This window comes from Limosilactobacillus alvi, assembly GCF_016900115.1.
In the GTDB taxonomy this organism is placed as follows: domain Bacteria; phylum Bacillota; class Bacilli; order Lactobacillales; family Lactobacillaceae; genus Limosilactobacillus; species Limosilactobacillus alvi.
On record NZ_JACJJQ010000010.1, the window covers coordinates 1 to 50,389 of the forward strand.

Consider the following 50,389-nt stretch of genomic DNA (forward strand, 5'->3'; position numbering starts at 1 on the left):
TTTTTGATTAAATCAAAAATCATAGTTCGCATTTTCTTAGTTAGAAGCTAGAAAATAATAGTTAATTCCCAGCCTCCGTCTTTTTTGTTTCGATCGTTATTTTTGCATAATTCTACATTTCCATGCCCATCTTCTTGTAGGAGTCCATTCCACCAAGCCAAAGATGATCCATGTCAACGCCCCGTTCTTTAGCAAAGGCCATCATTAGGTCCATATGGTTAAGGAGCGGATATTCTTTGTTTGGATCAGCTGGATCAATAACCTTCAATTGGGCCATCATCCCGCCGTCTTCGTGTTCAATGATGTGGCAGTGATACATGAAGACTCCGGCAACATCAAACCAAACCTTAATTCGAACGTGCTCACCAGGATTAATAGCGACTGTGTCTTTGAGTCCGGTTTCAGTTGGAAGCGGAGCATGACCATCCCGGGAGATTACTTTAAAGGTGGTTCCATGCATGTGGTAAGGGTGGATCATGCCGGGTTTACCGTTTGTATTGTAAATATCCCAGATTTGAACTTGACCCTTTTGCATCGTGTAATCAATCCGATCCATTTGGAACTTTTTTCCGTTCATTGCTACCATTTCATCCATTCCATCAAGAGTAACGTGGTGAATTGGTAATCCTGGGGTAACTTCGGGGTTGGGAACATCAAAAAGTTTAGTTGGAAGTTCTTGATGATTAGGCTTAAATTCGTGAATCCAGAATTGAACCAGTGGAGTTTGATCCGTGTAAAGGGTAACAACATCGCCAGGTTTGCAATCACCAAAGTCAACAATAACTTCGGCCCGTTCAGCACAGGTTAACATCAATTTAGTTAGTTTAATCGGCTGAGGCAATAGGCTAAGATCGCCCGCAATTTGAGTCATAATTCGATTATCATCAAAGTGTAATCGCCATTCCCGTCGGTTGGCCCCGTTAAGGAAGCGGAGGCGAAGTTTTTGGGTGGTAACATCAAAATAAGGGTTAATTGTCCCGTTAATCATTGGGGTTGGACCAGCAACCCCATCAGGGTCGTAATCGGCCCGATAATCCCATTGGTTATTTTCGTGGAACCGCCGGTCTTGGAGAATAAGTGGAATATCATCAACCCCATAATTTCGTGGTAGGGGCAATTTAGCTTCATGTTGGTCAGTAACAATTGCTCCAGTAGCCAGACCATGCCAAACTTGCGCCGCTGTTTCCGGACATGGGTGAGCATGAAGCCAGGTGAAGGCCGCTGGTTGATTAATCTTAAAACTGACATCCCGACTTTGCCCAGGATATACAGGAGCGTGACAACCACCGTCTTCAATTGGTCCTGGAATTGCTAAGCCATGCCAGTGGAAAGTTGTTAGTTCGGGTAAGTGATTTACCAGATGTAAGTGGTAGGTCTTTCCGCGTTCGTAGTGAACGATTGGCCCTAATAAGCTTCCGTTGTAACCCCAGGTCTTTGTCTTTTCCCCAGGGAGTAATTGAGTTTCACCGGCTTGGGCCGTTAAGGTATACCAAGTTTCGTTGGCAGTTTGTTTGTCTGGTTTCAAAAGGGGCGGAATTGTTAGCGGTTTGGTAGGCGCATCAGCGACTTTAAGCGGGACGTAGCCACCGTCGTGATAGTCGTAGGCACTTTCGTCATAGAAGTAATGATCAATTGTCGTCATAAAAATGCCTCCTAAAATTATATTTCGCATTAACTATAACGCGGTTTTATAATTTTCACTAGGTAGAATTACAAATTAGTAAAATAAGTTTAGGACAAGCTAAAAATATTCTTTACAATTAGTAATTCTGGAGTAGTATAGAAAATGAAGCAAAATAGGCTTGAGTACTGGATACAAGAGAGGAGAAAAATTAATGTTTGAAATTAAGCCAAAAAAATTTCATCGTATTTTGGTTGGGGTTGACGATGCACCGGATGCCCGGGCTGCTTTTTCTTACGCTGTTGATAAGGCGAAGCGTGATGGTTCTGAATTAGGGATTGTTTCAATTTATGAGACGAGCGAAGTAAATGTTTATCAAATTTTAGATCGTGATTTTACTCACTCTAGTCGGGATGAAATGGAGAACCGAATTGATCAATATACTCAGGCAGCAATCGATTATGGGATTGATCCTAAGAAGATCACGGCGATTGTGGACCAGGGAGAACGCCCGGCGGAGCGAATTTGTAATCACGTGATTCCAGAATATGAACCAGATCTTTTAATTATTGGGTCAATTGGTAAAAAAGGAAGTCGGAAGACGGTCGGTTCGCAAGCTTCCTACATGGTTAAACATTCAGGAACCTCGGTTTTTGTAATTCAAACGGCTGATGAATCGCAAAAGTAAGTAGACATCGTTTCGCCTTTTGATATACCAAACTAAATATTGAAAATGGGACAACGAAGTCATTGATGATCGTTGTCTTTTTATTTGAATTTTAAATATATAATGGTTCTAAGTAATATTGGAATATTGAACGCAAAAGCTTGATTTAATTTCCTCCCAGTTTATAATGATTATAAATAAAGAAGAGGGGAATAATTATGGCAAAGAAAATGTCACTTGCACAAAAGGTGAATGTTATTCGAGCTAGTGTTATGGGGGCAAATGATGGCATTATTTCAGTGGCTGGAATCGTTATTGGGGTCGCAGCCGCAACTAACAATGCTTATGCAATTCTAATTGCTGGGCTTTCCGGTAGTTTAGCCGGAATGATTTCCATGTGTATGGGGGAGTACGTTTCGGTAAGTACTCAAAAAGATTCGCAACAACGCGCAATTTTAAATGAACAACAGCGAATTAAAGAGAATTTTCAAGCTGAATTTGACTACGTTAAGGGAAAATATCTTGCTCAAGGAATTGCGCCGGCCTTAGCTTATCAAGCCACCCAGGAATTGATGGCTGATGATCCCTTAAATACGGTAGTTCAAGAACGATATGGCTTTAATCCAAAAGATTTTACCAATCCGTATGCCGCTGCGGTAGCTTCATTTATTTCCTTCCCCCTAGGCTCAATTTTACCAATGGTGGCAGTTACGCTGACCCCACCTAAGTTCCGGATTTTAGGCACAATGGTTGCAGTCTTAGTTGCTCTGTTAATTACGGGCTACTTAGCCGCAGTTCTTGGAGATAACCCTAAACGTGGAAAAGCGATGCTTCGTAATGTGGCTGCTGGTTTACTAACGATGGGAGTAACCTTCTTAATTGGGCAACTCTTTCGCGCTTATTGAGCATTAAAAGGGGGAAGTAAACGTGACGAACGTAAAAGTAAAGCGGGTTGATAAAACAACGCAAACAATGGAGGAAAAGCTAAATGTTTTGCGGGCTGGCGTTTTAGGCTCAAACGATGGAATTTTAACCGTTGTGGGGGTTTTGGTTTCGGTTGCTGCTGCCACAACAAATCATTTCACCATCTTTATTGCTGGTTTATCAGATTTATTGGCCTGTGCCTTTTCGATGGCGGCTGGTGAATATGCATCCGTTTCAGCTCAAAAGGAGACTGAAAAAGCAGCAGTTGCTAAAGAAGCAGCCCTTTTAAAAACAAATTGGCACGGTCAAATGCAAACCGTTAAAGACTTCTATGTTCAACGGGGAGTTCAACCTGATACGGCCGAGGCAATTGCTAAAGACCTCTTACAAAAAAAGCCGTTAGCCACGGTGGTTCGGGTAAAATATGATATTGAACTTGGTCACTACTTAAACCCGTGGGATGCTTCTTTTGCCTCCCTTTTTTCGGCAGCCTTGGGTGGTTTACTACCTTTAATGGCGATGACCTTTGTTAACGGGAACTTAAAATGGTATGCAACGATCTTGGCGGTTGCCGTTACCTCTGCTTTGACGGGATACTTATCAGCTAGACTTGGTGACGGTTTGACCCGCCGGGCAGTGATTCGGAATATAATCATTGGGTTAATTACGATTGCTATCCACTATGGAGTCGGTAAGTTATTCTAAAAATTTTAACTTCGTTGCTGAATAACATGCGGCGATGAAAGAGAGGAGGTTGGGAAAAAAGCTCCTTGACGGCCTGGTTGGGATAAGAAGAGCGAAGGTTGATTCATTAGAATCGGCCTTTCGTTCGCACTTATCCGTTAAGGCCGTGCTTTTTGACCTTAGTTACTAAGTAACATTCGGAGATGACAAAGAGGCCGGGAAGAAGCATTTGTTTCTTCCCGGCCTTGTTTTTCTTATTTTACCGGATCGCCTAGAATTTTTACTAACTCATTTTTTTGTTGCTTTTTTGCCTAGTTAGTTATATAGTTAGTTACACAAGTAATTAACCAACTAACAAGGTGGTTGAGGTGGTGAGAAAATGCATTTTGAATTTGATCAATCCGCACCGTTATACCAACAACTTGCGGACCAACTTGCGGAAATGATTTTTACTGGAATTTTTAAGGAGGGTGAACAAGTGCCATCAACAACGCAACTTTCTCAAGAACTAAATATGAATCCAGCAACGATCTTAAAGGGGATGAATCAGCTGGTTGATCAGCATTTACTAGAGAAACGGCGGGGGCGGGGGATGTTTGTCCTCCCCGGGGCCCAAAAACAGCTAGCTCATCAACACCGGGAAGCTTTTTATCAGGATTATGTTGCTAGTTTAGTTACTGAAGCACAACGTTTAGGAATCGACGAAGAACAGCTATTAGCACTAATTAAACGGGGGTACCAAAATGGAAAAGCTTAAGGTGCAGACAATTACGAAACGTTATGGTCGCAAAGTAATTCTTGATGCAGTGAGTTTTGAATTACAACCCGCAAAGATCTACGGCTTGTTGGGTCGCAATGGGGCAGGAAAGAGTACCCTGCTAAATATCATAACTAATCGGATTTTCGCTAACCAAGGGGCAGTTATGCTGGGTGAGCAAAACGTGAATAATAATCAAGCCAGCCTCGGCCAATTTTATTTGATGAGTGAAGCTGAGCTTAACTTAAAGCATACGAAGATTAAGGATTTATTTAGTGGGGCAGAATTAGCCTATGGTAATTTTGATTTTGAAAATGCCCGACGAATGTTAACTGCTTTTAAAATCAGTGAAGATCAAACTTTAGCCAAACTTTCAACGGGATTAAAAACGGCCGCTAAGTTAACAGTCGCTTTGAATGTCAATGCAGATTATATTTTTCTTGATGAACCAACCTTGGGATTAGACGCAAATCACCGCGAACTGTTCTATCATGAATTAATGCGGACATATGGGGAACGGCCCCGGACTTTTGTAATTTCAACGCACTTAATTAATGAAGTCCAACAACTTTTAGAAAATGTGATTATCTTAGATCGGGGCAAAATCATAGTCGATGAACCAGTGATTGATTTGTTAGCAAAGGCTTATGAAATTAGTGGACCGTCTAACTTAGTTGATCAATATACGCACGGTTTAAAAATCTTAACGAGTCATAATTTTAGTCGGATTAAGACCGTTACGGTTGTTGAAAAACTAGCTGAACAACGTACCTTACCAGATCAGGTTAAGGTTGATCATCTTGACTTGCAAAAAACTTTTACAGCATTAACGGATGGAGGGAATGAAGGTGAATAAACGAATTAGCGGCTTAATGAACTGGATCATGCGATTATCAGTTTGGAGCTTATTGATTGTGTTCGGGGTCAACTTGGTTTTCTGGGCGTTAAGGATTATCTTGAAACTCTTAACCCGAAGTCACATGAGTCTCACTGGCGAATTAACAAATTTTGTTGTGAATTTTGGAATATCAATTGAGATTTGGGGCGTCATTTTACCTTTATTTATCGCTTACCCATTATTTAAATGGGGAATCCAATATGGTTATTCCCGCTGGAACATTTGGCTAGCTAATACCGCTTCCTTAGTAATTTGGATAGTTGTAATTTGGCTGGCTCATCTTTTGAAGAACGTTGTTGATTACCAACAAATGGGACTGCATCATGCAACGGACGGTTTAGGTTGGGATTTAGTTGCTGTGATCGAAGGAGTTTTAACCTTGGCAGCGATCGGAGCGGGGTTTGCCCTCTTAAACCGGCGGTGGAAATGGATTATTGGAATTGGCGGGCCGGTCTTAGCATTCTTTATCCTTGGGAGTTTAATTCGTTTAATCTTTGTCACTTTTGATTCCCAAAGTTTAGCTAACTTCTTTGCGGTCTTAAGTTTCAATTGGATGGGAGTACTCTATGGTTTCCTTTTTATCTGGGCCTGCTTAATGTTTGGCTTGATCTATCTTTTCTTTATGCGGATGCAATTACGACGTGATTAAACAAAAGTCAAAAAGGCCATAGTTAAGAAATGTTGACTGGCGCTCGCAAAATTCTCTAGCTAATGGTTGATTCCGCTTACTTATCTCACAAGATCGTCTAGCAGTTTTCTTACTGCCTCATTTTTGAAGTTAGGCTCGCCAAATATGAGGTTTTAGTGGTATGATAATATCAGTTTATTCCGATCAAAGCTTAGAAGAAAAAAGATAGAAAGAGGGTTTCGGGCGACAAGATGACGCCGATGAAAGAAGACTATTTAAAAATTATTTTTGAACTTGGTGGAATGAAAAAACAAGTTTCAAATAAACAAATTTCACTAGGCCTTGGGATTGCTGCTGGTTCAGTAACGGAAATGATTACTAAGTTAGATGAAGAGGGCTTAGTTGCCCATCAACCATATGCAGGGATTCAATTAACGGAACATGGTTTTAAAGTGGCAGCTGAATTAGTTCGTAAGCATCGCCTTTGGGAAACTTTTTTGGTTGATAAACTTGGGTATAGTGTGGCCGATGTTCATCCTGAAGCCGAAGTCCTGGAACACGAAACAAGTGACCGTCTGGCAACGGCTTTAGATGACTTTTTAGGCCATCCCGAAAGTTGTCCTCATGGTGGTATGATTCCCAATGCAGCTGGTGAATTTAAGAACGTTAGTCATCGTCTCTTATCTGATGCTGAAGATGGTGAGATAATCACAATCGAACGCTTCTTAGATAATCACGAATTACTAACTTACCTTAGTGAGCTAGGCATTCAACTCCATGATCGTTTTGAAGTTATCAAGCACGAGCCTTTTGAAGGCCCATTGGTTGTTAAGCAACTCAGTGACCAGAAAACGATCAGTATTTCTTTTAAAGCCTCACATAATATTTTTATTAATGAAGTAAAGTCTTAAATTTTTGGTAAAAGCGGATGAAGAGCGAGTAACAACATGAAAATGTGGTATACTCATTCCCAGTGAAGTCTAGCTTAGGAGATTGAAATGTTAATTCAAAATGATGCAAAAAGGTGGCAACGCCTCCTCGTTAGTACGGTCCTATTTATTGTAATTGCCGCAATGGTTTATAAAAGTACCATGTTAATCGGCACTCTTGATTCGGTTTTACAAACCCTCTTTACCAATAATCATCCTAACGCAACTGGGGGGATGAAGGTTGTGATGACCCTAATTTCCTTTATCGGGAGCCCAAAGATGGATCTAGTCTGGGCTTTCATCATTGCCTTCTTACTTTGGGGATTTAAGTATAAAATTCCGGCTCTTTGGACTTTGGGAGTTATTTTTGGGGGCGATGTTTTAGGAGCGATTGTTAAACATGTGATTAAGCGGGCGCGGCCAGCGCAACACATGGCAGCCGACAATGGTTTTTCTTTCCCAAGTGGTCACGTCTTAGGTGGCTTTTTAATTGCCGGGATTTTAATGTTAGTTGTCGTTCCGATTATTCAAAGTGAATCCATGCGAGTGATTTGCCAAATATTGTTAGTTTTTTATGTTGCTTTATTGGCAATCTCCCGGGTTTACTTATATGCTCATTTTCCAACCGATACAATTGGTGCAATGCTCTTAGCATATGCTTGGCTTCAAATTGCAGAATATCTGTATGTAATCTTTGCGCCGATATTAAGTCGTTGGAAGTTTGTAAGTAATTCATACGTTTAATCAATTGAGGTTAGCGAAGGATGGAAGTCCAAACTAGCCTCTTTTTAATTAAAAATAGCAAAGATCATTAGATCCTTTATACTAGCAGAGAGATATGGGCACAAAAAGTAAATTATTTCCTGGGAAATATGGGGTGGATAAAATGAGTACAATTAAGGATGTTGCCAAGGCAGCCCAGGTTTCGGTTTCGACAGCTTCGCGGGCGTTAAATGATAATCCACGGATCAGTGATGCGACTATTGCCAAGGTAAAGGCAATTGCCGAACAATTAAACTACCAACCAAATAGTTCAGCCAAGGCCCTCTCAAAGGGGGAAGTCAATATTGTGGGAGTAGTTTTTCCAGTTACAAATGAAACGGCACCGGCAAATCCTTTTCAACTTGATATTATTCGGGGAGCAAACACGGAACTAGTGGATAAAAACTATGTCTTGGCAACTGCAATTTGTCAGGATAAGGCTAGCCTGCTAAAAAACGTTCAGGCGATGGTTGAACAATCCAAAGTTCATAATTTTTTGGTTCTTTATGCTGAAGAGAAAGATCCGATAGCCGATTATCTTCGAAAAACCGGCCAAAATTTTGTGGTAGTTGGTCAACCAACGCAAACAACCGACCGTTACATCAACAACGATAATATCTTAGCAGGAAGGAAAGCAACTAGTTACCTTTTAGAGCATAAGCAAGCCACGGCTCCAATTTTGGTTCGTTCCGCCAAAAAATGGCAGTATGAACAGGATCGCGAAATTGGATATCAAGAAGCAATGCTGGCTAAGGGGTTAACACCGCTAGTGTACGAATTAGAAAAAAATGATCCAAAAGCGTTTTTTCTTGAACATCCTACGATTGACGCAATCATTTCCGTGGATGACATTAATCTTTTGCGCTTCTATAACCAACTTACAACGATTAACTGGCCAACAAGCTTACCAGCAATCTGTTTTAATCGAAGCCGCTTGCTCAGCCTAGCTAGCCCAACGGCGATTAAGGTTGATATGATGCCGCGGAAATTAGGAGCTAAAGCGGTTCAGTTATTATTCAATCGTAAAACGCAAAGCCAATTAGTTGGTTTTAAAATTATTGATTCGTAAACGAAAAAGTTAAAGAAAAATTTTGATCAGGGTTTAATTCCTAAATGCCTAGTGCATCGGGGGATTAAACCCTTTTTAAGTGATGACTTTTGTGCAAACGGTTGTAAAAAAAGTTGCGCAAACGGTTGCACAAATTGAAGAGCTCTGGTATATTGATACTTGAAAAGATTTATGAAGCGCTTACACGAATCTCTTGCAATTATTTTCTAGATGCTAATAGTTCTTGGTTAAACAAGAAGAAGGAGATTGAAGATATGAGTGAAAAGTCATCAGCAGGGTTACCAGCCTTGTCTAAGAGCATGATTTGGATGATCAACTTCGGGTTCTTGGGGGTTCAAACTGCCTTTACCCTTCAAAGTTCTCAAATGTCACGAATCTTCCAAACCATCGGAGCTGACCCTAACAATTTAGGATGGTTCTTTATTTTGCCACCACTAGCTGGTCTAATTGTGCAACCAATCGTTGGTTACTATTCTGACCGGACATGGGCACCGAAGCTTGGGGGACGGCGCTTACCTTATTTGATTTTAGGGACTTTAGTTGCCGTAATCGTGATGTTACTGTTGCCAAACTCAGGTAGTTTTGGCTTCGGGTATGGCTCTTTAGCGGCGCTTTGGTTTGGGGCGATTACCGTCGCTTTCTTGGATCTTTCTTCCAACGTAGCCATGCAACCATTTAAGATGATGGTTGGGGATATGGTTAATGATGATCAAAAGAGTTATGCTTACGGGATCCAAAGTTTCTTATCCAACACCGGGGCGGTTCTAGCTGCGATCTTCCCATTCCTCTTGACTTGGTTGGGTGTTGCTAATACCGCTAAAAAAGGGGTTGTGCCACAATCCGTAGTTGTTTCTTTCTATGTTGGGGCCGCTTTGTTAATTATTACGAGTGCCTTTACGGTTTTCCGGGTTAAAGAATATGATCCAGCTACTTACGCTCGTTACCACGGAATTGAAGAAAGTGATAACACGCAAGGAGGTAACTGGTTTACCCTCCTTAAGCAAGCACCAAAGGCCTTCTGGACTGTTACCTTAGTTCAATTCTTCTGTTGGTTTGCGTTCCAATACCTCTGGACTTATTCAGCCGGAGCAATCGCCAAGAACGTTTGGAATACGACTAATGCAACTTCCGCTGCTTACCAAGCGGCTGGTAACTGGTATGGGGTCTTAGCTGCCGTTCAATCAATTGCTGCCGTGGTATGTTCATACATCTTGGCCAAGGTACCAAACAAGTACCACAAAGCTGGTTACGCAACGACTCTTTTGCTTGGGGCCCTTGGATTTATTTCCGTCTTCTTCATTCACTCACAAGGGGCTCTGATCATTTCATTCGTCTTAGTTGGGATTGCTTGGGCCGGAATGAACACTTACCCATTAACGATCGTTACTAACGCCCTTTCCGGGAAGCACATGGGGACTTACTTAGGCCTCTTCAATGGATCAATTTGTTTACCACAAATCGTGGCTTCGCTCGCAAGTTTTGCCCTCTTCCCATTACTTGGTAGTTCCCAAGTAAACATGTTCTTACTTGCCGGGATTGTCTTGGCATGTGGGGCATTGAGTGTTACGACGATTAAGGAAACTTTTGCTGAATAATTTACCTGCTTAGTGAGAAAGGAATTTTACCAATGAAACAAACTTTTGATATTGCACCATGGCACGTAAAAACAAGTACCTGGTCACCAGAAGATAAGCGACTCCAAGAATCAATGACCAGTTTAGCCAACGAAAATCTTGGGATGCGGGGTTTCTTTGAAGAAGGTTACTCCGCAGACAAGATGGAAGGGGTTTACCTTGGCGGGGTTTGGTTCCCTGACAAGACCCGGGTTGGTTGGTGGAAAAATGGTTATCCAAAGTACTTTGGAAAGATGATCAATGCTGTCAACTTCTTGAAGTTACCAATCACGGTTAATGGCGAAGCGCTTGATTTGGCTAAGCAAACACCAACCGACTTTAGTCTCGATTTAGATATGAAGCACGGGACCTTTACCCGGACCTTCAACGTTGAAATTGGTGGCGCTAAGTTACATTTCGAATTTGTCCGCTTTGTCAGTGCAGTACAAAAAGAATTAGTTGGTCAACAAGTAACGATTAAGAACCTTTCTGATCAAGCGGTTAAGGTAACGGTAACGAGTGCGATTAATGGTGACGTCTACAATGAAGATGCCAACTACGATGAACAATTCTGGGATATTTTGGATCATACCGCTAATGACAATCATGCCCTGTTAGTTTCTAAGACTAAGCCAAATGATTTTGGAACCCCACAATTTACGGTGGCAATGAAGACGACTACCAAGACTACGCTCAGTCACTTAAAGGACCAAGTCAGTGAAAAAGAAGTTGCCAATATCTTTGAAGCTGACTTGGCTGCTGGGGAAAGCACGATTATTGAAAAGCGGACAGTGGTTGCAACTTCCCGTGATTTTGATACTCAAGAAGCTTTGGTTAACCGGGTTGATGAATTGAGTGCCCAACTGGATGCCCGGAGCTTTGCGGATCTTTTAAAGGATCACGAGGCTGAATGGCAAGCTCGGTGGGACAAGTCGGATGTGAAGATTAATGGGGATGAAGGGGCCCAACAAGGGATTCGTTTCAACCTCTTCCAACTCTTCTCAACTTACTACGGAAATGATTACCGGCTTAACATTAGTCCAAAGGGCTTTACTGGTGAAAAGTACGGTGGGGCAACTTACTGGGATACTGAAGCATACTGTTTACCAGTTTACCTAGGGGTTTCCAACGCCGAAGTTTCCCGGAATCTATTGATGTACCGGTATAACCAATTAGATGGGGCTTACGTCAATGCAAAGGAACAAGGCTTAGCTGGGGCCTTATACCCAATGGTGACCTTCAATGGGATTGAGTGCCACAACGAATGGGAAATTACTTTTGAAGAAATTCACCGGAATGGTGACATTGCTTATGCCATCTATAATTACACTAACTACACCGGTGACAAGTCCTATGTTCTTCACGAAGGGGCAAAGGTCTTAACCGAAATCTCACGGTTCTGGGCTGACCGGGTTCACTACTCTCAACGGGCAAACAAGTACATGCTCCACGGGGTTACCGGTCCCGACGAATACGATAACAACGTAAACAACGACTGGTACACGAACCTTCTTTGTCAGTGGACTTTGAAGTACACTCTTGAAGTACTTGAAGAAGTTGACGAGGAAGTCGCAGCCGACTTAGCCGTTAGTGAAGATGAAAAGCGGAAGTGGAAGTCGATTGTTGATAATATGTACCTTCCATACGACGAAGAACGGCGGATCTTCCCTGAAAACGACGGCTTTATGGATAAGGATCTAGTTCCAGTGGGCGAAATTCCAAGTGATCAATTACCATTGAACCAAAACTGGTCATGGGATAAGATCTTACGGTCACCTTACGTTAAGCAAGGGGACGTTATTCAAGGAATTTGGGACTTTATGGATGACTTTACCCCAGAAGAAAAGAAGCGGAACTTTGATTTCTATGAACAATTTACGGTTCACGAATCAAGTCTGTCAGCTTCCGTTTACTCAGTCATCGCTGCTGATATTGGTTACGAAGACAAGGCCGTTGAAATGTACGAACGGTCTGCACGGCTAGACCTTGATAACTACAACAACGATACGGCTGACGGTCTCCACATTACTTCGATGACTGGGAGCTGGATTGACATTGTTCAAGGATTTGCGGGGATGCGGGTTCGTGATGGTAAGCTTTCCTACAAACCATTCTTACCAAAGAAGTGGGATTCCTACCAATTCCGGCAACAATTCCGCGGCCGGGTTATTGAAATTACCGTTGACCAAAATGGGGCTAAGGCCGAATTGATTAGTGGGGAACCATTAGTCATTGAAATGGCCGGTAAGGACCTTGAATTAAAGTAGACAAAATTTCTAAATAAAAAACAGGGCGGAGAAATATTTTTCTTGGCCCTGTTTGAATCTTGGAGGAAAACAAATGAAATTTGAAGAATTAAAAGGGTTTGCTTTTGACTTAGACGGGGTAATTGCGGATACAGCAAAATTTCACAGCCAAGCTTGGCATCAAACTGCTGATAAAGTTGGTACCACTTGGACACCAGAATTACAAGAAGCCTTAAAAGGGGTTAGTCGGATGGACTCCTTAGAAATGATTCTAAAAGCTGGTGGCCACGAAAATGACTACACCCAAGCCGAAAAAGAAGCTTTGGCCGCGGAAAAGAATGAAAACTACGGGAAATTAATTGCTACTTTAACTCCTGATGATATTTTACCGGGGATGAAGGCTTTCTTAGATGAATTAGTTGCCAACGGCTACAAGCTTTCCTTGGCTTCCGCTTCAAAGAATGCCCCGAAGATTTTAAAGTACCTTGGGCTTACTGATTACTTTGTGGGAATTGTAGATCCAGCAACCTTGCATGCTGGGAAACCCGATCCCGAAATTTTTGCCCGGGCCGCTGAAATTCTTGATTTACCTGCTAACCAGGTCGCCGGTTTAGAAGATTCTAGTGCTGGGATTGAATCAATTAATGGGGCCGGTGAACTTTCAATTGGGATCGGTTCTCAATTGAAAGCCGCCAAGGTAATCTTTAACAGTACCGCTGAAGTTAGCCTCGCTAATATAAAGGCGGCATTGGCGGAATAATCGTTTCAACACTGACTTATTTGTGATATTTTGCGGATGGAAAAAACTCCTTGATGGCTTGCTTGGGATAAGCAGAACGCAGGTTGATTCATTAGCATCGACCTTGCGTTCGCCCTGATCCGCTAAGGCCGTGCTTTGGGGCGAACCAGCTACGGCTTTGACTGTCGTTGCTGAGTAACATTCGGAGATGAAAGAAAGGGTGAGAAGAAGCCTCGCGTTTCTTTTCACCCTCTTTTTTCATCTCAAATTTCCAGTCGAGGTAGTGACCAATTATTAACTGAATTTAAAATTGATGATGATCTGATTTCATCCATTCGCAAGCCATGTCAACCCAGTGGGCAACGTGGGGTTGGTTACCTTCTGGATGATGAGCAACCAAGCCGTTGGCGATGTCCATGCCGTGAGGGCCGTGCTCAAATAAATGAATTTCCTGGGAAATATTTTGGGCTTGTTGAGCGAGAAAATAATTTAAACTGTTTTGGGCAGGAACGATTGGATCGTCAACTGTTGCCCAAATAAAAGTTGGCCGGTTAGTAGCGGTGACGTGATGACTAGCGCTAAAGAAGGCGGGATCATCTGTCCATTGATTGCGAGTCGTTTGGTCAGTTGGAAAGCCGGCATCAAAATCAATAACGGGATATCCTAAAACAAGGTCAGTGAAACTGAGGTCACTTGCAGAATAGCCACTTGACTTGGTGAGCCATTCACTATCCCAATAGTCGTTGTAAAGGCCGGCGATTTGTCCCCCAGCGGAAAAGGCCATTAGGTGAAGGCGATTGTTTAGGTGCCATTCAGACTGGTGAAACTTGATTTGATGAACAGCTTCCGCAACATCAAGTACTGGGGCTGGATAAAGGGGTGTTTGTTGACTGACAAAGGTGTAGCGGAGAATGAAAACCGCATAGCCTTTAGCTGAGAACGCTAGCGCTGTCTTTTCGGACTCTTCTTCGGGAATATGAGTCATTGAACCACCTGGAATGATCAAAAGGGGTTCGAAGACTTGAACTTCACTATTAGGAGTTGGTGTTTGTAAGTATGCCGTCATGGTTGCTTGGGTTGCTCGCTTGGCGCTCTTGAGGGATTGAGTTAAAATTTCCATATTAACACTTCTTTCAAATATTTTATCTGGAGGCATTATAGTGCAGAATCAAGTTCAAGAAAAGGGATGCTGGTTAACTCCGGATGATCTTCTTAAAGTGCAAGCGTTACTTAGTGACCATGCATTGGCCCTGGCAGCAGGGATAACCTTGGTTGCGGACCGCAACATCCAAATTTGGGCATTAAATAATTGGCTTAGCCAACAGCGACTTTGGGGGATCTGGCGTGGAAATGATTTAATTGGCCTAATCTCTGCCTTTCCATTTAATGAAAAGCAAACGGAATTAGGATATTTACTTCGTCAAAATGAGTGGCACAAAGGAATTATGGGACGTGCAGTTGCGGCCTTTCTTAAAGCCAATCCAGATAATCATTGGGTTGCTAGGGTTGAACCACAAAACGTGGCCTCTCAACGGATTTTGGTTAAGTGTGGCTTTCAACAAATTGCTAAGTCGGCAACTTGGCTTGAATATCAACGGGGATCAGAAAGGGATCCCTTTACTTGCATAAAAAACAGATCCCCGTTATAATAACTAAGATTATTTAAGAAGAGGTTGCATCCTTCAAGAGTAAACCGACCGAGGTAAGCAAGTACCGAAAGGCGGTGGAAAGGGAATGGTGCCGAAACCAAGCGTTCCTTGCTAAGCGATTGGTTGGGCCGACGTTTAAGAGACGCCGGACTGTCGCGAAAGTCGCGGAGCGCTTCTACGATCGTACTAATTAATAGTGGGGTTGACCGAGCGTTTGGTGGTTAGCCCCTTTTCTTATACAATTATTTAAGATTAATTTAGGAGGAATAAGTTATGGATGGAAATGGTGAAGGACAAATTAAGCGGTCCCTCCAAACCCGTCACTTAACCATGATTGCCCTTGGGGGCTCGATTGGGACGGGACTCTTCATCGCTTCGGGTTCCGCAATTACAACTGCCGGACCTGGAGGGGCTTTGCTTGCTTATGCGGTTATGGGGGTAATGGTCTACTTCCTGATGACCAGTTTAGCCGAAATGGCGACCTACATTCCCTTAACGGGATCATTTGCCGCTTATGCTGGTAAATTTGTTAGTCCGGCAATGGGGTTTGCTCTCGGCTGGAATTATTGGTTTAACGGGGCAATTACCGTACCGGTTGAAATCACGACTGTTGGGATTGTTATGAACTTCTGGTTCCCGCACGTGCCGGCCTGGATGTTTAGTGGGGCGATTTTCTTAGTTATCTTCGTGATTAATTACCTCTCAGTTCGTTCCTATGGGGAAACCGAGTTCTGGTTAGCTTTAATTAAGGTCTTGGCTGTGGTTGCCTTCTTAATTGTTGGGGTCCTTGTGATCTTTGGAATTATGGGTGGTAAGGCCCCAATTGGAATGCGGAACTTTACCTATAAGGATGCACCGTTTGTTCATGGGTTCCCAGGAATTATTACAGTTTTCCTAGTTGCCGGGTTCTCATTTCAAGGGACAGAAATGATTGGGATTGCAGCTGGGGAATCAGCTCATCCAGAAAAGTCCGTTCCAGAAGCCATTAAGTCAACTTTCTGGCGGATCCTGTTGTTCTACATTTTGACGATTTTTGTGATTGCCGTTATTTTGCCATATACCAACAAGAACTTGTTGAGTGCCGATGTTCAAGACGTCGTTACGAGTCCATTTACCTTGATTTTCCAACGGGCTGGTCTCGCTGCCGCAGCTAGCGTGATGAACGCGGTGATCTTAGTAGCGGTTATCTCATCAGCTAATTCCTGGATGTATGCTTCAACCCGGATGCTTTATTCCCAAGCACGGGAAGGCTTCGCTTGGAGGATTTTTGGAATTGTAAACAAGCGGGGAATTCCAATCTATGGTTTACTTGGAACGACGGTGGTCGGCGTACTTGTTTGGCTAACTCAATTTATTGGGCCAGAAGCCTACAACTATCTTGTAGCTGCTTCCGGTTTGTGTGGTTTCATCGCTTGGTTTGGGATCGCAATTAGTCACTATCGCTTTCGGCGGGCTTTCGTTGCTCAAGGACATGATTTAAGTGAATTAAAGTACCACGCTTTGCTCTTCCCCTTCGGCCCAATCTTTGCCTTCATCCTTTGTATCATCGTAATTGCTGGGCAAAATATTGATGCCTTTGTTAAGCTTGATTGGTCAAACATCTTGATCACCTACATGAGTTTACCGATTGTTGTGATCTTGTTCTTCTACTACAAGCTTCGTTACGGTTCGAAGTTGATCCCACTAGAAGAAGTTGATCTTTCCCGGAGCACAAAAGGTGAACAGTACGAAACTAAAGAAGAAGAGTAACAATAAAAGAGTTGTTCTAAGGCTAATTAGAAGTTGTGAAGGTAGGGAATCTAATTTTCACAGCTTCTTTTTTTTAGAGAAGCGTGTATAATGAAAAACGTTGCTTTAAGCTCGAATTGGATATAAGAGAGGAAGAAAACCATGATTGTACTTGCCGGAACCATTGGCGCTGGAAAGACTAGTTTAACGCAATTACTTGCCGATCATTTGGGGACCAAGGCTTACTTTGAATCAGTTGATGATAACCCGATTTTACCTTTATTTTATAAGGATCCGCAAAAGTATGGCTTTCTCTTACAGATTTACTTTTTGAACCGCCGGCTTGAAGAGATCAAGGCCGCTTCTTTGCAGAAGTTAAGTGTTCTGGACCGATCAATTTTTGAAGATGACTTGATGTTTCGGATGAACGCTGATTTGGGGCGAGCCACTGAAACAGAAGCGGATATCTATGCTTCGCTTTTGAAGAATATGATGGAAAAATTACCAAACCAACAAACGGAGAAGAAACCGGATTTATTAATTCATATTCAAGTTTCTTTTCCAACGATGCTAGAACGGATTAAGAAGCGGGGCCGGGCTTACGAGCAAATTGAGACTGATCCAGCCCTGTACAATTATTACCAAGAATTGAACCATCGTTACACAAGTTGGTATGATCAGTATCAAGAAAGTCCAAAGATGTTAATCAATGGGGATCAATACAACTTTGTGGAAGATCCTAAGGCCGCCCAAACGGTGTTAGAAATGATTGATGAAAAACTATCAGCATTAAATTTAAAATAGAGTTTGACAATTTAAAGTAAAAGGCTTAAACTGTAATAGTTGGTTTAAGCCAATACGGAGGATTAGCTCAGTTGGGAGAGCGTCTGCCTTACAAGCAGAGGGTCACAGGTTCGAGCCCTGTATCCTCCATTTTTTTATAATTATATGCGGATATGGCGGAACTGGCAGACGCGCAAGATTTAGGTTCTTGTGTCCTTGTGGCGTGGAGGTTCGAATCCTCTTATCCGCATCTTGAGGAGGGTGGTTTACATCCTCCTTTTCTTTCTACTAAAAAAGCATTACCTAAATAGAGATAAACCGTTTTGCCTAACTAGCCAAACTTTTTTAGTAAAATAGGAAATTAATGTTGACAGAAATGAGGTGCTCCTGTATCATATATAGATGTTGAGAGGATAACTTCTTAATTGTAGGTTAATCAAATGCGGAAGTAGTTCAGTGGTAGAACATCACCTTGCCATGGTGGGGGTCGCGGGTTCGAATCCCGTCTTCCGCTTTTTAATTATTTTGCACCCATAGCGCAATTGGATAGAGTGTCTGACTACGAATCAGAAGGTTGAAGGTTCGACTCCTTCTGGGTGCATCGACATCGGAAATTAGCTCAGCTTGGTAGAGCACTGCGTTCGGGACGCAGGGGTCGCAAGTTCAAATCTTGTATTTCCGATAAATACGTACGGATGAGTTCAGCAACCAAAAGTGTTGTTGAGCTCTTTTTTTATTTCTCTCTGATGCCATGCGGTAGAATAGCAGTACACTATATTCGGAAACGAGTGATAATTATGAAACGCTTCGTTAACTTAATCAGTTTAGCATTTTTAAGTTGGGGGTTATTATATGTCCCGGATAGTCAGGCTTCGGTAACGAGCCCGTTAGACGGAGTCAACGCTTTTTCAACGGCTACTGATGATATTACCGATTTACCAGATTCACCCCAAGCTCAACGTGCTGCTGCCAAACAACTTACGATTCCGAGTAGTTCGCCAATTCCCTTAGAAGGTTATCGTTGGCCGAGTCGACAAATTACGGTGTACATGGCCACTCAGGATCATCAGGTGCAAGTAGCCTTTCCAGTGGCGGTCAAAAAGTGGAATCAAACTAAGGCCGTCCATTTACACTGGATTAAAAGTCGGCAACGGGCAGAAGTGATTGTGACTGATGGGGATCTCCAAACAACTGGAAATAGTAATGTCGGTTACGTTACCAGTCAATTAGGATCCACCGAAACCCAATTTAATCCCGATACCCATGCCATGATCCGAGCTAAATCAACGCTGGATGCGGCCAAATTGCGATACGTAAACCGGCAGTATCGGGACCACGTTGCGGAACATGAATTAGGGCATGCTCTAGGCCTTGCCCATGCCCCTGAAGATTATCAGAGTGTAATGATTCCCCGGAATATTCGAAGGGGGATTAGTAAATTAGATCGGCAAGCACTTCGAAATTTATACGGGCTTAATTAGTTAAGGAGATCGTGGTTTCCTTGCAATCGTTTTCTTAATTCACAATCTCGTGCTATAATTAAGGCATTCATGACTTTGAGGTTGTGAAATTCGATAAAGGGTGTGGAATTTATGGCAAGTGTAAAAGATGGTTGGCATAAGGTCTTAGGTCATGATGTTTACGTTGAAGATGGTGGGGTGACCCATGGTAAACGAGTTACCGAAGATGGGCAAACTCTTGCTATTTACCCATACCGCCGGGAAGAAATTGGCGGTGACCAAGCCTTTTGGTTAACGACGGGTGTCTCCTTATCAACGCTTCGTCGAGGGCTTCAAACAGGTCTGTATTCCTTAGCTTAGGTGGTTACAAATGGAACAATTACAAGCGGAATTAGTAGCCCGTTACCAAGCAATTGCCCAAGAAAATCGGGAAGTTGTCCTCGCTGGTGGGCATCCCGATCTGCACGTTGATGATGATTGGCAAAATCAACGAGTAGGCCTAACTTTGGTGGTACCATTGCCAGTGCATTGGACCCGGAATCTTGGCTTTGCCATGGCGAAACTAAAGGAATTCGAACCAGAACAGTATTATTATCCGGCAAAAGATCTGCACTTAACTGTAATCGATTTAGTTGCCGGAAAGGTTAACCAACAATTAACTGATTTCCCACTCGCAAAAATTAAAGCCACCTTGGCCGAAAGTTTAACCCAAGCGAAGGCCTTTGATTGGGAGCTAAGAGGATTAGTCGCTACGGATGGAGCTGTGATTGCTTGTGGTTATTATTCACCAGAATTAATGGCTTTACGAAAACAAGTGCGTGAAACTTTTAAAGCTGCCGGAACCCCGGTGAGTGAACACCGCCCGGCCTTTACGGCGCATGTTACGGTTGCCCGTTATCGGAAATTGTTAAGTGACCCGGGGGCCTTTTTGGGGATGGTTGATAACCTCAGAAATATCGGCTTTGGGGCAACCAAGGTACAAACGGTGAACTTGGTTTGGCATGATTGGTACAATCACCACCAAGAAGTGTTAGCAACGTATCATTTACAATAAAACGACCAGGCGAAAAATCTCGTTGGTCGTTTTTGTGTTTCTAAGGATGCTGATATGGTTAGCAAAATTCTTGTTTTAAGGGGAGTTCAAGCAGGTTCCTTTTGGAACTAATATCCTAATTGCTGTACCCAAGCCTTTAATTGGGCAACGCTAAAATTATTAACCCGTTTAGCTGGTTTAACGTCACTCTTCGGTAGAAGTTGTTTAATGATTGCTTCACCACGTTCGGGGGAACTAGAACCGGAAGTAGCAAATGGTACCACTACTTTACCAGCTAAGGTTTGATGAGCCAAGAAATCATGGATGACCATTGGTGGAACTCCCCACCAAGTTGGATATCCAAGGAAGAGCACGTTGAAGTCAGGTAAAGTTAGTGGCTTAGCAGTTGGTGGCGTTGCCTGACCACTTTGTTCGCGGTTTGCCCGGGAGTTATCATTTTGCCAGTTGAGATCAGCGTTGGTATATGGAACGGTAGCTTCAATTGCAAGGGGAGTTACCTTTAAAACTTGCCCTAAGCGTTCAGCCGCTTGTTTAGTTGTGCCAGTTTCTGAAAAATAAGCAATTGCAAATTTCATTTTTCCACCTCCAAATAGTTATCTTCATTATAATTCTGATCGTTAATTTTGATAAATGCTCATTTTATTGGTTTGTTGATACTGAAAATGCATGGCGGTGAAGATGATATAATAAGAATTGAATTTTAAAATGGGGTGGAGACAATGATTGAAATTAATAAGCACCGTTATTCATTCCCAAAGCTCTTAACCTTTGGCTTCATTATGGTAATCGCAATTGGGACGCTCTTATTACTTTTACCAATGGCAACGCGGCCGGGACTACATACTTCTTTTATGACGGCTTTTTTTACCTCTACGAGTGCTACCTGTGTGACGGGCTTAACCTTAGTTGATACGGCTACGCACTGGGCACCCTTTGGCCAGTTAGTGATTGCCGTTTTGATGGAAGTTGGGGGACTGGGGTTTATGACCTTTGCGGTTATGACGTCCCTATTAATTCGACGTCAATTAAAGATGTCGACTCGGTTTTTAGTTCAGGAGTCTTTAAACCTCGATAATGTCTCCCAAATTCAAGTGGTGACTTTGATTATTAAATTGTCCATCCTAATTCAACTATTGGGGACGGGACTCCTTTACCTTGACTTTGGTCGCCGCTATGGATGGTGGCATGGTTTATGGTTGAGCCTTTTCCATTCAATTTCGGCTTTTTGTAACGCTGGTTTTGATCTCTTTGGGAATTCCCTAGCCAACTTTAAAAATGACCCCTATTTATTGACTGTCTTTGCAATTTTAATTATTGCTGGGTCATTTGGGTTCTTAGTCTGGCAAGATATTTTGCAGTATCGGAAGGTTCACCGGATGTCTTTGCATACGAACCTAGCCTTGCGGACGGGGGCCATTATCATGGCTTTATCGGTCATTGTCTACTTATTAACCGAACGGAATTTAAGTCAGTTCCATGATGAGATGTCTTGGGGGATGCGCTTAATCAATTCGATTTTTATGGCGATTACGCCACGGACAGCTGGTTTGACGACCTTTTCCTATACTGAGCTTTCGGCTGCTGGATTATCATATACGATTCTCTTAATGTTTATTGGCGGGACTCCAGGATCAACAGCTGGGGGAATTAAGACCACCACGATTGGCTTATTAACTTTACAAGCGATTGCCACTTTACGAGGGCATCGCGATCCAACACTAGCGCACCGGCGTTTTCGGCAAGATAATGTTTTTCGGGCCTTGACTTTGTTATTTGTGGCCTTGGCAATCATCGCGATCGCAATTTTAATTTTGGCAGAAACCCAGGATTTGCCAAAGCATAATTCCTTGACCTATGTCACCTTTGAAGTAATGGCGGCCTTTGGGACGACCGGAATTTCCTTAGGAATTACTGCTAAGTTGAATTTACTTGGAAAATTAATCATTATGGCCTTGATGTTTATTGGCCGGGTTGGGATCTACACGGTAATGTTCTCCATCTTCAATGCCCAACCTAAGCAACCAAGTTATCGTTATCCAGAAGAAGGTGTTTTAATTGGCTAAAAAAGAAAGTTTTGCGGTAATCGGATTAGGTCAATTTGGGTCCGCAATTTGTAAATCATTAGTCCGGGCCGGGCAAGAAGTGATGGCAATTGATTCCAACGAAAGCGTCGTAAATGATTTCGCTGATATGGTGATGAGAGCAGTGATTGCCGATGCCCAGGATGAGGATGCGATGAAAGAACTTGATCTGGGGCACTTCGATCATGTCTACATTTCAATTGGTAAAAATATTGAAGCCAGTATCATGGCAACTCTGATTGCCAAGGATCTTGGTGCTAAGGATGTCGTCTGCCGAGCCGAAAACCGAAATCATGCGCGGGTACTCGAACGGATTGGGGCCGATTTGGTCGTCCGTCCGGAACATGATTTGGCAGAACGGTTAGTCTTTTCGCGTTTGCACCCATCGGTAATTGATTATGTTCAAATTAGTCGGGATACAACTTTAGCAGAAGTAATTGTTAATAACGCTGCCTTCTATGATAAAACCCTGGATGAATTAGATTTCCGGAATCGGTATCACGTTAACGTAATCTTAGTTGTTAATGCCCAAGACAAAATCAACCAGATGCCAAGAGGGACTGATAAGATTCAGCGAGGCGACCGAATCACCGTCGTTGGGCCGCTTAATGCCATCGAAAAGTTGAATGATTTGTTGAAAGGCTAAAAGGCTTTCCCAGGGAAACCGGATTACGCGAAACGTAGCTGCAAGAGGAGCAGGGGAAGAAAGTCGCAGCCTTAAGCCGGGTAACGTGGTGGAACCTTTGCGGAGTCGCAAAGCTCAGTCTTAATGTAAGTTCACTTATTTGCTAACATTAATTTCACTACTGTCGGCATGGTTGCCTAATAAATCTGATCATCCACTAAAAGCCACCAATCAAGGTTTACTAGCCAAATTGTCGTTAGGAGCTTGTCTGCTGACGATAAGGCCAAGCTTTGAAATCACCATTCTGAACGCCAGTGAAGAATAGTAGTTCAAAGTTGGGTCGGCTACGTTTCAGTCCTTAGATTGGTGGCTTAATTAGTTTTTTCCGAACCTCGTTTTTTGCCAAACTTATTTAACTCTTTCACGAATCAAGCTTAATATTTTTCAGAAATTTAAATCTTTTTTGTTTTGTTTTTTGTCTTTAAAAATCACCCTAATTAACACTCAGCTTTGAAAAGTTGACACAAAAGTATTTTAAGGATAGCTATAAATAAAATTTATCGTGGATGTTAATTTTGACTATACTCTTTTTGGTGGTTTAGGATATAACCAACAAATGTGTAAAAGTTCACAAGTTGGATTAGAATGAAAATTCGGAGGGAAAAATCATGCCAGAATTTCGTACAGAATCAGATACTTTAGGTCCAGTTCAAATTCCCGTAAGTGCTTTATGGGGGCCGCAAACTGAGCGGAGCCGGAACAACTTCCCAACTGGTCAATTTATGCCATTAGCGATCATCCGGGCTTTGCTTAACATTAAGAAGGCAGCGGCGCAAGCTAACATGGAATCAAACCAAATCAGCGAAGAAAAGGGTAACCTGATTGTTAAGGCAATTGATGAATTACTTGCTTTAAGTGACGAAGATTTACGTAAGGACTTCCCATTGAAGGTTTACCAAACTGGTTCTGGGACGCAAACCAACATGAACACCAACGAAGTAGTTGCAAATAAGTGTAAGCAACTTAACCCTAACGTTGAAATTTTGCCAAATGACGACGTTAATAAGGGGCAAAGCTCAAACGATACTTTCCCAACGGCAATGAACATTGTGGCAGTTGAAGCAATTGATAAGTTGGAACCAGCAGTTCAACACTTGATCGATGAATTAAAGGTTAAGCAAGAAAAATATTGGCACACCGTTAAGGTTGGGCGGACGCACTTGCAAGATGCTACGCCATTAACTTTTGGGCAAGAAATCTCTGGTTATGTTTCCGCTTTGGAACACGACTTAAACTACCTTAAGACCTTGACCCCAACGCTACTTGAATTAGCTATCGGGGGGACGGCTGTTGGAACTGGTTTGAACGCTGCTCCTGGAATGCCAGAAAAGATTGCTGAAAAGATGAGCGCTGTTTATGGTCATCAATTTACTGCCAAGACTAACAAGTTCTATGGTCTTTCGCACCACTCTGGTCTAGACGTAGTTCACGGAGCTTTGAAAAGCTTGGCTGCCGACATGTTTAAGATTGCCCAAGATATTCGCTTCTTAGCTTCCGGTCCACGGGCAGGTTATGGCGAATTAAATATCCCAGCTAATGAACCAGGTTCATCCATCATGCCAGGGAAGGTTAACCCAACCCAAGCCGAAGCCGTTACGATGGCTGCTATGCGGGTCTTCGGAAACGATGTTGTCGTTGGCATGTCTTCATCTCAAGGAAACTTTGAAATGAACGTCTTCAAGCCAGTTTTGATCGATGCTTTCCTTGAATCGGCTGACCTTTTGACGGGAACAATCAAGGGCTTTGCGGACAAGATGATTCACGGTTTGACAGTTAACGAAGACCGGATGAAGGAACTCTTGGACAACTCGTTGATGACGGTTACGGCTCTCTCACCCCACATTGGTTACCACGACAGTGCCAAGATTGCCCAAGCCGCTGATAAGGCTGGAAGTACTTTGAAGGAAGCTGCTTTGCAATCTGGCAAGGTCACGGAAGAACAATATGATGAATGGATGGACATGCTTAAGATGACTAACGTTGACCGGAAAGACTAAGCGAAAATAAAATTGACCGTTGTTTATTAACAGAATTTGCGATACGATAGGTCACCGTTGTCATAAAAGATAAGTATCCAATGGAAAAGCGGCGGATTAAGTCCGCCATTTTCTATGTAAATAAAAAAGGAGAATAAACATGGCAGATTTTCAACCATTATCAGCAAGTCAATTAGCTGATAGTTATGATGCAGTTATCATCGGTTCAGGTGGAACCGGGTTATCAGCTGCAATTCAAGCTACCGAACTGGGTTTAAAGGTAGCCGTCCTCGAAAAGGAAACGGCCCTTGGGGGAAACACTAACCGGGCTTCTTCCGGGATGAATGCCGCTGAAACCAACGTTCAACTTCACCACGGAGTAATTGACAACGTGGCAGATTTCTTTCACGAAACCTACAAAGACGGTGGGAAGTTAAACGACAAGGATATGTTAGGCTACTTCGTTTACCACTCAGCTCCGGCAATTGATTGGTTAGCTGACCACGGCATCAAGTTGGATGACATTACCATTACCGGGGGAATGTCAAAGAAGCGGACGCACCGCCCAGCTTCAATGGCGCCAATTGGTGGTTTCTTAGTTAAGAGCCTTTTACGGGTTATTGCTGAAGAAAAGATTCCGGTCTTTAACGAAACAAAGGTTACTAAGTTAAGCCAAGCTGAAGACGGCCGGGTTAATGGGGTCGAAGTTGAGGCTAATGGGACGAAAAAGCACATTGCTGCTAAGGCGGTTATCTTAGCAACTGGTGGATTCGGTGCTTCTAAGGATTACATGAAACGGTTCCGGCCAGATCTCTTGGATTACAAGACAACTAACCAACCGGGCGCTACTGGAGATGGTTTAAAACTTGGGGAGCAAGTTGGGGCTGAATTAATGCAAATGAACTTAATCCAAGTTCACCCAACTGTGCAACAAGATAATCCGCACGTTTACTTGATTGGGGAAGCTGTTCGCGGTGAAGGGGCCATCTTGATTAATGGAGAAGGCAAGCGGTTTGTTAACGAGCTGAACACCCGGAAGATTGTTTCTAACGCCATTACGGCTTTACCAGAACACAGTGCTTACTTGATTTTGGATCAAGGGATTCGCGACCACGTTAAAGCTGTCGAATTCTACGATCAAGTCGGCTTAGTAGTTCATGGTGATACGATTGAAGACCTTGCGAAGAAAATCAAGGTTGATTCAGCTAATTTGCAGGCGACAGTTGCTACTTGGAACGAAGCGGTTAAGAATCAAAAGGACACGGAATTTAACCGGACGACCGGGATGGACCGGGGAATTGAAAAACCAGGTTTCTTTGCAATTCATATCGCACCTGCTATCCACTACACGATGGGGGGCTTGCACATTAACACCAAGACGCAAGTTCTTGATGGTAATGGGGACGTTATTAAAGGTCTCTTTGCCGCCGGTGAAGTCGCTGGGGGACTCCACGGTAACAACCGGGTTGGGGGTAACTCGATTGCCGAAACGATTATTTTCGGGCGGCAAGCTGGACAACAGGTTACCCTTTACACGCAAAGTTTAAATTAGTTACTTTAAGCTTAAATCCGACTAGGCTTGGACACCCTAGTTTGATTTTAAAACAACAAATTTGAAGAGAGATTCATGATGAAAACATTAGAGAAAGTTAACTATAAGGGCTTTATCTGGCCCGTAATCATTGGTGTACTGTTATGGCTCGCCACGCCAATTAAGCCAGCAGCCGTTCCCGTTGCTGGTTGGCACATGTTGGCCCTTTTTGTGGCCACAATTATTGCTTGTATTACACGACCTTTACCAATCGGTGGGGTATCAATCGTTGCTTTTGCTTTAACGGTTTTGACTAAGACGGTACCCTTAGACAAGGCAATTGTCGGTTTTGGGAATGCTGCCATCTGGATGATTGCGATGGCCTTCTTCATTGCCCGGGGGTTCATTAAAACTGGCCTTGGTCGCCGGATAGCTTTGAATTTCGTGAAGGCCTTTGGGAAGCGGACGTTAGGATTGGCCTACTCCTTGATTGGGGTCGACTTAATTCTGGCGCCTGCTACACCAAGTAACACGGCCCGTGCCGGTGGGGTGCTCTACCCAATTATCGAATCTTTGTCCCAATCATTTGATTCTAAACCAGATGATGGGACGGAGCGGAAAATCGGGTCCTTCTTGATCTTTGCTGAATATCATGGGGACATGATCACAGCGGCTATGTTTATGACCGCCATGGCTGGTAATCCATTGGCTCAAACTCTTGCCAAGAGTAATGGAGTTAATATTACCTGGATTGGTTGGTTCTTAGCTGCCTTAGTTCCAGGGATTATTTCATTAATCGTTGTTCCATGGTTGATCTACAAGATGTATCCACCGGAAATTAAGGAAACGCCAAATGCTAAGGAATGGGCCCAGGGTGAACTTGATAAGATGGGGCCGATGTCATTATCAGAAAAGTTAATGGCAGTTATCTTTGTTATCGCCTTAATTCTTTGGATTACAGGGAGCTTTATTGGCATTGATGCAACCTTAGCTGCCTTTATCGCCTTAGCGTTACTCCTACTTTGTGGGGTGCTTTCTTGGCAAGATGTTTTGCATGAAACTGGGGCTTGGAACACTCTGACTTGGTTCTCTGTTTTGGTTATGATGGCCGGTTCTTTGACAACTTTAGGCTTTATTCCTTGGTTGAGTAAGACGGTTGGCGCTTCACTTCATGGAGTTAATTGGTTCTTAGCCTTGGTAATCTTGATCGTGGCTTTCTTCTACTCCCACTACCTTTTTGCCAGCTCGACGGCCCACATTACGGCAATGTACTCGGCCTTCCTTGCCGTTGCCATTTCCGTTCATGTACCAGCGATGTTAGCAGCATTGCTGATGGCCTTCTTTGGCAACTTGATGGCTTCAACCACCCACTATGCTTCTGGTCCAGCCCCAGTCCTCTTTGGCTCTGGTTATGTTCCACAAAATAAGTGGTGGTCACTCAACTTTGTCTTGGGGATCTTCTATTTAGTTGTTTGGATCGGAATTGGTTCGCTTTGGATGAAAGTCTTGGGGATGTGGTAAAAAAGGCGCCACAATCGTACGATGATAAGTTAAAAGAACCGTAAAACTGGCTTTAGTTAGGTTTTGCGGTTTTATGCTTATCTAGCGTACAGACCCCGTAAATGGAGCTAATCTAACCGAGAACTGTTTAAGCGCGACTGGATTGCGTGCGAGATAGCCTCGGGACAATGTAAACAAAGTCGCTTAACTTTAATTTTAGAGTTAGGCGGCTTTTTTCTAAAAAATTTCACAAATAACTAAGTTAAATTTAAAGATGAGGGTCAATTAATTTACTGGTAACTGGGCCATTTTAATTTGGAAGATAGTTGAAAAATTAAGCTCTACTGATTTAAAAGCTGTTTGCTTTTAGTATAAAAACGAGCATTTGTACATTGACCAAATGGTTTTATTCCCTTGATTTGTAAAACGTTTTATCGTATAGTGTTCTCAGCCTCAGATGTATAGTTAAATGAAACCAAGCATACTCCGACAGCTCTGAGGTTAGGGCGAAGTAACTGTTAGGCAGTACTTTTAGATCCAGTGTAGTGCTAAGGGTACTACAAGGGCCATTGTACAATCGGCAAGGCATGATGAAGGCAATTAAAAGTTTTGAAAGAGTAACTATGTCTACTTCCTAAATCTAGGCTAAACGAATCGTGTTCAGTATATTAATCGTGATCAAACAGAACCAAAAATCAAATTTACTTAGCCGTTAGTTAGAGGAATCGTTCCCTCCTCTCAAGGTGGCTCAAGGATGCGTGGGTGAGCGCATCCTTTTTTTGTTAAATTATGGCGAAATTAATTCGTAGATTCTTGAGCCATGCGTTGGATTGGTTGCCTGGATGGGCGAAAATTGGATAAAGAAAAGCGATCGCAGACAGCACTACACTGTAAACGATCGCTTTTAATTTGTGGTTAGAGGAAAATTGCTATTTTTTCAAGTTATTATTTTTAATATTGAGAGCTTTTTCGACCCGTCGCTGATCTAGTTTTTTAACCAGATAAAGGACTGGTAGGCCGACAATGACCACCCCAATAAAGAGGATAACGCCTGCAGGGTCATTAATAACTTCACTGATGAGGACAAAGATCCCACCGGCAATGGCGATGATCGGAATCCAGGGATAAAGTGGGGTTGAGAATGGCCGGTGATTACCATTTCGTTTTCTTAAAATAAAGATTCCGAAGAAGGCTAAAGTATAGAAACAATAAACGGTGAAGACACAGAGGTCCGATAACCGATCAGGGTTAAAGAACAGCATTAAAATGGTTGCTAAAACGATGATGAATAAGGTAGCGACAACTGGCGCCTTGGCTTTAGGAGTTAAGTAGGCAAGATAACGGGAGAATGGTAGGTCCCGGCGCTTAGCCATGGCGTAAACGATCCGGGGGAAGGTCAGCATTTTTCCGTTAATTGTCCCCATCATCGAAATAATAATCCCGGCTGAAAGAAGCTTTCCACCAATTTGCCCGAAAGCCGCAGTAGCTAGATAAGCCGTTGTATTTTCACCAAGAGTGTGAATTTGGCTAGCTGGTAAGAACCGTAAAACAGCAACCGTAATTAAGGTATAGATTACTAAAACGGCTGTAATTCCAATGATAATTGCTTGCGGGAGAACTTTTTGAGGATGCTTAATTTCACCACCTAAGTTGGCAATTAAAATCCAACCGTCGTAACCAAAAAGAGTGGCTAACACGGCAACCCCAAAGTTACCACTAGCAGAGTGGATTTCTCCGACAGTTTGACCAAGGGCATTGTTGTGGCCCCAAAAAAGGCCAAAAATGATAATTGCCGCAATGGGAACTAACTTTCCGATTGTAGTTACCACGGCAAAGGCCGCCCCAACCTTATTTTCAAACATATTCATAAAGCCGATCGCAAGAATTGTAACAACTGCCAAAGGAACCCGCCATTCATTACTGAGACCAAAGAAGTTCGTCATCAGAATGCTCATAAAACCAGCAACCGAAGCGATAATGGCTGGTCCATAAACAATTACTTGCATCCAGCCAGCTAAAAAGCCCCAGACTCGACCATAAAGTTCTTCGATATATACGTAAAGGCCACCGGTGTAAGGCATCTGAGCACCAATTTCAGCAATTGTTAATCCAGCGGTAAGGGTTAAAATTCCCCCCACAATCCAAGCTAAAATCGCCATGGTTGAATTTCCGGCACTGTCGAGAACTGATCCTTGTTTAAAGAAGATCCCCGAACCAATAATTGTCCCAACAACGATGGAAAGGGCCGATCCTAATCCTAATGCTCGTTTCATTTCTTCTCTGGGTGGTTGCTTTTCCATTTTTATTCCTCCTACTTTGCAAATAAAAACCGGGTCCACCTACCACCAAACTTGGTGGTTAAGTGAACCCGGTTATTTGACACTTATTATTGAATGCCAAATCACTCAACCAGCCAAGCGCTAGTTGAGGAGGAAGAGACACTTAAAATGTTGAATAATGGTCTAATCATTTTAATAATATCCTCCTTGGCATTTTTAATGTCTTCATAGTAACCGATTGGAAAATTAATTGCAAGCATTTATCATAATTTTCTAATGTTTCGGAAATTTAAAAATTTAGGTGGTTGAGCCTTTACAATTTTAAATATGTTAGGTATACTATTGAAGTTGATTTAAATATGACTCTGCCTAAGACTCAGGTGGCGAGACGCCTTAATATCCTGCCGAGGAAGAACTAAATTCCTTCTCTATGTCTGCGGTCATAGGGATTTTTTTATAAATCCAATCACAAATTTTCAGCTAGGAGGTGAAACTGATGAGTGAAGCAAGTATTGCAAAGAAGGCAGAAGCTGTAAAGAACGTCAACGAAATGTTGATGGCAGCTGAATCTGCTATTGTTGTTGACTACCGTGGTTTGACGGTGGCAGAAGTTACTGACTTACGGAAGCAACTTCGGGATGCTGACGTTAAGATGGTAGTTATTAAGAACAAGATCTTGCAACGGGCTGTTGAAGGTACGGACTACGAAGCATTAAATGATGTTTTTGTTGGCCCTACTGCTGTTGCCTTCTCAAACGAAGATGCAATTGCCCCAGCTAAGGTTTTAAAGAAGTTTGCTGACGACCACGATGCCTTGGAAATTAAGGGTGGTTTCGTTGAAAAGGCTGTTAAGACGCTTGACGAAATTAACGTTTACGCAACGATGCCAGGCCGGGAAGAACTTCTTTCCATGTTGGCTTCTGCATTGCAAGACCCAATGCGCAAGATCGCACGGGCCGTCAAGGCAATCGCCGACAAGGAAGACGAAGCTGCTTAAGCTACGTCGCTTAATTGTTAAATATCAAGCGCTATTAAGTGCATAAAAAAGACCATTATATATTGGAGGATTTAATCATGGCTTTTGATAAGGATGCTATCATCGCTTCTCTTAAGGAAGCATCAATTTCTGACCTTAACGACCTTGTTAAGGCAATCGAAGACGAATTCGACGTTTCTGCTGCTGCTCCAGTTGCAGTTGCCGGTGCTGCCGGTGACGGTGCAGCTGCTAAGGACAGCTTTACTGTAGAACTTACTTCTGCAGGTTCTGCTAAGGTTAAGGTTATCAAGGCAGTTAAGGACATCACTGGTCTTGGTTTGAAGGACGCTAAGGACCTTGTTGATGGTGCTCCATCTGCTATCAAGGAAGACGTTAAGGAAGACGAAGCTAACGACATCAAGGAAAAGCTTGAAGCCGCTGGTGCTACTGTTACCCTTAAGTAGTCCATACCCAATTTGGGAAAACGGTGATTACGCATTGCGTAGTCACCGTTTTTTTTGGAGAAAATCAAAATGCAAGTTACCGAAAAATGGCTTCCTTTTGGATCATTTACAACGTATGTCCGCATTGTGGGATTGGATGAAGGAAGAACGCCCTTAATTCTACTTCATGGTGGACCAGGTTCAACACATAACTATTTCGAACTCTTGGATGAGCTTGCAACTAAGAGCCATCGGCAATTGATTATGTACGATCAAATTGGCTGTGGAAATTCTTCGATTCCGGATGATCATCCAGAATATTATAATGCGCAAACTTGGGTAAACGAATTAATCAATCTGCGAACAAAGCTACATTTAAATCATTTCCACTTGTTAGGACAATCTTGGGGTGGGATGTTAGCAATTAAGTATCTTTGTGATTTCCAACCCAAAGGAATTGAAAGCCTAATTCTTTCAAGTACCCTCGCTTCAGCGCAAACCTGGGGTAAGCAGGTTCATCAACTTATCAAAACCTTATCGAAATCTCAACAAGCAACCATTCAAAAAGCGGAAGCACAAAACATTTATACAGGTCGTGATTATCAGGAGGCGAATCAAGCGTTGATGACCAAATATGCAATAGAGCCAGTTAACGCTTCGATGCCTGGCCCACTAAAGCGACCAAAGCATGGCGGCCTCCTGGCTTACCAAACTGCATGGGGCCCAAACGAGTTTACCCCGTTAGGTAATCTAAGAAATTATGATTATGTTGATCAGCTTAAGACAGTTCAAGTACCAACTTTAATTATTAATGGGGACCACGATCTGTGTACTCCTGAAGTTGCCAAAGAAATGGTACAGGCAATTTCTGGGGCAAAGTGGATTCAAGTCAAAAACGCACGTCACATGGTATTTTATGATCAACCGGCTGAGTACCAGCAACTATTGCTGGATTGGTTGGCGGATAAAACATAATAAAAGTCGTGGTCGGAAAAAATTCCTAACCACGACTTTTTAGTTTTCAACACTCAATTCCCAATTACCATAGAAGAGGGCTTTTTTAAGATCTTCAGCCGACATTGGTTGATCGTCGTCAAAGCCATCAAATTGATGAATGGATTCAAGGGCGGCAGTTTGGTAATGCTTGGCTCGCCGGAGCGCGTAATTTTCAAGTGAACCATCCTGAGCGTAATTAAGCAACTTTGCGCTTGGGGTGGTTAAGGGGTTTTCGACCCGGTCAGTTAGATCAGATAAGATTTCTTGATATTCGGGTCCAAGTTGGAGTTGATTAGCAAACCGATCTAAACTCCGTAAAAAGGCAAGCGCTTTACTTTGATAATGGCAAATCGTGTTCGGTTCTTCAGTTGAAACCACTTCGTTCATTTGATTAGCAGTTTCTAAAGCCCGGTCAACTTCATTTGCCCGTAAACCTGGATTCATGATGAAGTAGGAAGCAAGCAAGCGGATAAACCGGAGAGTATCAGTCCGAATACCAACTGAACTACTTGGATCGAGGTCGAGCATTCGCAATTCTAAATATTGCACCCCGGTTTTAGGTAATTCCTTAAGATTTTTATTGCCTTTAAATCGTACTGCCCCGTGGAATTCGTAATCAGAAATTAAAATGCCTTGTTTAACTCCTTTTTCAATGGCATCCACATAATCTTGGACATTAGTAAAACGACCGCTAAATTTAGTCCCAAACCCATGAGAGCTTTGACGAATACTCCGTAAGGCTTGTTTGGGTTCTTGACCAGGTTCAAAATAGTTTTTTTCAGCAAGGGGACTCGCTCCAAAGAGATATGTAATTAACCAACGGTAACGTAAGAAACCTTGAGCAACGACGGCGTATAAATAATTTTGAACTGCTACCCGATCTTTAAAGTCGGTTGGGAAGTGTTCCAAAACAAGGTCGATCACTTCAGGGTTAATACTGAGATTGATATGTGCGCCACAGGGGGTTCCTTCCGAATATCCATGGCGTTTAGTCCATTCTTTTAAATAAGCTTCTTTAGCTGGTCCCATTTTAGCAAATTGTAAGGTACTCTTATCTTTTGGAAGTTTTGGGGGCATAGAAAGGGGCCAAAGTAATTCACCAGGTGCTAGCGCCGAGCGTAAAGCATTATTGATTCCATATAGATAATGCATTGCGTCTAAGGCGTGATGCGCAGGTGGGGTCACAACCTCAGACATGGTTTCCAGGTAGTCATTAGTGATCCAAGGATTGGTCTTTTCATCACCAATTGAAGCTGGATAAGGTTCGGAACTTAGATTGCCGGTTTCATCAATCCGTTGCATTTCAATTTCTAACCCCATCGTAAAATTAGAGGTTTTGGCAACTACTCCATGGTTGAAGATTAATTGCCCAATTCGACTGAACATAGTCTTCACTCCTTTATGAGAAATATTTAATTTTCGTCTAATTCTAGTACTAACAACGCTGATGTTCAAGTAAAAATTAGAATAGGGATTAATACTAATTTTGGCTTTGGGCACGTTGAATCAGATCAGTAAAAAGGTGTTGGGATTCTGGATAATGTTTAAACATATTTTCTGGATGCCATTGAACAGCTAAGATTTGATCATTTGTGGTTGACTCTAAGGCCTCAACAACGTCGTCATCAGCTCTTGCAACCGCTCGAAGGCTTGGGGCAACCTCTTTAATAATTTGGTGATGACGGGAATTAACATAGGGACGATCACCCATTAGGTTGTGGAGTCGTGTTCCACGTGAAACGGTTATATGGTGAGACGGAAAATTTCCAGGCGCATCTTGGGAGTGCTTAAGCACCGTAGCAGGATTTTCTGAAAGATCTTGGTAAAGTGTTCCCCCAAGAGCAACGTTAATAACTTGAAGCCCCCGGCAGATTCCAAAGACTGCCTTACCCGCTTTGAGAGCTTCTTTTAGTAATTCAATTTCAAATAGGTCTCGTTTGCGATATGTAACCCCTAATTTTTGATGCGGTTCTTCATCATAGAAGGTTGGATCAACGTCTGCTCCGCCAGCGAAAATTACCCCATCGAAAAGGTCAAGGTAATCAGGGACAAATTTTGGATTAACGCTTGGTAAAATAACGGGGACTCCACCAGATTTGACAATGGCTTCAATGATTGGCTTTGGGGCAAAAGGGGCCATCCGTTCATTGATGATATTCGTGGCTTCAGTTAAAGTATCAGCAGGGACGGCAATTTTAGGGTGCATTGCTTTTCCTCCTTAAGTAAATTAAATGTTTTAATGAATTTATCATATAATTCTAATTTAAGCAATAAAAAAACGCAATCAGAAGTAATTTTCTGATCGCGTTTTTCTAGATGGAGTTTAAGCTAAGGTTCCCATTGGATCCCACGGTGCTAAGACTTGCGGCTCTTGGGCTTGAGCGGCCTTGAGTTCATCCGACAGATACTTCTTGTTAATCACAATTTGGTAACAGTATTCATCCATCCACTCGTCGCTCATTACGAAGTAACCCTTCGTTCCGACTTTATTACCCCATGAGTTTTCAACCTTCCACTTAGTTGGTTGGTCGTTAACGAGGTCAACCCCTGTTAAAACCATGGCGTGGTTCATCATTGATTCCCCGTAGTCAAGGGCATCTGCTTTACTCATCTTTAATTCAGTATTAAAGAGGGCTTCGTAGTTGTAAGTGTTAAGAGCCATTAAACCTAGCTTGGTTTCTGAATATTTTGAAACATTTGAACCAAACCAAACACTTTCGCCGCCCTTAAGTTGCTTGATTGCCAAGGCCTTAAATTCGTCCATTGGGAGGTTAAGGTGCTTGATTGGCCGACCCCCAACAACGTTGCCGAGCATTTCAATCGTGTAAGTTTGGTGATACTTTTTATCAGCTGTTGGGGCTTGGATGATTGAAATGTAGTCGTCAAGGTTCCAACCGACATATTTCTTAAAGAAAGTTTGTGGGGTAAGGTTTGCTTCTCGGTGGAATTCATGGTCCTCCTTGGTCCGGTATTCAAAGTCAAAGCTTTGAACTGGTTCGCCAAAACTCATTGCTAGTATCCGATAAACTCGGTTAAGCATTTCCTTGCGAGTTTGGTTAATTCGTTCGTCTTCAACCCCATAATCGTTAACTAACTTACGAAGAATAACAGCATCGTGCCGTAATTGATTATTTAAGACTTCGTTAATTTCCCGTGACTTGGAAGAATTGTAAGTTTCAGGCATTGCGGATTGAGGAACGACCCCGTACTTCTCAATCAAAGCACAAAGCATATCCCATTGGCCCCCGTCTTGTTGTGGAGTTGTCATTAGCCAAGCAACTTTCCGGTCATCGTGGGGGAGTTCAGCAGTATTGATTACGTTTTCGTAGAAGTAATTGGCCTTTTCAAACTTATCCCAGAAAAATTGGTAAGATTGGGAAAGTTCAAAGTTCTCTGGCAACTTGAACTTAGCTTGCATTTCATGCCGCATCGTATTTAAAGCCGCAAACATCCAGCAACGACCAGATTGCTTTTGATCACTTACTTCACCAGTAGAAAGGTCAATGGAGAAGTGGGGGTCATTATCAGCTTGAGCATGCCAGTCAAAACTAGCATTTCGAATTCCGTTTTTGGTAACTGCCCGTTCAAGCACTTGGTTTAATGGTTGCTTTTCATAATCTGCTTGAAAAGCTTGAACATCATCATTTGTGATTTTAAAAGTCATTCAAAAGCCTCCCTATTAATTAATACGATTATTATAAGCGGTGAAACTTAATATGGAAAGTTTATGAGCCGATCCTTTTCGGTGATTGTGCGGATAACCCGCCCTGGGTTACCAACCACTAGAGAATTTTCAGGAACAGATTTGGTAACGATTGTTCCAGCACCAATCACGCTTCCGGCACCAATGGTTACTCCTGGAAGGACCGTCACGTTACCTGCTAACCAGCAATTATCACCAATTGTGATTGCTGCGCCGTATTCATAGTCACCTAAGCGGCCATTTGGCTGTTGGCGAAGGATACGTTGTTCGGCGACAAGGGGATGAAGAGCGGTTAAAAGACTAACGTTTGGGCCAATCATTACGTTATTGCCAATTGTGACAGGACAAGTATCTAAAACGGTAAAGTTGAAGTTAGCGTAGAAGTTATCACCAATGGTAGTGAACCGACCATAATCAAATTGAATCGGACCTTGAAGGTAAATGTTCTTCCCATGATTTGGGATTAATTGATCTAAAATCGCTTGCCGTTGTTTAGTTTCGGTATCATAGGTTTTGTTATAATCCTGGCTTAAGCGGTGCCCCTCACGAGAGTAGCGGTAAAGTTCTTCCGTATCTGGGGTATAGGGCTTGCCTTCAAGCATTTGGCGAGTGTTTGCTTCCATTATGTTTTCCTCCTCAAAATTCTCTTTTATTATCATAAAGGAAACGCTTCCATAAGAAAAGAAATTTGATAAATAAATGAGGGTGGGAAGAAACTCAAGTTTCTTCCCACCCTCTTGTCATCTCCGAATGTTACTCAGTAACTAAGGTCAAAAAGCACGGCCTTAGCGGATAAGTGCGAACGAAAGGCCGATTCTAATGAATCAACCTTCGTCCTTCTTATCCCAACCAGGCCGTCAAGGAGCTTTTTTCCCAACCTCATACGTCAGACTTTCTTCCCAACCGCTAAATTACTTTACTTGTAAAACTTCAGGACCATTTTGGCGACCCACGATTACCGTGTCAACCCGGTTTAAGAACAATCCATGTTCAACTACGCCAACCGTGTGAATTAAATCTTCAGCTAGTGCTTTTGGATCTGCAATTTCGCCAACTTTGAGGTCAATAATCAAATTGTGTTCATCAGTTCGGTACTTTTCACCATCCGTCATTCGCCATTCAGGATGATAACCTTGCTTTTCAAAATAATTAAAGACATGTTGAGCTCCGAACGGGATTACTTCAACCGGAACCCCGAAGTTACCAATCCGGGGCACCATCTTTGATTCATCAACGATCCACATCCGCTTAGTGGAAGCATTATTGACGATTTTTTCCCAAAGAAGGGCACCACCGCCGCCTTTGATTCCGTTGAAGTCAGTATCAATTTCATCGGCTCCATCAATGCAAAGGTCGATGTGATCAACATCATTAAGGTCCTTAATCGTAATTCCGAGGCCTTCAGCTTGAGCGGTTGTCCGGTTAGAAGTGGTTACTCCAACAATCTTTAAACCTTCTTCTTGAACTCGTTTACCTAAAGCATCAACCATATAACGAACCGTTGAGCCAGTTCCGAGACCTACAATCATCCCATCTTGGATGTACTTAACAGCTTCTTGACCCACAAGGGCCTTTAATTCATTTTGATCCATTCTGATTTTCCTTCCTTAGAAACGATCTTCTGGTAGTAAAAGATGCTGATATTCCGGATGTTTTTTAAAACTCATTTTGGCGTATGGGCACATTAATTTAACGGTTAATCCGGCTTGATCAGCATATTCAACGAAGGCTGCCATCAATTTACCAGCAATCCCTTGCCCCCGATAATCTGGGTTTACAAAGACTCGTTCTAAGACAACTCGGTTGGCATCCTCATCAACCATTGGGTAATCAATTTGCCCAATTAAGGTGCCATCCGTTTCGGTGGCAATTAATTTCTCTTTTTCTGTCGTAATTTGCATGGCTCAACCCCCTAATGGAAAAACGTTTTACTACTTGTTAATATTTTCTAAGGTTCATGCTCAATTGTCAAGCAACGATCAACGATTTGTAATCGCTATCATTAGTTTAAAGCTAATTTTACCTTCGCGCAACGATAGTTAAAATTTCGTTGTCATTGAACGGTTTGTTAGTGCTTGCTTACTTGGTTATGGTAAAATAAAAAAAGTATTCTAAAAATCAGAAGTTTAAAATACGGGTTTATTCTTAGCGTGAAGGGAAGAGTAAAAATCGTGAAACAACGCGGATTTGAGGTAGTTAGTCACAAGGCTAACCAAGACATAAATTTACCACAACGCCAAACCAAGCAGGCAGCGGGGTATGATTTTGAAGCAAGCGAAGACTTTGAATTGCCTTCAATTTGGAAGCACCATTTCTTAACCGGTTTAAAGATCTTATTGCATAAGCAAACTTTGACTGAGGACGAATTTACGGTGGCCGATAAACCATTAAAGCCCTACCTAGTTCCCACGGGGATTAAGGCTTATATGCAACCAAATGAAGTGTTAATGCTTTTTAATCGGTCTAGTGGTCCTTTGAAACGACGCTTAGTCTTGCCAAATGGCGTGGGAATCATTGACGCTGATTACTATAACAATGCTAAAAATGAAGGTGAAATTTTTGTCCAATTAATCAACTTTGGCCTTAAAGATTATCACATTAAAAAGGGAGAACGGATTGCCCAAGGGATTTTCGTTCCATATTTAGTGGCAGATGATGAAATTGCTCCTCAAGTTGACCGGACCGGTGGCTTTGGTTCGACGAAGTAACATAAAAGGTTTTTCCAGGGGTTACGCGATGATTAGGAAAAACCGGCCAAGTCGGACTCAAGGTTAAGGGCTTAGCTAGAGTGCTATCCTGTCTCTAAACGAAGATTTTAAAAGGGAGGAATTAAATGGCAAAAGCACGAACCCATTATGTTTGTCAGAACTGTGGGTACTCCTCGCCCCGTTTTTTGGGGCGATGCCCAAATTGTGGAAAATGGAATACTCTGGTTGAAGAAGTGGAACAAGGTCAATTGGTAAATAAAGTTCAACCAACAACGACTTTAACCGGCATTGTTGCTAAGCCACAGAAAATCAACGAAATTGATACTCGAAAAACACCTCGGGTAAAAACAAAACTAAACGAATTAAACCGGGTTCTAGGGAGCGGAATTGTCCCTGGGTCCTTAGTGTTAATTGGTGGGGATCCAGGAATTGGAAAGTCAACTTTACTGCTACAAGTTTCCGGTCAATTAAGTACGGAAGGTCGTTCTGTTCTCTATGTATCGGGAGAAGAAAGTGCTTCCCAGATTAAAATGCGGGCTCAACGCCTTGAAGTAGCAGGGGATAATTTCTACATTTATCCAGAAACAAATATGGATAGTATTCGGGCAACAATTGATAACTTAAATCCTGAATATGTAGTGATCGACTCGGTGCAAACAATGCAGGCTACCGATGTTACTTCAGCAATCGGGAGTGTTTCGCAAATTCGGGCGGTAACGGCGCAATTAATGCAGATTGCAAAGGGAAAAAATATTACGGTATTTGTTGTTGGTCATGTTACCAAGGGTGGGGTCCTTGCTGGGCCTAAAATTTTGGAACACATGGTAGATACAGTACTGTATTTTGAAGGGGACCTCCATCATACTTACCGGATTTTGCGGGCTGTTAAAAATCGGTTTGGTTCCACCAATGAACTCGGCATTTTTGAAATGGATAATGATGGTTTAAAAGAGGTTGCTAATCCATCGGAGATCTTCTTGGAGGAACGGTTACAAGATGCCACTGGATCAGCGGTGGTGGTTTCCCTTGAAGGCACGCGGCCAATTTTGGTTGAAATTCAGGCTCTGATTACCCCGACCGTTTTTGGAAATGCGCAACGTACGGCGACGGGCTTAAATCGGAACCGGGTTTCTTTGATTATGGCGGTACTCGAAAAACGAGCAAATCTCTTACTTCAAAACCAAGATGCCTACTTAAAGGCAGCAGGAGGTGTCAAACTCGATGAACCAGCGATTGATTTGGCGATTGCCGTTGCGATTGCTTCTTCTTATCGTGATCGCGGAACTCAACCAACGGACGCCTTTGTTGGCGAACTAGGTTTAACTGGGGAAGTTCGGCGGGTTAACCGGATTGAACAACGGGTTGCCGAGGCCGCTAAGCTCGGGTTTAAACGGATTTTTGTCCCGAAAAATAATTTACAAGGTTGGAAAACCCCGGATAATATTGAGGTAATCGGGGTGACTACCATTAGTGAAACTCTGAAGTTAGCCTTGGGTAGATAAGAGAAAGGAGGATTGAAATGAAAAAAAGAACAAATTTTATCCGGCTACTCTTTATTTTGGTGGGGATGGCGATTGGATATTACTACTTACCACCAATGTGGGCGACGTTAGGGATTAAGCCTTCTTTGGTTATCTTACCTGTCATTGTTGACATTTTACTTGGAGCAATTATTTTTTGGTTATTATCACTTGCATTGATGGGTTGGATTTTACGGATTGTCCACCAAGTTGAAACAACATTAGCGAAAAAGAGTCCCTTATATCTAATTATGGGGGCAATTACCACTATTCTAGGGTTGGTATTAGCTTCGCTGATTTCTATTCCACTCTGGCGATTACGGGTTCCCGTGTTAAACAATGTTTTACCAATTATTTTAATGGTTACTTTTTCTTACTTTGGGTTTGTCTTGGGGACAACCCGACTTGATGAGTGGCGTAAACTTTTGTTTAGCCGGCGCGACAAGGCCAAAGATGGGGCAATCATTAATCGCCAAGACGATAATTACCATCATTACAAAATTTTGGATACGAATATTTTGATTGATGGTCGGATCTATGACTTAGTAAAAACTGGCTTTCTTGAAGGAACTTTATTGGTTCCGAACTTTGTTTTATACGAGTTACAATACATTGCTGACTCAGGTGAAAGTATTAAGCGGGTCCGGGGCCGGCGCGGATTAGATATTCTAAATAAGTTACGGGAAGAAAAAATAGTCCCAGTTGAAATGTATGATGGTGATTTTGAGGATATTCCGGAAGTTGATAGCAAGTTAATTGCCCTTGCTAAAAAAGTTGATGGGGTAATCGTAACAAATGATTGGAATCTAAATAAGGTGATCCAGTTCCAAAACGTTCAAGTTTTAAACATTAACAACTTAGCTAAATCATTACGACCACGGGTAGTCCCTGGAGAAAAGCTCCGAGTTAAAGTGGTCAAAAAGGGAACAGAGCGCCAACAAGGGGTTGCTTATCTTGATGATGGGACCATGGTTGTTGTTGAAGATGGTCGTTACTTTATGAACCAAGAATTGATTGTTGAGGTAACAAGCGCTCTCCAAACAGATGCTGGACGAATGATCTTTGCCCGACCACCACATCAAGGAATTGAAGATAAGACAGATTAGTTGATATTGCGAGACATTCTTGGCCGAACTAATCAACTTGCTTGGCGTTTGCAAGCCCATGCAAGGCTGAATCGGTTGGTACGACCGTCAGGGAAGCAACTGCCATTCAGCTATTGCTTTGACCGTGGTTGCTGAGTAACATTCGGAGATGCAAGAGAGAGGTTGGGAAAAAAGCTCCTTGACGGCCTGGTCGGGATAAGAAGGGCGAAGGTTGATTCGTTAGAATCGACCTTTCGTTCGCACTTATCCGCTAAGGCCGTGATTTGGAGCGAACCAGCCAACTGGTTTGGCGTTTGTGAGCCCATGCAAGGCTGAATCGGTTGGTGCGACCGTCAGGGAAGCAACTGCCATTCAGCTACTGCTTTGACCTTAGTTACTGAGTAACATTCGGAGATGACAAAGGCTGGGGAGAAACATGAGTTTCTTCCCAGCCTTTTCCTTTTCTAATCAAAAAGAGGCTGGCACAGCCAGCCTCAAGGAGTACTACGAATATCTTAGGGGAGATTTCGTAATTAATCTATTTTTCGGTTACTATTTGGGAGGAGTAATTGAAAAATAATAGGTTTCGGTTAATCGTGATAAGACATCTCCTTACCACGGTTCTTATAGTAACAGTCGAGTGTGAAGAAAATATGATGAAAGCCTAAAGTTACCAGTAAGAGCGGCAAAATAATTTACCATGCAGAAGCCAAGCCAACTTGTGGTAAGATTGAGATACTGATCTTGGTGAAAGGAAATAGGACGATGCTAAAAATATACAACACCTTAACGCGGCAAAAAGAAGCCTTTAAGCCAATTACCCCCGGAGTAGTAAATATGTATGTTTGTGGACCAACTGTTTATAATTACATCCATATCGGGAATGCGCGGAGTGTCGTTGCTTTTGATACTGTTCGGCGGTATTTAGAATTTAAAGGCTATCAGGTTAACTATGTTTCTAATTTTACTGACGTCGATGATAAGATGATTAAGGCCGCCAATGAACAGGGGATTACCGTTCCTGAATTAGCTGACAAGTATATTCAAGCTTTTATGGAAGATACAAAAGCACTTAACGTTGAAGATGCTACGATGCATCCCCGGGCAACGGAAAACATTGCGGAAATTATTCAAGTAGTTCAAACGTTGATTGAAAAGGGATATGCTTACGAAGCTGATGGTGATGTTTATTATCGGGCGCGGAAATTTAAACGTTATGGGGCTCTTTCTGGTCAATCCTTAAATGACCTCGAAGTTGGGGCGAGTGAGCACGTTAGCCAAGATGAAGTTGATAAAAAAGAAGATCCGCTTGATTTTGCCCTTTGGAAGGCTGCTAAGCCAGGCGAAATTAATTGGGAGTCACCATGGGGACCGGGGCGGCCAGGTTGGCATATTGAATGTTCCGTAATGTCAACCAAATACTTGGCGAATACGATTGATATTCATGCTGGTGGGCAAGATTTAACCTTTCCACACCATGAAAATGAAATTGCTCAAATTGAACCAGTAACTGGTCAACCATTTGTTCACTATTGGATGCACAATGGTTTCGTTACCATTGGAAAAGAAAATGAAAAGATGAGTAAGTCCTTGCATAATTTTATAACGGTGCATGATTTGCTAAAAACGGTTGATGGACAAGTGCTACGTTTCTTTATGGCAACCACGCAATATCGGCGGCCAATCCAATATAGTGACGAACAACTTCAAGATGCGGCCAGTAACTTAAAGCATTTGCAAAACACTTTTACGAATTTGAGTTACCGGCAAGAAGATGCAGAGGCAGGGAGTGATCCCGCTGTCTCAGACCAAGCTACTAAGTTCAAAGCCCAATTTGTTACGGCGATGGATGATGATATTAACGTTCAAAACGGGATTACAGTGGTTTATGATCTTGCGAAGTATGCTAACTTATATGCTCAAGCTAAAACAGTAAAGCAAGAAGCGATTGATACTTTAAAAAATTTGTTAATCCAATTAACAACAGTTTTTGGTGTTAAATTACAAACGGAAAAAATTAACGATACAGAAATCGAAGTGTTAATTGAACAACGTAATCAAGCACGGAAAGCCAAAAATTTTGCCTTAAGTGATAAGATTCGGGATGATTTAAAGGCTCAGGGGATTATCCTGGAAGATACCCCACAAGGCACACGGTACAGAAAGGAATAAAATGGCAGTAGATTATCGACAACTAAATGGGATTGCTCTAGCGTACTTAGGAGATGCTGTTTATGAGGTGTTTATTCGTGAGCACTTACTAGCGAAGGGGATGGCTAAGCCAAACCGACTCCAGCACGTGGCGACTAATTATGTTTCGGCCAAGGCACAAGCAGCTCTAATTGAAAAGATGCAAGAGGAAGACCTTTTAAATATGGAAGAATGGGGTTACTTCAAGCGGGGGCGGAATGCTAATAGTTACACGCATGCCAAAAATACGAATGTCCTGACTTACCGGATGTCAACTGGCTTTGAAGCCTTAATTGGCTATCTTCAATTGGCAGGAAAAAGGGAACGTTTGAATGAAATCGTGCAGTGGTGCATTATGCATGTCGAAAAGGGGGATTTAAGCCGTGCCAAGTAAACAACCGGAATTTATTATTGGGCGCCATCCAGCTGTAGCGGCCTTAAAATCAGATCAAGAAATTAATAAAGTCTTTATTCAAAAAGATTTACGTTCGGATGCAATTGCTTCAGTTATTAAGTTAGCGCGGGAGCGGCGACTCGTGATTTCAATGGTTCCCAAGACTAAGCTCGATCAAATGACAAATAACGAAAATCACCAAGGGGTTGCACTAGCTGTCGCGGCTTATAAATACGCAACAATTGACGATTTGTTTGCCCGGGCGACTGAACGAGATGAAGCACCATTCTTTTTAATCTTGGATGAATTGGCTGATCCGCACAATTTAGGTTCAATTTTACGGACTGCAGATGCGGCGGGTGTCCACGGTATTATTATCCCAAGACGTCGTTCAGTCGGCTTAACGAGTGTGGTGGCTAAAACTTCAACCGGGGCGATCGAACACGTTCCGGTTGCTCGGGTAACCAACTTGGTCCAAACCGCCAAAGAATTACAAGCCCGGGGATTATGGTTGTTTGGGACTGATATGCAAGGAACTGATTACCGACACTGGGATGCTAAGGGACCGGTTGCCTTAGTGATTGGAAACGAAGGTAAAGGGATTTCTAGTTTACTAAAAAAAACTTGCGATGAGATGCTGACGATCCCGATGATTGGCCATGTTCAAAGCTTGAATGCAAGTGTTGCCGCTAGTCTGCTCATTTATCAAGGATTTAATTCTCGTCACCCACTGGTTAATTAAAAAATTTTTTCAATTTACTTTTGGCGGTAACTAATTTCTGCACTGAGAAATTATTCAAAAGTTTAAAAACGTTCTGTGGACACACTAACTAATTGGTGTGCCCTTTTTTTGTATATTCAGCATAAAAAATAGTTTTACTCCTAAATTTATATTGCTTATTATCTAATTAATTGTAAAAAACGTTGTTGAAAAAGATAGTTAAAAATGATAACTTATTTTTGCTGATAAGTATTTGAATTGTTAATGATAAATTAATTACTGTAATTTGATTATAATAGTGAATTGCTACTAGCTTGCTATTTTAAAATTAAGCAGTTATTTGAATTAGTTTAACAATCAAGTTTTAAACGGTAAAATGCTCAAAAGGGGAGAGATTGATAAGACTAATGAAAAAACCAGAAAAGAAAATTTCCGAGCAAAAGTTAATTTACATGGTTCGGAACCATCATGACGATGCCAGTTTTGAAATGCTTTTTCGCCGGTACCTGCCAATGGTTCATAAACTCCGACGGAAATACACTGGCTTGACAATTAGTTATGAAGATTGGCATCAAGAAGCAGGAATTACTTTGTTTAAGTGTTTGAAGACTTACGATGAAATAGCGGGTGCTTTTGCAACTTACTACCGAAAGATGCTTTTAAATCGATTAAATGATCTTTACCGGAGTCAGCAAACCCAGAAGCGAATGGTGAATACAAAAACCTTTTCTTTGGACCAAATGCCGATGGCTGATCAAATTGAAGATGAGCGGGTTGCAAGTGATAAAGTAGTACGATTCCGCATTGCACTAAATAAATTAACCACTGAGTGTTCGAAATTTGAGTTACTTTGTTTCTTAAAGATTTGTAATGGAATGTCACTTGAAGAAGTAGCAGCCGAACTCCAGAAAGATCCACGCTCAGTTTACTCGGCAATTTGGCGGGTTGAACGAAAGTTTTTGCAGATTCTTGACCAAGAGCGGGATTAAAGAAGTAAGAGACATTCTTGTTCTTCCTATGCAATTATGCTAGAGTAATTCTGAATGGAGGTGGCCGTTATGGCTAACCATAAAGTTGGATTAGAATGCTCAGTCTGCGGTTCACGTAATTATTCAGTCAATGTTAGTACTAATCAGCGTGAACAACGCTTAGAACTAAAAAAGTTTTGTAAACATTGTCAAAAAGTAACTGTTCACCGGCAGACACGTTAAGGGGAGGTAGCTATGCACTTAATTCAGTTTTCCAAGAATGTCGTTAAAGAAATGCATCGCATTGTTTGGCCAACTGCAAAAGAAAATCGGCGTGATACAGCGGTCGTTCTTTCAATTACGATCTTCTTTGTTCTGTTTTTCGCCCTCTTTGATTGGTTGATCCAAATGGGACTTTTGGCTTTTGTAGGTTAGATTTGATTGGTCAAAGTCTACAAGGTCTGGTATAATGTCTTTCTAGGAAGTTTCCGTCTTAGGGCGGGCTTTTTTATTTTGCTTAAATATCAAGACTTCTAAACGAAAATAAGGAGAAAATCGTGGAATCACAAGAAAAACGTTGGTACGTTTTGCACACGTACTCTGGATACGAAAACCGGGTTAAAAGTAACTTGGAATCTCGGGCCCAATCAATGGGAATGGAAGACTACATTTTCCGGGTAATTGTGCCGGAAGAAACGGTTCACCAAGTTAAGGATGGGAAAAGTAAGGATATTGAAGAAAAGGTTTTCCCAGGTTACGTTTTAGTTGAAATGGTAATGACTGACCGGGCCTGGTACATTGCCCGGAATACGCCAGGAGTAACCGGATTTCTTGGTTCTCACGGTGGTGGGTCAAAGCCGACACCATTACAACCAGAAGAAGTTAATCGGATTTTGAGTTGGATGGATGACGAAGCTCCTGAACGGACTGATATTAATGTTGCAGTTGGTGACCACGTTAAGGTTATTGCTGGTTCATTTGCTAACTTAAGTGGGGTTGTAACTGAAGTTGACCATGAACACATGAAGTTGAAGGCTGAGATCGAAATGCTTGGTCGGCAAACTACGGTTGAACTTGGTTTTGACCAAATTGCAGCGGTTGAATAAATTTAAGTTGTATTTCTAGAATAGATGTGGTAGTTTTATAAGGTATGCTATCAACATACTGTGGGAGGGGCAAATTCTTATCCCCCATCATTACCACAACACGGACTAAGGAGGTTTTGTCTCGTGGCAAAGAAAGTAGCAAACATTGTCAAGTTACAAATTCCTGCTGGTGCAGCAACACCTGCTCCACCGGTAGGTCCTGCCCTTGGGCAAGCAGGGATTAACATTATGGGCTTCACGAAGGAATTCAACGCCCGGACTGCTGATCAAAAAGGAATGTTAATTCCAGTTGTGATCACGGTTTACGAAGACCGTTCCTTCGAATTTATCACCAAGACGCCACCTGCTGCTGTCTTGCTGAAGAAGGCCGCTGGTGTTGAACACGGTTCCGGTGAACCTAACACGAAGAAGGTTGCTTCTGTAACCAAGGCACAAGTTAAGGAAATCGCCGAAACTAAGATGCAAGATCTAAACGCCGCTGACGTAGAAGCAGCTATGCGCATGATCGAAGGTACTGCCCGGAGCATGGGCTTCACTGTTGAAGACTAGGCTCTAGCAGACCGGGCACTTTTTGAAAAAAAAGTTGTCCCCGTGGGAGGAGACTTCCGCTAGACCACATTTGCAAGGAGGATACATCAAGATGGCTAAAACTCGTGGTAAGAAGTACCAAGACGCGTTGAAGAAGGTTGAAGCTAAGAAGCAATACGCCTTAACTGACGCAGTTAAATTAGTAAAAGATATTGATTTTGCAAACTTCGACGCAACGGTTGAAGTTGCATTTAACTTAAACGTTGACACTAAGCAAGCGGACCAACAATTACGGGGTGCCGTAGTTCTGCCTAACGGAACTGGTAAGGACCAAACGGTTATCGTATTTGCCAAGGGTGAAAACGCTAAGGCTGCTCAAGAAGCCGGTGCGGACTTTGTTGGTGACCAAGACTTAGTTGAAAAGATCCAAGACGGTTGGCTTGACTTTGACGTTGCAATCGCTACCCCAGACATGATGCCACAAGTTGGTCGTTTGGGTCGGGTCTTAGGGCCTAAAGGCTTAATGCCAAACCCTAAGACTGGTACGGTTACGATGGACGTAGCTAAGGCCGTTTCTGAATCAAAGGCTGGTAAGGTTACTTACCGGACTGACCGGGATGGAAACGTTGCTGTTCCATTCGGTAAAGTTTCCTTTGATGCTGACAAGTTAGTTGAAAACTTAAAGACGATTGAAGACATCATTATTAAGTCACGGCCAGCTGCTGTGCGTGGGACTTACATCAAGCATGCTTCAATTGCTTCAACTTTTGGCCCAAGTGTTACCTTGGACTTAACTGACTTCTCGTCAGCACGGTAATCAAAGTAAACGCTGAAAGTTAAAAGACTGGGCATTCGCCTGGTCTTTTTTTTACATAGCAGGTAAAATGCTAATGGTAGAAGATATCGTTATCATGACCTGTGATAGAAAGAGGAAAAGTAAATGGAATATCTGTTGGGAATCGATGTAGGAACCGTCCGGACAAAAGGAATTTTGTACGACAGCAAATTGCAACCAAAGAAAGGTTTTCGCGAAACGTATCCTTTGTATCGGGATGCAAAAGGAATGGCTGAACAAGAGCCCGCTGAGGTTTTAGCAGCGGTCGAAAAGGTTATTAATCAAGCCTATCAAGAAGTACAACGAAATAATTGTGATTTGCTAGCCATCGCTTTTTCAAGTGAAAATCAAAGTTTACTACTTTTGGATGAAAATTTTCAACCAATCAGTCGGATCTTAACCTGGGCAGATACGCGAGCTCGGTTGGTAGCGAGTCGGGTAAAACGAAATCTGATTGCCCGGGAGCTTTACATGGATACTGGGACGCCAATTCATCCAATGTCACCATTTACAAAATTACTCTGGTTGAAAGAAGACCAACCAGAACGGTTGAAAGCTACCACCTATGTTGCTGATATTAAGTCATATCTGTTTCACCATTTTTTTGGCGAATTCAAGATTGATATTTCGGTAGCTTCTTGTTCGGGAATGTGGAATATTAATACCCGGACTTGGGATCGTCAGGCTCTAGAAATGACAGGAATAAGTACGAGTCAACTACCGGAAATTGTTGAGAGTACTACCCAAGCAATTGGCCTGACGACGAGGGCTCAAAAAGAATTACACGTTCCGGTACAGACGCCATTTGTATACGGTGCTTTCGGAGGGGCCTCCTCAAATATTGGAATGGGGGCGGTTGATGCTTCCACAGCAGCGATTGCAATTGGGACTTCAGCCGCTGTCCGCGTCATCACGGATTCACCAGTTATCGATCCACATCAACGCCTTTTTTGTTACACTTTGGATAATGAACACTGGGTTGTTGGGGGACCATTAAATAATGGTGGTGATGTTTATCAATGGGCGGTTAATCACTTAGTTGACGCTAAAGCGGTTACAAATGAAAAAAAGACGCCATTTCAATTAGCAAATCAAATTATCGAAGGTGTTCCAGCTGGTTCGCACGGTTTAATTTTCCATCCTTTCTTGGGGGGAGAACGGGCGCCAATCTGGGATGCTAATGCTCGAGGCTCATTCTTCGGCTTGAACTTACTGCATACTCGGGCGGATATGCTACGTTCAGTGATGGAAGGGATTACCATGAATGTCGGTAGTGTCTTTGAAGTTGTTCGCGATCTAGTTGGTGATCCAGAAAAAATTATGGCATCTGGTGGCTTTACTGATTCCGAAGTATGGCGCCAAATGTTAGCTGATGTAATTGGCTTTCCAGTTGGGGTAGCAATGGCCCATGGTGGCTGTTGCCTTGGGGCAGCAACAATTGCCCTCAAGAGCCTAGGGCGGATTGATGATTACGCTGAAGTAAAGGGGATGCTTAGTCAGCCTGAGGTTTATGATCCAGATGACATGGCGGCCTATACTTATCAAAAGTACCAGCCGCTTTTCAACCAAGTTGAACATCTTTTAACCCCAGCCTACGAAGCGATTTCCCAATTACAAGAGAAATGAGGTTGGGAAAAAAGCTCCTTGACGGCCTGGTTGGGATAAGAAGGACGAAGGTTGATTCATTAGAATCGACCTTTCGTTCGCACTTATCCGCTAAGGCCGTGCTTTTTGACCTTAGTTACTGAGTAACATTCGGAGATGACAAACAACCTAAGATTAGTTCAGGATGAATTTTACCATCCTGGACTTTTTTATTACCCTAAAGATAGAGCTAAGGTCGTCCATAGCCTCAGGGACTGCGAGTCCGTATCACAAAATGACCTCCGCTATCTTTGCTTTGATATTTTGATTTTCAGGTTGTGGGACTACGAGTTCGAGTATAGGAAATGA

Annotated in this window: 49 protein-coding genes, 5 tRNA genes, 1 riboswitch and 1 other annotated feature; of the genes, 44 read left to right on the plus strand and 10 right to left on the minus strand. The window is 42.5% G+C overall.

The genetic code is table 11. The features are described 5' to 3' along the window. Positions 1 to 112: 112 nt before the first annotated feature. The gene (locus H5993_RS03160) at positions 113 to 1,642 is read right to left on the minus strand and encodes a multicopper oxidase family protein (protein WP_204776196.1); all 1,530 of its coding nucleotides are present in this window, start codon (positions 1,640 to 1,642) and stop codon (positions 113 to 115) included. Positions 1,643 to 1,835: 193 nt separating this feature from the next. Between H5993_RS03160 and H5993_RS03165 the strand changes: the two genes are divergently transcribed. The 12 genes from H5993_RS03165 (at position 1,836) to pgmB (ending at position 13,558) form a co-directional block, all read left to right on the plus strand. Beyond that, positions 1,836 to 2,309: a universal stress protein gene (locus tag H5993_RS03165; RefSeq protein WP_204776197.1), complete on the plus strand. Its 474-nt coding sequence runs from the start codon at positions 1,836 to 1,838 to the stop codon at positions 2,307 to 2,309. A gap of 194 nt (positions 2,310 to 2,503) precedes the next feature. Then, a complete protein-coding gene (locus H5993_RS03170) occupies positions 2,504 to 3,193 on the plus strand; it encodes a VIT1/CCC1 transporter family protein (RefSeq protein ID WP_204776234.1) in 690 nt (229 codons plus the stop codon). 67 nt (positions 3,194 to 3,260) lie between these two features. Beyond that, complete coding sequence (locus H5993_RS03175) at positions 3,261 to 3,917, plus strand: VIT1/CCC1 transporter family protein (RefSeq protein WP_180872174.1); 657 nt, start codon at positions 3,261 to 3,263, stop codon at positions 3,915 to 3,917. A gap of 358 nt (positions 3,918 to 4,275) precedes the next feature. After that, positions 4,276 to 4,653, plus strand: coding sequence for a GntR family transcriptional regulator (locus H5993_RS03180; RefSeq protein WP_204776198.1), 378 nt, complete (start codon positions 4,276 to 4,278; stop codon positions 4,651 to 4,653). Next, entirely contained in the window at positions 4,640 to 5,509 is an 870-nt protein-coding gene (locus H5993_RS03185; protein ID WP_204776199.1) for an ATP-binding cassette domain-containing protein, read from the plus strand. The genes H5993_RS03180 and H5993_RS03185 overlap by 14 nt, the downstream gene beginning before the upstream one ends. Continuing rightward, positions 5,502 to 6,200 (plus strand): hypothetical protein, encoded by a 699-nt coding sequence (locus H5993_RS03190; protein WP_204776200.1) that lies wholly within the window; start codon positions 5,502 to 5,504, stop codon positions 6,198 to 6,200. The genes H5993_RS03185 and H5993_RS03190 overlap by 8 nt, the downstream gene beginning before the upstream one ends. A 230-nt stretch (positions 6,201 to 6,430) precedes the next feature. Then, positions 6,431 to 7,090, plus strand: coding sequence for a metal-dependent transcriptional regulator (locus H5993_RS03195; RefSeq protein ID WP_204776201.1), 660 nt, complete (start codon positions 6,431 to 6,433; stop codon positions 7,088 to 7,090). Between the two features lie 87 nt (positions 7,091 to 7,177). After that, complete coding sequence (locus H5993_RS03200) at positions 7,178 to 7,852, plus strand: phosphatase PAP2 family protein (RefSeq protein WP_204776202.1); 675 nt, start codon at positions 7,178 to 7,180, stop codon at positions 7,850 to 7,852. Positions 7,853 to 7,994: 142 nt separating this feature from the next. After that, positions 7,995 to 8,939 (plus strand): LacI family DNA-binding transcriptional regulator, encoded by a 945-nt coding sequence (locus H5993_RS03205; protein ID WP_204776203.1) that lies wholly within the window; start codon positions 7,995 to 7,997, stop codon positions 8,937 to 8,939. A gap of 254 nt (positions 8,940 to 9,193) precedes the next feature. Further along, on the plus strand, positions 9,194 to 10,534 hold the full coding sequence (locus tag H5993_RS03210; RefSeq protein ID WP_204776204.1) for an SLC45 family MFS transporter: 1,341 nt from the start codon (positions 9,194 to 9,196) through the stop codon (positions 10,532 to 10,534). A gap of 32 nt (positions 10,535 to 10,566) precedes the next feature. After that, the gene (locus H5993_RS03215; RefSeq protein WP_204776205.1) at positions 10,567 to 12,819 is read left to right on the plus strand and encodes a glycoside hydrolase family 65 protein; all 2,253 of its coding nucleotides are present in this window, start codon (positions 10,567 to 10,569) and stop codon (positions 12,817 to 12,819) included. Between the two features lie 73 nt (positions 12,820 to 12,892). Further along, a complete protein-coding gene (pgmB, locus tag H5993_RS03220) occupies positions 12,893 to 13,558 on the plus strand; it encodes a beta-phosphoglucomutase (RefSeq protein WP_204776206.1) in 666 nt (221 codons plus the stop codon). Positions 13,559 to 13,841: 283 nt separating this feature from the next. On the opposite strand, the gene H5993_RS03225 is transcribed toward pgmB, so the two are convergent. Continuing rightward, on the minus strand, positions 13,842 to 14,657 hold the full coding sequence (locus H5993_RS03225; RefSeq protein WP_204776207.1) for a lp_1002 family arylesterase: 816 nt from the start codon (positions 14,655 to 14,657) through the stop codon (positions 13,842 to 13,844). Between the two features lie 40 nt (positions 14,658 to 14,697). Between H5993_RS03225 and H5993_RS03230 the strand changes: the two genes are divergently transcribed. From H5993_RS03230 to H5993_RS03280, 11 genes are all read left to right on the plus strand, one after another. Next, the gene (locus H5993_RS03230; RefSeq protein WP_204776208.1) at positions 14,698 to 15,186 is read left to right on the plus strand and encodes a GNAT family N-acetyltransferase; all 489 of its coding nucleotides are present in this window, start codon (positions 14,698 to 14,700) and stop codon (positions 15,184 to 15,186) included. 10 nt (positions 15,187 to 15,196) lie between these two features. Continuing rightward, a riboswitch (Lysine riboswitch) is annotated at positions 15,197 to 15,369 on the plus strand. A gap of 90 nt (positions 15,370 to 15,459) precedes the next feature. Then, positions 15,460 to 16,935 (plus strand): amino acid permease, encoded by a 1,476-nt coding sequence (locus H5993_RS03235; protein ID WP_204776209.1) that lies wholly within the window; start codon positions 15,460 to 15,462, stop codon positions 16,933 to 16,935. Positions 16,936 to 17,076: 141 nt separating this feature from the next. Then, positions 17,077 to 17,718 carry a deoxynucleoside kinase gene (locus H5993_RS03240; RefSeq protein WP_204776210.1) on the plus strand — a complete coding sequence of 214 codons (642 nt, stop codon included), beginning with the start codon at positions 17,077 to 17,079 and terminating at the stop codon, positions 17,716 to 17,718. Positions 17,719 to 17,774: 56 nt separating this feature from the next. After that, a tRNA-Val gene (locus tag H5993_RS03245) sits at positions 17,775 to 17,847 on the plus strand. 17 nt (positions 17,848 to 17,864) lie between these two features. Then, positions 17,865 to 17,947, plus strand: a tRNA-Leu gene (locus tag H5993_RS03250). A 192-nt stretch (positions 17,948 to 18,139) separates the two neighbouring features. After that, positions 18,140 to 18,211, plus strand: a tRNA-Gly gene (locus H5993_RS03255). 13 nt (positions 18,212 to 18,224) lie between these two features. Further along, positions 18,225 to 18,298: transfer RNA gene (locus H5993_RS03260), tRNA-Arg, on the plus strand. 7 nt (positions 18,299 to 18,305) lie between these two features. Continuing rightward, positions 18,306 to 18,379 (plus strand) — tRNA-Pro (locus H5993_RS03265). Between the two features lie 115 nt (positions 18,380 to 18,494). Next, complete coding sequence (locus H5993_RS03270; protein WP_204776211.1) at positions 18,495 to 19,178, plus strand: matrixin family metalloprotease; 684 nt, start codon at positions 18,495 to 18,497, stop codon at positions 19,176 to 19,178. A gap of 111 nt (positions 19,179 to 19,289) precedes the next feature. Next, the gene (locus H5993_RS03275; protein WP_180870575.1) at positions 19,290 to 19,517 is read left to right on the plus strand and encodes a hypothetical protein; all 228 of its coding nucleotides are present in this window, start codon (positions 19,290 to 19,292) and stop codon (positions 19,515 to 19,517) included. Between the two features lie 10 nt (positions 19,518 to 19,527). Beyond that, positions 19,528 to 20,211 carry a 2'-5' RNA ligase family protein gene (locus H5993_RS03280; RefSeq protein ID WP_204776212.1) on the plus strand — a complete coding sequence of 228 codons (684 nt, stop codon included), beginning with the start codon at positions 19,528 to 19,530 and terminating at the stop codon, positions 20,209 to 20,211. A gap of 107 nt (positions 20,212 to 20,318) precedes the next feature. Here the strand turns inward: H5993_RS03280 and H5993_RS03285 are convergent, their stop codons facing one another. Next, on the minus strand, positions 20,319 to 20,786 hold the full coding sequence (locus tag H5993_RS03285; protein ID WP_204776213.1) for a flavodoxin: 468 nt from the start codon (positions 20,784 to 20,786) through the stop codon (positions 20,319 to 20,321). A gap of 144 nt (positions 20,787 to 20,930) precedes the next feature. Between H5993_RS03285 and H5993_RS03290 the strand changes: the two genes are divergently transcribed. The 5 genes from H5993_RS03290 (at position 20,931) to H5993_RS03310 (ending at position 28,005) form a co-directional block, all read left to right on the plus strand. Continuing rightward, positions 20,931 to 22,274, plus strand: coding sequence for a TrkH family potassium uptake protein (locus H5993_RS03290; protein ID WP_204776214.1), 1,344 nt, complete (start codon positions 20,931 to 20,933; stop codon positions 22,272 to 22,274). Beyond that, the gene (locus H5993_RS03295) at positions 22,267 to 22,938 is read left to right on the plus strand and encodes a potassium channel family protein (RefSeq protein ID WP_180870568.1); all 672 of its coding nucleotides are present in this window, start codon (positions 22,267 to 22,269) and stop codon (positions 22,936 to 22,938) included. Before H5993_RS03290 ends, H5993_RS03295 begins: the two co-directional genes overlap by 8 nt. Positions 22,939 to 23,585: 647 nt before the next feature. Continuing rightward, positions 23,586 to 24,974, plus strand: a complete 1,389-nt coding sequence (locus H5993_RS03300; RefSeq protein WP_204776215.1) for a class II fumarate hydratase — start codon at positions 23,586 to 23,588, stop codon at positions 24,972 to 24,974. A gap of 139 nt (positions 24,975 to 25,113) precedes the next feature. After that, complete coding sequence (locus H5993_RS03305; protein ID WP_204776216.1) at positions 25,114 to 26,505, plus strand: flavocytochrome c; 1,392 nt, start codon at positions 25,114 to 25,116, stop codon at positions 26,503 to 26,505. Between the two features lie 78 nt (positions 26,506 to 26,583). Continuing rightward, the gene (locus tag H5993_RS03310) at positions 26,584 to 28,005 is read left to right on the plus strand and encodes an anion permease (RefSeq protein ID WP_204776235.1); all 1,422 of its coding nucleotides are present in this window, start codon (positions 26,584 to 26,586) and stop codon (positions 28,003 to 28,005) included. Between the two features lie 908 nt (positions 28,006 to 28,913). Here the strand turns inward: H5993_RS03310 and H5993_RS03315 are convergent. Then, entirely contained in the window at positions 28,914 to 30,284 is a 1,371-nt protein-coding gene (locus H5993_RS03315; protein WP_204776217.1) for an APC family permease, read from the minus strand. A gap of 329 nt (positions 30,285 to 30,613) precedes the next feature. Next, positions 30,614 to 30,727: a sequence feature (ribosomal protein L10 leader region), on the plus strand. A gap of 32 nt (positions 30,728 to 30,759) precedes the next feature. On the opposite strand from H5993_RS03315, the gene rplJ reads away from it, so the two are divergent. From rplJ to pepI, 3 genes are all read left to right on the plus strand, one after another. Then, a complete protein-coding gene (gene rplJ / locus H5993_RS03320; RefSeq protein ID WP_204776218.1) occupies positions 30,760 to 31,260 on the plus strand; it encodes a 50S ribosomal protein L10 in 501 nt (166 codons plus the stop codon). 77 nt (positions 31,261 to 31,337) lie between these two features. Next, positions 31,338 to 31,703: a 50S ribosomal protein L7/L12 gene (gene rplL, locus H5993_RS03325; protein WP_180870557.1), complete on the plus strand. Its 366-nt coding sequence runs from the start codon at positions 31,338 to 31,340 to the stop codon at positions 31,701 to 31,703. A 69-nt stretch (positions 31,704 to 31,772) separates the two neighbouring features. After that, entirely contained in the window at positions 31,773 to 32,657 is an 885-nt protein-coding gene (gene pepI / locus H5993_RS03330; RefSeq protein ID WP_204776219.1) for a proline iminopeptidase, read from the plus strand. A gap of 39 nt (positions 32,658 to 32,696) precedes the next feature. On the opposite strand, the gene H5993_RS03335 is transcribed toward pepI, so the two are convergent. The 6 genes from H5993_RS03335 to H5993_RS03360 form a co-directional block, all read right to left on the minus strand. Continuing rightward, complete coding sequence (locus H5993_RS03335) at positions 32,697 to 34,064, minus strand: glutamate--cysteine ligase (RefSeq protein ID WP_204776220.1); 1,368 nt, start codon at positions 34,062 to 34,064, stop codon at positions 32,697 to 32,699. 94 nt (positions 34,065 to 34,158) lie between these two features. Further along, positions 34,159 to 34,884, minus strand: a complete 726-nt coding sequence (locus H5993_RS03340) for a gamma-glutamyl-gamma-aminobutyrate hydrolase family protein (protein ID WP_204776221.1) — start codon at positions 34,882 to 34,884, stop codon at positions 34,159 to 34,161. A gap of 117 nt (positions 34,885 to 35,001) precedes the next feature. Beyond that, complete coding sequence (locus tag H5993_RS03345) at positions 35,002 to 36,342, minus strand: C1 family peptidase (RefSeq protein WP_204776222.1); 1,341 nt, start codon at positions 36,340 to 36,342, stop codon at positions 35,002 to 35,004. 47 nt (positions 36,343 to 36,389) lie between these two features. Next, positions 36,390 to 37,004 (minus strand): sugar O-acetyltransferase, encoded by a 615-nt coding sequence (locus H5993_RS03350; protein WP_204776223.1) that lies wholly within the window; start codon positions 37,002 to 37,004, stop codon positions 36,390 to 36,392. Positions 37,005 to 37,292: 288 nt separating this feature from the next. After that, positions 37,293 to 37,973 carry a ribose-5-phosphate isomerase RpiA gene (gene rpiA, locus H5993_RS03355; RefSeq protein ID WP_204776224.1) on the minus strand — a complete coding sequence of 227 codons (681 nt, stop codon included), beginning with the start codon at positions 37,971 to 37,973 and terminating at the stop codon, positions 37,293 to 37,295. Positions 37,974 to 37,988: 15 nt separating this feature from the next. Then, on the minus strand, positions 37,989 to 38,282 hold the full coding sequence (locus H5993_RS03360) for a GNAT family N-acetyltransferase (RefSeq protein WP_204776225.1): 294 nt from the start codon (positions 38,280 to 38,282) through the stop codon (positions 37,989 to 37,991). Between the two features lie 267 nt (positions 38,283 to 38,549). Between H5993_RS03360 and H5993_RS03365 the strand changes: the two genes are divergently transcribed. The 13 genes from H5993_RS03365 to H5993_RS03425 all read left to right on the plus strand — a co-directional run bounded on the left by H5993_RS03365 (position 38,550) and on the right by H5993_RS03425 (position 50,062). Continuing rightward, entirely contained in the window at positions 38,550 to 39,089 is a 540-nt protein-coding gene (locus tag H5993_RS03365) for a dCTP deaminase/dUTPase family protein (protein WP_204776236.1), read from the plus strand. 125 nt (positions 39,090 to 39,214) lie between these two features. Continuing rightward, positions 39,215 to 40,591: a DNA repair protein RadA gene (radA, locus tag H5993_RS03370; protein ID WP_204776226.1), complete on the plus strand. Its 1,377-nt coding sequence runs from the start codon at positions 39,215 to 39,217 to the stop codon at positions 40,589 to 40,591. Between the two features lie 17 nt (positions 40,592 to 40,608). Beyond that, positions 40,609 to 41,715 (plus strand): PIN/TRAM domain-containing protein, encoded by a 1,107-nt coding sequence (locus H5993_RS03375; RefSeq protein ID WP_204776227.1) that lies wholly within the window; start codon positions 40,609 to 40,611, stop codon positions 41,713 to 41,715. A gap of 744 nt (positions 41,716 to 42,459) precedes the next feature. Further along, positions 42,460 to 43,866 carry a cysteine--tRNA ligase gene (cysS, locus tag H5993_RS03380; RefSeq protein ID WP_204776228.1) on the plus strand — a complete coding sequence of 469 codons (1,407 nt, stop codon included), beginning with the start codon at positions 42,460 to 42,462 and terminating at the stop codon, positions 43,864 to 43,866. 1 nt (position 43,867) lies between these two features. Further along, complete coding sequence (locus H5993_RS03385; RefSeq protein WP_204776229.1) at positions 43,868 to 44,278, plus strand: Mini-ribonuclease 3; 411 nt, start codon at positions 43,868 to 43,870, stop codon at positions 44,276 to 44,278. Continuing rightward, a complete protein-coding gene (gene rlmB / locus H5993_RS03390; RefSeq protein ID WP_204776230.1) occupies positions 44,268 to 45,020 on the plus strand; it encodes a 23S rRNA (guanosine(2251)-2'-O)-methyltransferase RlmB in 753 nt (250 codons plus the stop codon). Before H5993_RS03385 ends, rlmB begins: the two co-directional genes overlap by 11 nt. Positions 45,021 to 45,406: 386 nt before the next feature. Continuing rightward, positions 45,407 to 45,988 carry a sigma-70 family RNA polymerase sigma factor gene (locus H5993_RS03395; RefSeq protein WP_204776231.1) on the plus strand — a complete coding sequence of 194 codons (582 nt, stop codon included), beginning with the start codon at positions 45,407 to 45,409 and terminating at the stop codon, positions 45,986 to 45,988. Between the two features lie 69 nt (positions 45,989 to 46,057). After that, complete coding sequence (rpmG, locus tag H5993_RS03400; protein WP_180870534.1) at positions 46,058 to 46,210, plus strand: 50S ribosomal protein L33; 153 nt, start codon at positions 46,058 to 46,060, stop codon at positions 46,208 to 46,210. Positions 46,211 to 46,222: 12 nt separating this feature from the next. Further along, positions 46,223 to 46,402 (plus strand): preprotein translocase subunit SecE, encoded by a 180-nt coding sequence (secE, locus tag H5993_RS03405; RefSeq protein WP_204776232.1) that lies wholly within the window; start codon positions 46,223 to 46,225, stop codon positions 46,400 to 46,402. Positions 46,403 to 46,524: 122 nt separating this feature from the next. Then, positions 46,525 to 47,073: a transcription termination/antitermination protein NusG gene (nusG, locus tag H5993_RS03410; protein ID WP_180870530.1), complete on the plus strand. Its 549-nt coding sequence runs from the start codon at positions 46,525 to 46,527 to the stop codon at positions 47,071 to 47,073. 123 nt (positions 47,074 to 47,196) lie between these two features. Continuing rightward, positions 47,197 to 47,622, plus strand: a complete 426-nt coding sequence (gene rplK, locus H5993_RS03415; protein ID WP_180870529.1) for a 50S ribosomal protein L11 — start codon at positions 47,197 to 47,199, stop codon at positions 47,620 to 47,622. A gap of 91 nt (positions 47,623 to 47,713) precedes the next feature. Then, positions 47,714 to 48,418: a 50S ribosomal protein L1 gene (gene rplA / locus H5993_RS03420; RefSeq protein ID WP_180870527.1), complete on the plus strand. Its 705-nt coding sequence runs from the start codon at positions 47,714 to 47,716 to the stop codon at positions 48,416 to 48,418. A gap of 123 nt (positions 48,419 to 48,541) precedes the next feature. Then, positions 48,542 to 50,062 (plus strand): gluconokinase, encoded by a 1,521-nt coding sequence (locus H5993_RS03425; protein WP_204776233.1) that lies wholly within the window; start codon positions 48,542 to 48,544, stop codon positions 50,060 to 50,062. Positions 50,063 to 50,389 lie beyond the last annotated feature (327 nt).

What these genes read in the sequence shown, in the direction of transcription:
- H5993_RS03280 (WP_204776212.1), top strand. Translation starts at nt 19,528, where the DNA reads ATGGAACAATTACAAGCGGAATTAGTAGCCCGTTACCAAGCAATTGCC.
- H5993_RS03180 (WP_204776198.1), top strand. Translation starts at nt 4,276, where the DNA reads ATGCATTTTGAATTTGATCAATCCGCACCGTTATACCAACAACTTGCG.
- rplJ (WP_204776218.1), top strand. Translation starts at nt 30,760, where the DNA reads ATGAGTGAAGCAAGTATTGCAAAGAAGGCAGAAGCTGTAAAGAACGTC.
- H5993_RS03285 (WP_204776213.1), bottom strand. Translation starts at nt 20,786, where the DNA reads ATGAAATTTGCAATTGCTTATTTTTCAGAAACTGGCACAACTAAACAA.
- H5993_RS03235 (WP_204776209.1), top strand. Translation starts at nt 15,460, where the DNA reads ATGGATGGAAATGGTGAAGGACAAATTAAGCGGTCCCTCCAAACCCGT.
- H5993_RS03185 (WP_204776199.1), top strand. Translation starts at nt 4,640, where the DNA reads ATGGAAAAGCTTAAGGTGCAGACAATTACGAAACGTTATGGTCGCAAA.
- H5993_RS03375 (WP_204776227.1), top strand. Translation starts at nt 40,609, where the DNA reads ATGAAAAAAAGAACAAATTTTATCCGGCTACTCTTTATTTTGGTGGGG.
- H5993_RS03345 (WP_204776222.1), bottom strand. Translation starts at nt 36,342, where the DNA reads ATGACTTTTAAAATCACAAATGATGATGTTCAAGCTTTTCAAGCAGAT.
- H5993_RS03175 (WP_180872174.1), top strand. Translation starts at nt 3,261, where the DNA reads ATGGAGGAAAAGCTAAATGTTTTGCGGGCTGGCGTTTTAGGCTCAAAC.
- H5993_RS03425 (WP_204776233.1), top strand. Translation starts at nt 48,542, where the DNA reads ATGGAATATCTGTTGGGAATCGATGTAGGAACCGTCCGGACAAAAGGA.
- H5993_RS03165 (WP_204776197.1), top strand. Translation starts at nt 1,836, where the DNA reads ATGTTTGAAATTAAGCCAAAAAAATTTCATCGTATTTTGGTTGGGGTT.
- H5993_RS03275 (WP_180870575.1), top strand. Translation starts at nt 19,290, where the DNA reads ATGGCAAGTGTAAAAGATGGTTGGCATAAGGTCTTAGGTCATGATGTT.
- pgmB (WP_204776206.1), top strand. Translation starts at nt 12,893, where the DNA reads ATGAAATTTGAAGAATTAAAAGGGTTTGCTTTTGACTTAGACGGGGTA.
- secE (WP_204776232.1), top strand. Translation starts at nt 46,223, where the DNA reads ATGCACTTAATTCAGTTTTCCAAGAATGTCGTTAAAGAAATGCATCGC.
- rpmG (WP_180870534.1), top strand. Translation starts at nt 46,058, where the DNA reads ATGGCTAACCATAAAGTTGGATTAGAATGCTCAGTCTGCGGTTCACGT.
- H5993_RS03315 (WP_204776217.1), bottom strand. Translation starts at nt 30,284, where the DNA reads ATGGAAAAGCAACCACCCAGAGAAGAAATGAAACGAGCATTAGGATTA.
- H5993_RS03340 (WP_204776221.1), bottom strand. Translation starts at nt 34,884, where the DNA reads ATGCACCCTAAAATTGCCGTCCCTGCTGATACTTTAACTGAAGCCACG.
- H5993_RS03205 (WP_204776203.1), top strand. Translation starts at nt 7,995, where the DNA reads ATGAGTACAATTAAGGATGTTGCCAAGGCAGCCCAGGTTTCGGTTTCG.
- H5993_RS03225 (WP_204776207.1), bottom strand. Translation starts at nt 14,657, where the DNA reads ATGGAAATTTTAACTCAATCCCTCAAGAGCGCCAAGCGAGCAACCCAA.
- cysS (WP_204776228.1), top strand. Translation starts at nt 42,460, where the DNA reads ATGCTAAAAATATACAACACCTTAACGCGGCAAAAAGAAGCCTTTAAG.
- H5993_RS03305 (WP_204776216.1), top strand. Translation starts at nt 25,114, where the DNA reads ATGGCAGATTTTCAACCATTATCAGCAAGTCAATTAGCTGATAGTTAT.
- H5993_RS03210 (WP_204776204.1), top strand. Translation starts at nt 9,194, where the DNA reads ATGAGTGAAAAGTCATCAGCAGGGTTACCAGCCTTGTCTAAGAGCATG.
- H5993_RS03300 (WP_204776215.1), top strand. Translation starts at nt 23,586, where the DNA reads ATGCCAGAATTTCGTACAGAATCAGATACTTTAGGTCCAGTTCAAATT.
- rplA (WP_180870527.1), top strand. Translation starts at nt 47,714, where the DNA reads ATGGCTAAAACTCGTGGTAAGAAGTACCAAGACGCGTTGAAGAAGGTT.
- H5993_RS03395 (WP_204776231.1), top strand. Translation starts at nt 45,407, where the DNA reads ATGAAAAAACCAGAAAAGAAAATTTCCGAGCAAAAGTTAATTTACATG.
- H5993_RS03195 (WP_204776201.1), top strand. Translation starts at nt 6,431, where the DNA reads ATGACGCCGATGAAAGAAGACTATTTAAAAATTATTTTTGAACTTGGT.
- radA (WP_204776226.1), top strand. Translation starts at nt 39,215, where the DNA reads ATGGCAAAAGCACGAACCCATTATGTTTGTCAGAACTGTGGGTACTCC.
- H5993_RS03215 (WP_204776205.1), top strand. Translation starts at nt 10,567, where the DNA reads ATGAAACAAACTTTTGATATTGCACCATGGCACGTAAAAACAAGTACC.
- H5993_RS03385 (WP_204776229.1), top strand. Translation starts at nt 43,868, where the DNA reads ATGGCAGTAGATTATCGACAACTAAATGGGATTGCTCTAGCGTACTTA.
- pepI (WP_204776219.1), top strand. Translation starts at nt 31,773, where the DNA reads ATGCAAGTTACCGAAAAATGGCTTCCTTTTGGATCATTTACAACGTAT.
- H5993_RS03290 (WP_204776214.1), top strand. Translation starts at nt 20,931, where the DNA reads ATGATTGAAATTAATAAGCACCGTTATTCATTCCCAAAGCTCTTAACC.
- rplL (WP_180870557.1), top strand. Translation starts at nt 31,338, where the DNA reads ATGGCTTTTGATAAGGATGCTATCATCGCTTCTCTTAAGGAAGCATCA.
- H5993_RS03240 (WP_204776210.1), top strand. Translation starts at nt 17,077, where the DNA reads ATGATTGTACTTGCCGGAACCATTGGCGCTGGAAAGACTAGTTTAACG.
- H5993_RS03310 (WP_204776235.1), top strand. Translation starts at nt 26,584, where the DNA reads ATGAAAACATTAGAGAAAGTTAACTATAAGGGCTTTATCTGGCCCGTA.
- H5993_RS03350 (WP_204776223.1), bottom strand. Translation starts at nt 37,004, where the DNA reads ATGGAAGCAAACACTCGCCAAATGCTTGAAGGCAAGCCCTATACCCCA.
- H5993_RS03335 (WP_204776220.1), bottom strand. Translation starts at nt 34,064, where the DNA reads ATGTTCAGTCGAATTGGGCAATTAATCTTCAACCATGGAGTAGTTGCC.
- rpiA (WP_204776224.1), bottom strand. Translation starts at nt 37,973, where the DNA reads ATGGATCAAAATGAATTAAAGGCCCTTGTGGGTCAAGAAGCTGTTAAG.
- H5993_RS03270 (WP_204776211.1), top strand. Translation starts at nt 18,495, where the DNA reads ATGAAACGCTTCGTTAACTTAATCAGTTTAGCATTTTTAAGTTGGGGG.
- H5993_RS03160 (WP_204776196.1), bottom strand. Translation starts at nt 1,642, where the DNA reads ATGACGACAATTGATCATTACTTCTATGACGAAAGTGCCTACGACTAT.
- H5993_RS03360 (WP_204776225.1), bottom strand. Translation starts at nt 38,282, where the DNA reads ATGCAAATTACGACAGAAAAAGAGAAATTAATTGCCACCGAAACGGAT.
- H5993_RS03200 (WP_204776202.1), top strand. Translation starts at nt 7,178, where the DNA reads ATGTTAATTCAAAATGATGCAAAAAGGTGGCAACGCCTCCTCGTTAGT.